Source organism: Priestia megaterium (assembly GCF_023824195.1).
GTDB classification, from domain to species: Bacteria; Bacillota; Bacilli; order Bacillales; family Bacillaceae_H; genus Priestia; species Priestia megaterium_D.
The window spans coordinates 2600606-2657572 of the sequence record NZ_CP085442.1; the positions used below are offsets into that span (position 1 = coordinate 2600606).

62 protein-coding genes and 2 riboswitches (2 of these 64 only partly in view) are annotated in these 56967 nt (G+C 37.5%); of the genes, 19 read left to right on the forward strand and 43 right to left on the reverse strand.

Features of this window, described 5'->3' with window-relative positions; genetic code table 11:
* The 5 genes from LIS78_RS13130 to LIS78_RS13150 form a co-directional block, all read right to left on the reverse strand.
* Positions 1-103, reverse strand: the 5' end (the start) of a protein-coding gene (locus tag LIS78_RS13130; protein WP_252283743.1) for a DEAD/DEAH box helicase. The gene continues 3104 nt to the left of window position 1, outside the view; the window shows 103 of its 3207 coding nt (coding positions 1-103); it begins with the start codon at positions 101-103; its stop codon lies off the left edge, out of view.
* A gap of 132 nt (positions 104-235) precedes the next feature.
* The gene (locus tag LIS78_RS13135; RefSeq protein WP_252283744.1) at positions 236-1453 is read right to left on the reverse strand and encodes an MFS transporter; all 1218 of its coding nucleotides are present in this window, start codon (positions 1451-1453) and stop codon (positions 236-238) included.
* On the reverse strand, positions 1453-1992 hold the full coding sequence (locus LIS78_RS13140) for an NADPH-dependent FMN reductase (protein WP_195783091.1): 540 nt from the start codon (positions 1990-1992) through the stop codon (positions 1453-1455). Before LIS78_RS13140 ends, LIS78_RS13135 begins: the two co-directional genes overlap by 1 nt.
* Positions 1993-2131: 139 nt before the next feature.
* Positions 2132-2770 (reverse strand): response regulator, encoded by a 639-nt coding sequence (locus LIS78_RS13145; RefSeq protein WP_050691149.1) that lies wholly within the window; start codon positions 2768-2770, stop codon positions 2132-2134.
* 15 nt (positions 2771-2785) lie between these two features.
* Positions 2786-3904 (reverse strand): GAF domain-containing sensor histidine kinase, encoded by a 1119-nt coding sequence (locus LIS78_RS13150; RefSeq protein WP_286676921.1) that lies wholly within the window; start codon positions 3902-3904, stop codon positions 2786-2788.
* Positions 3905-4240: 336 nt separating this feature from the next.
* Between LIS78_RS13150 and LIS78_RS13155 the strand changes: the two genes are divergently transcribed.
* Together LIS78_RS13155 and LIS78_RS13160 are read left to right on the forward strand one after the other, a co-directional pair.
* On the forward strand, positions 4241-4579 hold the full coding sequence (locus LIS78_RS13155) for a hypothetical protein (RefSeq protein ID WP_013057201.1): 339 nt from the start codon (positions 4241-4243) through the stop codon (positions 4577-4579).
* 95 nt (positions 4580-4674) lie between these two features.
* On the forward strand, positions 4675-4959 hold the full coding sequence (locus tag LIS78_RS13160) for a hypothetical protein (RefSeq protein WP_013083325.1): 285 nt from the start codon (positions 4675-4677) through the stop codon (positions 4957-4959).
* A gap of 44 nt (positions 4960-5003) precedes the next feature.
* On the opposite strand, the gene LIS78_RS13165 is transcribed toward LIS78_RS13160, so the two are convergent.
* Positions 5004-5561, reverse strand: a complete 558-nt coding sequence (locus LIS78_RS13165) for a helix-turn-helix domain-containing protein (RefSeq protein ID WP_057236392.1) — start codon at positions 5559-5561, stop codon at positions 5004-5006.
* A 100-nt stretch (positions 5562-5661) separates the two neighbouring features.
* On the opposite strand from LIS78_RS13165, the gene LIS78_RS13170 reads away from it, so the two are divergent.
* On the forward strand, positions 5662-6639 hold the full coding sequence (locus tag LIS78_RS13170) for a DMT family transporter (protein ID WP_195783089.1): 978 nt from the start codon (positions 5662-5664) through the stop codon (positions 6637-6639).
* A gap of 46 nt (positions 6640-6685) precedes the next feature.
* On the opposite strand, the gene LIS78_RS13175 is transcribed toward LIS78_RS13170, so the two are convergent.
* Positions 6686-7474: a DUF4240 domain-containing protein gene (locus tag LIS78_RS13175; protein ID WP_195783088.1), complete on the reverse strand. Its 789-nt coding sequence runs from the start codon at positions 7472-7474 to the stop codon at positions 6686-6688.
* A gap of 365 nt (positions 7475-7839) precedes the next feature.
* Here LIS78_RS13175 and LIS78_RS13180 point away from each other — a divergent pair, with 365 nt between their 5' ends.
* The gene (locus LIS78_RS13180) at positions 7840-8268 is read left to right on the forward strand and encodes a GNAT family N-acetyltransferase (RefSeq protein ID WP_209149830.1); all 429 of its coding nucleotides are present in this window, start codon (positions 7840-7842) and stop codon (positions 8266-8268) included.
* Positions 8269-8336: 68 nt separating this feature from the next.
* Here the strand turns inward: LIS78_RS13180 and ilvD are convergent, their stop codons facing one another.
* Positions 8337-10013: a dihydroxy-acid dehydratase gene (gene ilvD, locus LIS78_RS13185; RefSeq protein WP_013057207.1), complete on the reverse strand. Its 1677-nt coding sequence runs from the start codon at positions 10011-10013 to the stop codon at positions 8337-8339.
* Between the two features lie 225 nt (positions 10014-10238).
* Here ilvD and LIS78_RS13190 point away from each other — a divergent pair, with 225 nt between their 5' ends.
* Together LIS78_RS13190 and LIS78_RS13195 are read left to right on the forward strand one after the other, a co-directional pair.
* Entirely contained in the window at positions 10239-10682 is a 444-nt protein-coding gene (locus LIS78_RS13190; RefSeq protein WP_252283745.1) for an alpha/beta fold hydrolase, read from the forward strand.
* A 47-nt stretch (positions 10683-10729) separates the two neighbouring features.
* Positions 10730-11170: a serine aminopeptidase domain-containing protein gene (locus LIS78_RS13195; protein WP_252283746.1), complete on the forward strand. Its 441-nt coding sequence runs from the start codon at positions 10730-10732 to the stop codon at positions 11168-11170.
* Positions 11171-11189: 19 nt separating this feature from the next.
* Here LIS78_RS13195 and LIS78_RS13200 read toward each other — a convergent pair whose 3' ends face one another.
* The 6 genes from LIS78_RS13200 to LIS78_RS13225 form a co-directional block, all read right to left on the reverse strand.
* The gene (locus LIS78_RS13200) at positions 11190-12116 is read right to left on the reverse strand and encodes a manganese-dependent inorganic pyrophosphatase (RefSeq protein WP_013057209.1); all 927 of its coding nucleotides are present in this window, start codon (positions 12114-12116) and stop codon (positions 11190-11192) included.
* 409 nt (positions 12117-12525) lie between these two features.
* Positions 12526-12807 (reverse strand): hypothetical protein, encoded by a 282-nt coding sequence (locus LIS78_RS13205; RefSeq protein ID WP_029321983.1) that lies wholly within the window; start codon positions 12805-12807, stop codon positions 12526-12528.
* Between the two features lie 137 nt (positions 12808-12944).
* Complete coding sequence (locus tag LIS78_RS13210; RefSeq protein WP_014459922.1) at positions 12945-13172, reverse strand: hypothetical protein; 228 nt, start codon at positions 13170-13172, stop codon at positions 12945-12947.
* A gap of 223 nt (positions 13173-13395) precedes the next feature.
* Entirely contained in the window at positions 13396-14469 is a 1074-nt protein-coding gene (locus tag LIS78_RS13215; RefSeq protein ID WP_098113018.1) for a branched-chain amino acid aminotransferase, read from the reverse strand.
* A 219-nt stretch (positions 14470-14688) separates the two neighbouring features.
* Positions 14689-15174, reverse strand: a complete 486-nt coding sequence (locus tag LIS78_RS13220) for a hypothetical protein (RefSeq protein ID WP_013057211.1) — start codon at positions 15172-15174, stop codon at positions 14689-14691.
* Positions 15175-15194: 20 nt separating this feature from the next.
* Positions 15195-15782: a lysophospholipid acyltransferase family protein gene (locus LIS78_RS13225; protein WP_252283747.1), complete on the reverse strand. Its 588-nt coding sequence runs from the start codon at positions 15780-15782 to the stop codon at positions 15195-15197.
* Between the two features lie 268 nt (positions 15783-16050).
* Between LIS78_RS13225 and LIS78_RS13230 the strand changes: the two genes are divergently transcribed.
* The 3 genes from LIS78_RS13230 to uraH are packed head-to-tail and all read left to right on the forward strand — an operon-like array spanning position 16051 to position 18266.
* Positions 16051-17373: a nucleobase:cation symporter-2 family protein gene (locus LIS78_RS13230; protein ID WP_286676922.1), complete on the forward strand. Its 1323-nt coding sequence runs from the start codon at positions 16051-16053 to the stop codon at positions 17371-17373.
* A gap of 12 nt (positions 17374-17385) precedes the next feature.
* Positions 17386-17913 (forward strand): 2-oxo-4-hydroxy-4-carboxy-5-ureidoimidazoline decarboxylase, encoded by a 528-nt coding sequence (gene uraD, locus LIS78_RS13235; RefSeq protein WP_195783082.1) that lies wholly within the window; start codon positions 17386-17388, stop codon positions 17911-17913.
* A complete protein-coding gene (gene uraH / locus LIS78_RS13240; RefSeq protein WP_195783081.1) occupies positions 17910-18266 on the forward strand; it encodes a hydroxyisourate hydrolase in 357 nt (118 codons plus the stop codon). Before uraD ends, uraH begins: the two co-directional genes overlap by 4 nt.
* Positions 18267-18301: 35 nt before the next feature.
* On the opposite strand, the gene LIS78_RS13245 is transcribed toward uraH, so the two are convergent.
* Positions 18302-18802: a GNAT family N-acetyltransferase gene (locus LIS78_RS13245; RefSeq protein ID WP_195783080.1), complete on the reverse strand. Its 501-nt coding sequence runs from the start codon at positions 18800-18802 to the stop codon at positions 18302-18304.
* Between the two features lie 416 nt (positions 18803-19218).
* Here LIS78_RS13245 and LIS78_RS13250 point away from each other — a divergent pair, with 416 nt between their 5' ends.
* From LIS78_RS13250 to LIS78_RS13260, 3 genes are all read left to right on the forward strand, one after another.
* Positions 19219-19713, forward strand: coding sequence for a hypothetical protein (locus LIS78_RS13250; RefSeq protein WP_209149834.1), 495 nt, complete (start codon positions 19219-19221; stop codon positions 19711-19713).
* 551 nt (positions 19714-20264) lie between these two features.
* Positions 20265-21194, forward strand: coding sequence for a PD-(D/E)XK nuclease family protein (locus tag LIS78_RS13255; RefSeq protein WP_209149835.1), 930 nt, complete (start codon positions 20265-20267; stop codon positions 21192-21194).
* A 156-nt stretch (positions 21195-21350) separates the two neighbouring features.
* Positions 21351-22631 (forward strand): Nramp family divalent metal transporter, encoded by a 1281-nt coding sequence (locus LIS78_RS13260; RefSeq protein ID WP_209149836.1) that lies wholly within the window; start codon positions 21351-21353, stop codon positions 22629-22631.
* Between the two features lie 117 nt (positions 22632-22748).
* On the opposite strand, the gene LIS78_RS13265 is transcribed toward LIS78_RS13260, so the two are convergent.
* From LIS78_RS13265 to LIS78_RS13275, 3 genes are all read right to left on the reverse strand, one after another.
* A complete protein-coding gene (locus tag LIS78_RS13265) occupies positions 22749-23204 on the reverse strand; it encodes a hypothetical protein (RefSeq protein WP_252283748.1) in 456 nt (151 codons plus the stop codon).
* Between the two features lie 355 nt (positions 23205-23559).
* The gene (locus LIS78_RS13270; RefSeq protein ID WP_209149838.1) at positions 23560-24183 is read right to left on the reverse strand and encodes a hypothetical protein; all 624 of its coding nucleotides are present in this window, start codon (positions 24181-24183) and stop codon (positions 23560-23562) included.
* Between the two features lie 204 nt (positions 24184-24387).
* On the reverse strand, positions 24388-25176 hold the full coding sequence (locus tag LIS78_RS13275) for an HAD family hydrolase (RefSeq protein WP_029714917.1): 789 nt from the start codon (positions 25174-25176) through the stop codon (positions 24388-24390).
* A gap of 198 nt (positions 25177-25374) precedes the next feature.
* On the opposite strand from LIS78_RS13275, the gene LIS78_RS13280 reads away from it, so the two are divergent.
* Positions 25375-25827 (forward strand): MarR family winged helix-turn-helix transcriptional regulator, encoded by a 453-nt coding sequence (locus tag LIS78_RS13280; protein ID WP_195783075.1) that lies wholly within the window; start codon positions 25375-25377, stop codon positions 25825-25827.
* 36 nt (positions 25828-25863) lie between these two features.
* On the opposite strand, the gene LIS78_RS13285 is transcribed toward LIS78_RS13280, so the two are convergent.
* Both LIS78_RS13285 and LIS78_RS13290 read right to left on the reverse strand, forming a co-directional pair.
* Positions 25864-26298, reverse strand: coding sequence for a hypothetical protein (locus LIS78_RS13285; RefSeq protein WP_013083346.1), 435 nt, complete (start codon positions 26296-26298; stop codon positions 25864-25866).
* A 141-nt stretch (positions 26299-26439) separates the two neighbouring features.
* Positions 26440-27522 carry a tyrosine-type recombinase/integrase gene (locus LIS78_RS13290; protein ID WP_209149839.1) on the reverse strand — a complete coding sequence of 361 codons (1083 nt, stop codon included), beginning with the start codon at positions 27520-27522 and terminating at the stop codon, positions 26440-26442.
* Between the two features lie 335 nt (positions 27523-27857).
* On the opposite strand from LIS78_RS13290, the gene LIS78_RS13295 reads away from it, so the two are divergent.
* Positions 27858-28853, forward strand: coding sequence for a DUF3231 family protein (locus LIS78_RS13295; RefSeq protein ID WP_252283749.1), 996 nt, complete (start codon positions 27858-27860; stop codon positions 28851-28853).
* Positions 28854-28906: 53 nt separating this feature from the next.
* Here LIS78_RS13295 and LIS78_RS13300 read toward each other — a convergent pair whose 3' ends face one another.
* The 7 genes from LIS78_RS13300 to thiT all read right to left on the reverse strand — a co-directional run bounded on the left by LIS78_RS13300 (position 28907) and on the right by thiT (position 36901).
* Entirely contained in the window at positions 28907-30097 is a 1191-nt protein-coding gene (locus LIS78_RS13300; protein WP_195783072.1) for a TcaA NTF2-like domain-containing protein, read from the reverse strand.
* A 48-nt stretch (positions 30098-30145) separates the two neighbouring features.
* Positions 30146-31081: a TcaA NTF2-like domain-containing protein gene (locus LIS78_RS13305; RefSeq protein WP_252283750.1), complete on the reverse strand. Its 936-nt coding sequence runs from the start codon at positions 31079-31081 to the stop codon at positions 30146-30148.
* A gap of 143 nt (positions 31082-31224) precedes the next feature.
* Positions 31225-32574 carry an ethanolamine permease gene (gene eat / locus LIS78_RS13310; RefSeq protein ID WP_195783070.1) on the reverse strand — a complete coding sequence of 450 codons (1350 nt, stop codon included), beginning with the start codon at positions 32572-32574 and terminating at the stop codon, positions 31225-31227.
* 21 nt (positions 32575-32595) lie between these two features.
* Positions 32596-33309, reverse strand: coding sequence for an ethanolamine ammonia-lyase subunit EutC (gene eutC, locus LIS78_RS13315; protein WP_252283751.1), 714 nt, complete (start codon positions 33307-33309; stop codon positions 32596-32598).
* A gap of 14 nt (positions 33310-33323) precedes the next feature.
* Positions 33324-34694, reverse strand: a complete 1371-nt coding sequence (locus tag LIS78_RS13320; protein ID WP_252283752.1) for an ethanolamine ammonia-lyase subunit EutB — start codon at positions 34692-34694, stop codon at positions 33324-33326.
* Positions 34695-34720: 26 nt separating this feature from the next.
* A complete protein-coding gene (locus tag LIS78_RS13325) occupies positions 34721-36139 on the reverse strand; it encodes an ethanolamine ammonia-lyase reactivating factor EutA (RefSeq protein ID WP_252283753.1) in 1419 nt (472 codons plus the stop codon).
* Positions 36140-36295: 156 nt separating this feature from the next.
* Positions 36296-36901 carry an energy-coupled thiamine transporter ThiT gene (thiT, locus tag LIS78_RS13330; protein WP_116072837.1) on the reverse strand — a complete coding sequence of 202 codons (606 nt, stop codon included), beginning with the start codon at positions 36899-36901 and terminating at the stop codon, positions 36296-36298.
* A gap of 32 nt (positions 36902-36933) precedes the next feature.
* A riboswitch (TPP riboswitch) is annotated at positions 36934-37034 on the reverse strand.
* A gap of 174 nt (positions 37035-37208) precedes the next feature.
* A riboswitch (Lysine riboswitch) is annotated at positions 37209-37393 on the forward strand.
* 102 nt (positions 37394-37495) lie between these two features.
* On the opposite strand from thiT, the gene LIS78_RS13335 reads away from it, so the two are divergent.
* Positions 37496-38935 (forward strand): amino acid permease, encoded by a 1440-nt coding sequence (locus LIS78_RS13335; protein ID WP_013057233.1) that lies wholly within the window; start codon positions 37496-37498, stop codon positions 38933-38935.
* Positions 38936-38972: 37 nt separating this feature from the next.
* Here the strand turns inward: LIS78_RS13335 and LIS78_RS13340 are convergent, their stop codons facing one another.
* The 5 genes from LIS78_RS13340 to LIS78_RS13360 all read right to left on the reverse strand — a co-directional run bounded on the left by LIS78_RS13340 (position 38973) and on the right by LIS78_RS13360 (position 41686).
* On the reverse strand, positions 38973-39341 hold the full coding sequence (locus LIS78_RS13340; protein ID WP_252283754.1) for a hypothetical protein: 369 nt from the start codon (positions 39339-39341) through the stop codon (positions 38973-38975).
* Positions 39342-39444: 103 nt separating this feature from the next.
* Positions 39445-39936, reverse strand: a complete 492-nt coding sequence (locus LIS78_RS13345) for a GNAT family N-acetyltransferase (protein ID WP_195783065.1) — start codon at positions 39934-39936, stop codon at positions 39445-39447.
* 90 nt (positions 39937-40026) lie between these two features.
* Entirely contained in the window at positions 40027-40614 is a 588-nt protein-coding gene (locus tag LIS78_RS13350) for a cysteine hydrolase family protein (RefSeq protein WP_195783264.1), read from the reverse strand.
* Positions 40615-40635: 21 nt separating this feature from the next.
* Positions 40636-40944 (reverse strand): cupin domain-containing protein, encoded by a 309-nt coding sequence (locus LIS78_RS13355; RefSeq protein ID WP_013057236.1) that lies wholly within the window; start codon positions 40942-40944, stop codon positions 40636-40638.
* Positions 40919-41686, reverse strand: a complete 768-nt coding sequence (locus tag LIS78_RS13360; RefSeq protein WP_252283755.1) for a YqcI/YcgG family protein — start codon at positions 41684-41686, stop codon at positions 40919-40921. The genes LIS78_RS13355 and LIS78_RS13360 overlap by 26 nt, the downstream gene beginning before the upstream one ends.
* Positions 41687-41838: 152 nt before the next feature.
* On the opposite strand from LIS78_RS13360, the gene LIS78_RS13365 reads away from it, so the two are divergent.
* Positions 41839-42480 (forward strand): LysE family transporter, encoded by a 642-nt coding sequence (locus LIS78_RS13365; RefSeq protein WP_195783063.1) that lies wholly within the window; start codon positions 41839-41841, stop codon positions 42478-42480.
* On the opposite strand, the gene LIS78_RS13370 is transcribed toward LIS78_RS13365, so the two are convergent.
* The 4 genes from LIS78_RS13370 to LIS78_RS13385 all read right to left on the reverse strand — a co-directional run bounded on the left by LIS78_RS13370 (position 42466) and on the right by LIS78_RS13385 (position 48644).
* On the reverse strand, positions 42466-43287 hold the full coding sequence (locus LIS78_RS13370) for an alpha/beta fold hydrolase (protein ID WP_195783062.1): 822 nt from the start codon (positions 43285-43287) through the stop codon (positions 42466-42468). The genes LIS78_RS13365 and LIS78_RS13370 overlap by 15 nt on opposite strands.
* 210 nt (positions 43288-43497) lie before the next feature.
* Positions 43498-45924 (reverse strand): DNA topoisomerase IV subunit A, encoded by a 2427-nt coding sequence (parC, locus tag LIS78_RS13375; RefSeq protein ID WP_195783061.1) that lies wholly within the window; start codon positions 45922-45924, stop codon positions 43498-43500.
* Entirely contained in the window at positions 45921-47897 is a 1977-nt protein-coding gene (gene parE, locus LIS78_RS13380) for a DNA topoisomerase IV subunit B (protein WP_013057241.1), read from the reverse strand. Before parE ends, parC begins: the two co-directional genes overlap by 4 nt.
* Before the next feature lie 333 nt (positions 47898-48230).
* Positions 48231-48644, reverse strand: coding sequence for a CoA-binding protein (locus LIS78_RS13385; protein ID WP_013057242.1), 414 nt, complete (start codon positions 48642-48644; stop codon positions 48231-48233).
* Positions 48645-48849: 205 nt separating this feature from the next.
* On the opposite strand from LIS78_RS13385, the gene plsY reads away from it, so the two are divergent.
* Positions 48850-49443, forward strand: a complete 594-nt coding sequence (plsY, locus tag LIS78_RS13390) for a glycerol-3-phosphate 1-O-acyltransferase PlsY (protein WP_221780080.1) — start codon at positions 48850-48852, stop codon at positions 49441-49443.
* Positions 49444-49817: 374 nt separating this feature from the next.
* On the forward strand, positions 49818-50108 hold the full coding sequence (locus LIS78_RS13395) for a HesB/YadR/YfhF family protein (protein ID WP_252283756.1): 291 nt from the start codon (positions 49818-49820) through the stop codon (positions 50106-50108).
* Positions 50109-50148: 40 nt separating this feature from the next.
* On the opposite strand, the gene LIS78_RS13400 is transcribed toward LIS78_RS13395, so the two are convergent.
* The 3 genes from LIS78_RS13400 to tlp all read right to left on the reverse strand — a co-directional run bounded on the left by LIS78_RS13400 (position 50149) and on the right by tlp (position 52432).
* Positions 50149-50571, reverse strand: a complete 423-nt coding sequence (locus LIS78_RS13400) for an acyl-CoA thioesterase (RefSeq protein WP_252283757.1) — start codon at positions 50569-50571, stop codon at positions 50149-50151.
* Between the two features lie 78 nt (positions 50572-50649).
* A complete protein-coding gene (locus LIS78_RS13405) occupies positions 50650-52077 on the reverse strand; it encodes a phospholipase D family protein (RefSeq protein ID WP_434092307.1) in 1428 nt (475 codons plus the stop codon).
* A 112-nt stretch (positions 52078-52189) separates the two neighbouring features.
* Positions 52190-52432 (reverse strand): small acid-soluble spore protein Tlp, encoded by a 243-nt coding sequence (gene tlp / locus LIS78_RS13410; RefSeq protein WP_252283759.1) that lies wholly within the window; start codon positions 52430-52432, stop codon positions 52190-52192.
* A 174-nt stretch (positions 52433-52606) separates the two neighbouring features.
* Here tlp and LIS78_RS13415 point away from each other — a divergent pair, with 174 nt between their 5' ends.
* Complete coding sequence (locus LIS78_RS13415) at positions 52607-53218, forward strand: YgaN family protein (protein WP_252283760.1); 612 nt, start codon at positions 52607-52609, stop codon at positions 53216-53218.
* Between the two features lie 31 nt (positions 53219-53249).
* Here LIS78_RS13415 and LIS78_RS13420 read toward each other — a convergent pair whose 3' ends face one another.
* The 4 genes from LIS78_RS13420 to acnA all read right to left on the reverse strand — a co-directional run.
* A complete protein-coding gene (locus tag LIS78_RS13420; protein ID WP_013057251.1) occupies positions 53250-53393 on the reverse strand; it encodes an acid-soluble spore protein N in 144 nt (47 codons plus the stop codon).
* A 44-nt stretch (positions 53394-53437) separates the two neighbouring features.
* Positions 53438-53581 (reverse strand): FbpB family small basic protein, encoded by a 144-nt coding sequence (locus tag LIS78_RS13425; protein ID WP_013057252.1) that lies wholly within the window; start codon positions 53579-53581, stop codon positions 53438-53440.
* Positions 53582-53792: 211 nt separating this feature from the next.
* Positions 53793-54392, reverse strand: coding sequence for a TlpA disulfide reductase family protein (locus LIS78_RS13430; protein ID WP_013057253.1), 600 nt, complete (start codon positions 54390-54392; stop codon positions 53793-53795).
* Positions 54393-54587: 195 nt separating this feature from the next.
* On the reverse strand, positions 54588-56967 hold the 3' portion of the coding sequence (gene acnA, locus LIS78_RS13435) for an aconitate hydratase AcnA (protein ID WP_195783057.1). 341 nt of this gene lie beyond the right edge of the window; the window shows 2380 of its 2721 coding nt (coding positions 342-2721); the start codon falls outside the window, past its right edge — the gene reads right to left on this strand; its stop codon occupies positions 54588-54590.

A 56967-nucleotide genomic window follows, 5' to 3' on the forward strand; every position in this document is an offset into this window, starting at 1 on the left:
AATCAAGCACGCGCCCCTGCTTGTAATACGTGTGTCCTCTATAGTACGTTCTGCTTGAGTACGAATCTTTTAATTGTTCTTTGTTTAATGTTTTATTTATCATCGCTTCACAATCTTCCAATCGCATAACAGTCAATGCTGTTTCTGTTTAATTTCTATTCAGAACAAATAATGTTCAACGTCATAAACGTTGAACATTATTTGTCAATTCCTCTATTATAACATGCAACAGACATTATAAAACACTCTTAAGCAATGCAGACTGTTTTCGCTGTTTTCTTTTGTAGATTATCCAGCCCGCTCCAGCGGATGATAATAAAAGCAGACTAAGTCCTAAAAAAGCCAGTCCTATACGATCGTTAGCCGTAACGTACGTAAAGAAGAAAATCAGTAAAATTCGAATACCTAACGTGATAAAGCGAAAAAAGCTGTCGACTCTTCCCACGATGATATTCGGTATTTTCTGCATCATAAACGTATTTCGAGCTACTCTTGTACCTGCATTTGCAAAAGCAAGAAGAAATACAATAGAAAAATAAATCGGCAGAAGCTTCATAAAGAAGATGATAGATATTCCGAGTGCAAAAAGGCTTATATTCAGCATAATGGCTAGCTCTGTGCCTGTTCTTTTCATAATAGATACGATGAATACCCCTGCCGTTAACGCCCCGAAACCATATACAGCACTTTCAATCCCATATGCTGCTGGACTTGCGTTTAATTCTTGAGTTAGATAAATAGGAAATAAATAGTTCGTCATCATCACAGCGATGAAAGGCATAAAAGAAAGCAGTAAAAAAATAGAGACCGAGCGATTTTCTTTTATAAATGTTAAACCTTCTTTCATAGCAGTGTGTTTCTTGTCGCTTCGTTCACTGCTTTGTTTATATGGAATACTCAATAGACAAAGGAATGCAGCTATATACGTAGCTGCATCTACTGTTAAAATCCATTGAAGCGACCAACGAGTAATGACTAGACTCGCTACAGCGCCTGCAAGCATACTCGATAGCTGACCTTGTATTTCCATGATACTGTTTAATGATTGAAACGCATCTTTTGAAAAAACTTCTTGATTTAAAGCAAAAATCGTTGGATAAAAAAACGTGTAGTAAAGGTTTCCGGTTCCGTATAAAATCACGTAGTGAATCGTTGAATAGTCTGTCATAAAACCAACGATAACAAATAGCATGACCGTGGTAAAACCGATAAGTTCTACCGTTAGCAATAACTTTTTCCGTGACATTCGATCAATAAGAACACCTATATACGGGGTAGCTGCAAAGCTAATCACCGTCATAATCAGCATAATCGTGCCAAATAGTCTATTTCCATTTGGAGATGCAACTAACAGTAAAGGAATGGCAAGCATCGTAATACCGGAACCAATAGAGGATAAAACATTAGCAGCTACTACGGCTTGAAAGCGCCGGTCTTTATAAAGCGCCTTCATCAAACATTTTGCTTAGCTTCTAAAATTTGCTTAGACACTTGTGTATACAGAGTCAGCTCATTAACTAATTCATGAATTCCGTCAGCTGCGTTTTTTCGCAAAGTCCCTTTTTCCACGATGTCTGCAGGGTCTAACACCAGCTGCTTAGATAGAACATTCGCATACAAAGCGCGTGTAACGGTTCTAAGGTTATTTAAAGCATTAATGCCTCCTTTTCCTCCTCCTGATACTGCTAAAAGTGCCACGGGCTTATGGGCAAAATACGCACTGTTTAAAAAGTCAAACGCGTTTTTTAACGCTCCGCTCATAGCTCCGTGGTACTCGGGCGTCGCAAGCAAAATACCATCTGCTTTTTCTATTTTTTCAATCAGCATTTGTACTTCTTCTGTTTCATACTGATGAGGTTCACCTGTGAATATAGGAAGCGATAATTTACTTAAATCTAAAAAAGAACTTTGATAGCTTTTGTGAAGCTCTCTCGTCACTTGTGTTGTTCGGCCTGTTTCTCTAGGACTTCCATTCATAATAAGTATGTTCATGTTTATCTACTCCTCTGTCGTTTGGTTATATGTATAGTATAGAAATGATCGAGCTTTTTTTCGTCATGCTATTGATAGAAATAAGGCTACCAATATAGACGGAGAAGCACAGAGAAAAACCTACAACTAAAGTCGTAGGTTAGGAAATGCCGTGCTGCACAGCATATAGAGCAGCTTGGGTGCGGTCTTGAACACCAAGCTTCGATAAAATATTAGATACATGTGTTTTTACTGTTTTTTCTGTAATATGTAAGGAAGCACCAATTTCTTTGTTGCTTTTACCTTTTGCAATTTCTTTTAATACGTCTTTTTCTCGTTTCGTTAAGTGGTCAATAAAATTGACTTTCTTTTCGCTGCTTTTGGTTAACCGTGTTAGCAAGTGTGTGGTGACTTTTGGATGAAGCTGATTTTCTCCATTCATTAGCTTTCGAATAGCTGCTACAAGTTCATCTGGGTCACTTTCTTTTAGCTGATAGCCTGAAGCTCCAGCTTCTAGTGCCGGTATCACATGATCTTGATCCGAAAAGCTTGTTAAAATCATGACTTGTATATGCGGTGCTTGTTTTTTTAATTCTTTTGTTGCTTCGATTCCGTCGAGAACCGGCATCGATAAATCCATTAAAACAATATGGGGCTCTAGGGATGTCGCTAACTTTAAAGCTTCCTCTCCGTTAGAAGCTTCTCCTACAATTTCTAAGTCCGGCTGCGTCTGTAAGAAAAAGACAAGTCCTTTTCGGACAACGTGGTGATCATCTGCGATTAGAATCTTTATTTTCATGTGCGCTCCTTTCCATTATGAAAGAGGAATAGATACTTCCACAACCGTTCCGTTTCCTATGCTGCTTGTAACAGATAGTTTTCCATTTAATCTATTTATTCGCTCCTGCATAGTTTTTAACCCAAGCGTCGGCAATTCTGCTGAAGCGCTATACATAAACCCATTGCCACTATCTTGGACTTTCATGATCACTTGTTCTTTGCTTATATTTACGTTTAAATGTACATCTGCTGTACCCGCATGCTTTCGGCAATTATTAAAAGCTTCTTGCCCGACTCTCCACAGTGTCTCTTCAATCACAGCAGGCAAAACGGACACGCCTTTAATTTGTTCTGTTACGTTAAGCCCTAGCATTTGACCATAGCTTTTTAACGCACTGACAATGCCGTTTTCTAATCCTTGAGGACGAAGCTGCCAAATTAATGCTTTCATTTCCACTTGAGCATGCTGAGCGGTTTCTTGGATTAAGGAAAAAGTCTCTTTTAACTGCACATCTTTCGCTAAGCTGCTTCCGGCTTTGGCTGTGACATTAATCGAAAATAACAGCTGATTAACAGAATCGTGAAGATCTTTGGCCAGTCTGTTTCTTTCTTCAATAAGTTTTACCTCCTGCTGAGATTGAGTCAGCTTAATCCGCTTGATAGCCGTGCCAATTTGAAGAGCGACAGATCCTAATAAATCAAGCTCTCGCTGTTCAAAATGAATTTTATGAGGGGCAGCTACATTTAATAATCCAAAGCGCTCATCCCCTGCTTGTAAAGGAACCGTTGCGTGATGGGTAATGTCGTGTGTATCTCCCCACTCATGAATGACGGAATCTTCAAGTCTCTTGCACTCCATAATATTAGACGCTTTTTGAAGCCGGCCATCCATATACCGATCAACACACCAGCATCTTCCGTTACACATAGGCTGAGCGGTTTTATTTAATAAAGCTGGCGGCAAATGCTGAGCGGAAATCATCTCATGTTTTCCATTTTTATCAATAAAAAAGATCCATCCTGTTTGTAAATCTGTTATTTGCAGCAGTTTTAAAAGAGCATCGTGAAGCATTGTATGTAAATTAGTGCCTTCATTTAAAATCTCGGCAATGTCTTTTAAAATCTTAAGCTCTGAAATATGGTCTTTTTCCATAGCCTCTCTCCTATATGATGTATTTTCCATTTTTTATTTTATCACAATTAAAGACGATTCCGACTCATAGGACGTTATTTTTAAGGTGTTTCCGCTTAGGTATGTAAGAGTTTTTGACACCAATAATAAAAATTTTAAAAAGTATGTCAGGTAGTTTAACAATTAGCTAGAGTCTTTACGTAAAACGAACTATACTACAGATAATTCACGTAAGAAAAGAAAAAACGAAAGGAAATGAGAAGAAAAAAATATTAAAATTAATCAATTGAAAACGCTTCCAAATGTGAAGGCATAGTGCTATTATATAATTATTAACAGAATAGGGATGTGAGAAAGATGAATAAATTATTTTTAGAAGAGTTACGATACATTATCTTGTGTGAAGTGCCTATGACAAAGTACCGAGTAGAGCAGCTTCAAGACAAATTTGATCAAAGCCCATACTTAATTAATGAACTTTATCAACTCCTATTCGAAAAGCGTCACATTTTAGCTTTTGTTGATGATATTGAATCATCCCTGTATGACTATATTGTGAATAAAGAAATGATGGATGCTAAAACGTATTACGGAGCTATTGCACATGTAGCAAATCTTTTCGGCGAAACGCCTACATATATAAAATGCAAAATAAAAAAATATAGACAGTCTTCGATTTCAAGTATCAGCGCCTAAAAGTCGCGCACAGCTGATTCAAATAAAAATCAAAAAAGAAATCCTAGCACAAGGGTTTCTTTTTTGTACCACTAACATATAGGGAGGAAAATAAGATGAAGACATTTTTTATCACGAATCGCTATTCGTTTCTTGAAACGCAAGTAAATGAATACATGCAATCTTTATTGGTAAAAACGCCCGAACAAGTGATTTTATATTTCGAAAGGCAAATTCGAAAGTATAAATTATATTTACAGAAAAAACATCATTACCCAGAGTGTATGGTTCAATCTATCCACCGTTTGATTGAAGAATATTCATTAATTATCATTAGAGTGAAAAAATATATTAGCTATCAAAACAAGCTGATGAATAAACAGCTATTAGAGCCGCAGTAAAACGAATCATTTTTTATGGTTCGTTTTACTGCGGCTCTGCCGTTTTACTCCTCGTATTTTAGCAGTAAATGCAGAACAGCGGGACGTTCTTCAAGATTTTTGTATGAGTGTACATGACTTCCTTCAAATTTTATAGAGTCAAATTGTTTTAGCTCGTATAGCTCTTCTTCTATTTTCATTTCAATTCTTCCTTCCATTACCGTTGCTACTTCAATTAATCCTTTATGATGAGGTTCGGGATAGTATGTAGCGAGAGGAGAAAGAAAGGCTCGGTACATTTCAATAGTTGAATCTATTTGATTTTGAAAAATAAATTCTACTTTCCACGCTTCGTCCGGTCCTTTGAGAGAAAAACCTTCTCCGCACTTAGATACAGCCACTGAAGGTTCTACTGACACTAATTTAGTTAAAGGGATATTTAAACCTGTTGTTATTTTCCACATTACTCCTAGGGTTGGATTAGTCTCCCCTCTTTCAATTTTCCCTAACGTGAGTTTGCTGACTCCCGTCCTATCTGCTAATTCATCGAGTGTGAATTCTCGCTGTGTTCTTATTTTTCTAAGCTCGTTGCCTACCTTTTTCATCATTTCTTCTGAATGCATTTTTTTCTTCCTTTCTTTTGTATACTATGATACACTTTTTTTGTATATAAGTATACTATAAGGTACATTTAGGTGTTTTTATTAATTAGGAGGAAAAAGTATGAAAGCAATTTTATGGGGGCTTCTCTCGTCTATGTTCTTTTCTGCTACATTTATTGTGAATCGTGCCATGAATGTATCTGGAACAAGCTGGGCTTGGACAGCATCTCTTCGTTTTTTATTAGCACTACCTATTTTACTCATTTTAGTACTTGTACAAAAGAAGTTTACACCATTATGGATGGAAATGAAAAAGCATCCTTTCGCTTGGTTAGGCTGGGGAACTCTTGCAGGAATTGGATTTTATTCATTATTAAGTTTTTCTTCACTTTTTGGACCGTCATGGCTTATAGCTGGAACGTGGCAAGTAACGATCTTGGCAGGTGCGCTCATTTCTCCACTTTTCTATGTAACGATTCAAAATGCAGACGGAAACAAAAAAGTAAGAGGAAACATTCCACTCAAAACGCTTGGTATTTCAACGTTTATTTTAGCGGGTGTGATTCTCATGCAAGTTAAAGAAGCTGAAAACATCACGCTTTCACAGTTTGTGTTGGGTTTTCTCCCTGTCGTCATGGCTGCTTTTTTATATCCTCTGGGAAATCGAAAAATGATGGAAGTTTGCAAAGGAAAATTAGATACATTTCAACGTGTTTTAGGTATGGCTATCGGCAGTATACCGCTAAGTATCATCTATGCGATATATGGATTTTATACAACTGGTATGCCAACAGCTCCTCAATTTTCGCAAGCTTTTATATTAGCGATGAGTTCAGGTGTAATTGCGACAATGACGTTCTTTCACGCAACAGACTTGGCAAAAGAAAATTTAGCTTTGTTGGGAGCTGTCGAAGCAACTCAATCGGGCAGCATGATTTTTACAGTGTTTGGAGAAGTGTTTTTATTAAATGGGCGTGTGCCAACAGGGATAGCTTTAGCTGGTATGATGGTAATCGTAATCGGAATGATTATGAACAGTATGCTAAACAAAAAAACAAAACTGTCTTCGGCCGGTCCTTCACGTACTCTATCAAAATAAGAAAAGAGGAGATGAAAATCTGTTTAAAGGTTTTCATCTCCTCTTTTTAATATTCGAGATGATTGTTCCAATAGCGACTCCAAAGCGCAGGGAATCGCATCTGTAAACCATCCTCATCATCTTCATCCCAATCAAGATCCAAATCTTGCTCATCGTACCACATTGGGTCAAACTGGTCATATTTATCATAATAATAGTCGTTATCTAAACCTGTTTTTTCTTCATAAGCTTCACACGCTACAGAAAGTAATTCTTCTAATTGAGGAGCATAGCCTTCTGCTTCTAGTGGTTTAAGTACAGAAATCATCGTCTCAGGAGATTCAATTGCTTTATAATATATGTCTTTTCCTTGATATAAAAGCCACCCTCTAAAATAATCAAAACAATCATCTGAACAACCGCCCATTACAATATAAGCTGCTGCCCACAATGAAGAAGTATAGGATTGATCAAAATGCTGACTTAATAGCTGATCAAAGCGGAAAATGTCCTTTTCAGAACGCTTTGCTAGCGTGGAGCGGAGCCATTCCATTTGCTCGTCGACATCTAATTTTGTCTTCGCCTTTTTTATCAGTTCCCAAAAGAGAGCCTCTGACATCGTGCTGTCTTTCATTACTTGCATCGAACAAGTTAAAGGCTTATATCCTTTCTTCAATTTTGCACGAATCAGCTTTTCAGCTTCTGCTTCACAAGCTTCTGCGGAAGCAAACTCTTTTACTTGCATGCGGCCAGCTGTATCAACTTTTCCAAAGTGAATCACTAACTTGCTGTCTCTTCTTTCAACTTTCCAAAATTTATTCGATTGCTCATCTTTATACACTAAGGTTATTTGCATGATACATTCCCCTTTTTCATCCCACTACTATTATGAATATTTCTCTTTTTACAAGTTATGTAGAGCCACGGCGCTTCATAATCCCTTTTCTTTCCTTTTTTAACATGTTCCAGTTGATTTTAATTCTTTCTAAAGTTTGTTAAAAGCTGAAGGGCTATTTTTTGATCATGCTCCGCTCCTCATTTAAATTCAATGCTACTGATACAGTTCAAACAGCGAGAAATCAAACATGATTTACGCAATATTTCAGCTACTTACTTTTGTTGCATTTACAACATTTTATTTTTCCTTTATACTCTTTTTATATTAGATATCTTTATTATACAAAAAAGAATCATAAATTCGCAGCAAAGGAAGGATTTTCGATGGAAATTAAGCATGTTACAACAAAAGAGCAGCTTGAAGACGTATTTCATATACGTAAAACAGTGTTTGTTGAAGAACAAGGAGTGCCGTTAGAAGATGAATTTGATGAACATGAAGAAACGGCAAAACATATGTTGATTTATTATAACAACGAACCAGCTGCTTCTGGAAGATTCCGCATAGTAGACGGTTTCGCCAAAATAGAGCGGATATGTGTATTAAAAGAATTTAGAAAATACGGGCTCGGAAAAGAAGTGGTGACCAGCTTAGAAGAAGCAGCGAAAAAGGAAGGCTTAACTCAAGCGATGCTTCATGGTCAAGTTCAAGCTGAATCATTTTATCATAAATTAGGGTATAAGACTGTTTCTGATGTATTTATGGAAGACGGTATTCCACACATTATAATGAAAAAAGAATTTACGTTTTAAAAATCTTCTTGTACACAGTTACTTCAGTAAAGAAAAAGGCTCTCAGCAGAGAGCCTTTTTCTTTACTATTAGATTTTCATAATTCCGCCCGTGCTTGCAGAAGTTACAAGTTTAGAATATCTTGCAAGATAGCCTTTTTTCACTTTTGGCTCAAAGCCTTTCCAGTTTGCTTTTCGTTCTTCCCAAACATCTGGAGAAACTTGAACATTCATCGAACGATCTTCAATGTCAATCACGATGTGGTCGCCATCTTCTACAAATGCTAGCGGGCCGCCTTCAGCAGCTTCTGGAGATGCGTGACCAATTGATAATCCACGAGAAGCGCCAGAGAAGCGTCCGTCCGTTAATAGAGCTACTTTTGCACCTAGTCCCATTCCCATGATTTGAGAAGTTGGAGCTAACATTTCAGGCATTCCCGGGCCGCCTTTTGGTCCTTCATAACGAATGACTACGACATGTCCTTCTTTTACTTTGCCGTTAGCAATACCGTGCAGCGCCTCGTCTTGAGACTCAAATACAATTGCTGGTCCTTCGTGACGAGTAATACCGTCTTGAACACCGCCTGTTTTAATGATCGCGCCGTCTGGAGCTAAGTTACCAAACAATACAGCAAGTCCCCCTTTTTCGGTGAATGGCTTATCGATTGGATGGATAACGTTATAGTCTTTTACATCGCATCCGGCAATGTTTTCACCTAACGTTTTTCCAGTAACTGTCATAGTATCTAAATGAAGAGCCCCTTCTTTTTTAGATAGCTCGTTTAAAGCAGCTGATACGCCTCCTGCTTCATGTAAGTCTTCAATAAATACATCAGAAGCCGGAGCCAGTTTTGCCAAGTGAGGCACGCGTTCTGCCACTTCATTAATACGCTCTAATGGATACTCAATTTCAGCTTCATTCGCAAGAGCTAGCGTATGAAGAACTGTATTTGTAGAACCACCTAACGCCATGTCCAAAGCAAACGCGTTGTCGATTGCTTTTTCTGTTACGATATCACGTGGTTTTAAATCTAATTTAATTAATTCCATAAGCTGTTTAGCTGATTTTTTAACAAATTCTCTACGTTCAGGAGCAACTGCTAAGATTGTACCATTTCCAGGTAAAGCAAGTCCTAACGCTTCAGCTAAGCAGTTCATTGAGTTCGCTGTAAACATTCCTGAACAAGATCCGCATGTCGGACAGCCGAATTGTTCTAATTCAAGTAATCCTTTATCATCAAGTTTACCAGCTTGATGAGCTCCTACGCCTTCAAATACTGAAGAAAGAGAAATCTTACGACCGTCGCTCGTTACGCCAGCCTTCATTGGTCCGCCGCTAACAAAAACTGTCGGAATATTCAGACGTAATGAAGCCATTAACATCCCAGGCGTGATTTTATCACAGTTTGGAATACATACCATTCCATCAAACCAGTGAGCAGATACTACCGTTTCAACTGAGTCAGCAATGATTTCACGACTTGGTAATGAATAGCGCATACCGATATGTCCCATCGCAATACCGTCATCTACACCGATAGTGTTCATTTCAAAAGGTACGCCACCAGCTTCGCGAATCGCATCTTTTACGATTTTACCAAACTCTTGTAAGTGAACATGACCTGGTACAATATCAATATATGAATTGACAACCGCAATAAACGGTTTGCCGAAATCCTCTTCTTTTACACCAGCTGCACGCAGTAGGCTGCGGTGGGGTGCTCTGTCGAATCCTTTTTTGATCATGTTACTTCTTAATTCTGCCACAATAATTCCCTCCGTATTCATCTAACCTATTAAAAACTGAATCTTTTTAAATTGTTTAATAATTTTTAATATAAATACTAATTTAACAAATCACATAAAGGTTTGTAAAGGTTTATGACAAAATAATCATTTTTTATTTCAAAATAGTAAAATCACCTACATAAATTAGTATAATATATACATATATCCCTTATTTTACAGGAAAGCAGAAGGTGGATACTGAGCATGAAACAATCCTTTTACTACAGAGGTCATCAGGAAAAAGAAATATTTGCACAAAAATGGAATGTTGAAAAAATGCCTGCAAAAGGTGTTGTCCAAATAGCCCATGGGATGGCCGAACATATCGGACGCTACGAATACTTTGCTAATGTATTAACTCAACATGGCTACATCGTATATGGAAATGATCACCGCGGTCACGGTCAAACAGCTTTAAAAGATGAAGAAAAGCGTTTTTTTGCTGAAGAAAATGGTTTTGACACCGTAGTTTACGACATGATTGCTCTGACTAAGCACATTTCAACGGAACACACCGGCCTACCAATCTTTCTTTTCGGTCACAGCATGGGGTCTTTTCTAACGAGAAGATATATTCAATTGAATACAGAGCACATTCATGGTGTGATGGCAGCATTCCTTCCCTTTCACTGCAGGGCGGCATATTAGCTGCGAAAATAGAGAAAAAAAGAAAAGGATTACGATCTGCTAGTCCATTGCTTGATAAGCTTTCTTTTGGACAGTACAACAAATCCTTTCATCCTGCTCGAACACCTTTTGATTGGTTAAGTCAAGATAATGAGGCTGTAGATTTATATGTAAATGACCCTTATTGCGGAGGAGTTTTCACGGCGGGATTTTTCTATGACTTATTAACAGGAATCAAACAAATCTCTAACTTAGCTAATATAAAGCTAGTACCATCAAGCCTGCCTATTTATTTAATATCTGGAGAACATGATCCAGTAGGCAGCTATACAAAAGGTGTACTCAAAGTATATAACGACTTTAAAAAAGCAGGATTGCAGGATGTAAGCTACCGCTTTTTTACACAGTGCCGTCATGAGTTGCTTAATGAATTAAATAAAGATGAAGTGATAGAAGATATACTAAATTGGCTTGACGTGCAAATGGACAAAAAAACGGTTCGTGTTTAGACACGAACCGTTTTTTTTATTAAGCAAATACAGATGTTAATACAGGTACTACTTGTTTTTTACGTGATACAACGCCTTCTAAGACAGCTGTATTGTTTTCAAGCGTTACGTTGTATGCTTCTTCTACTTTTGAAGCAGCAGAACCTAATGCTAATGCAGTAGAGTTGCTGTTTAAAATATCTGTAACAACTAAAAGGAATAATTGTAATCCTTTTTCTTCGATTGTTTTAGTAATAGCTTCTTCCAATTCAACTTTGCGTACTAAAACGTCATTTACGTCAATTGCATTCACTTGTGCAATTTCTACTTTGCTTGTACCCATGCTGAATTCTTTAGCATCTAATGAAATTAATTGTGAAGCTGTTTTATCGCCTAAGTCAGCTCCAGCTTTCAGCATTGCTAATCCGTACTCTTCTGCATCTACGCCTGCAATTTCCGCTAATTCTTTAGCAGCTGCAACGTCTTGGTCTGTGCAAGTTGGTGATTTGAATAATAAAGAATCAGAAATGATAGCTGATAGCATAAGACCTGCGATGTTAGGTTCGATTTCTACGCCGTTTTCTTTATACATCTTGTTTAAGATCGTTGCCGTACATCCAACTGGCTCTGCACGATAGTATAAAGGATCTGCTGTTTCAAAGTTAGCAATACGGTGATGATCAATTACTTCAAGCACACGAACTTGATCAATATCGTTTGCACTTTGTTGGCGTTCGTTGTGGTCCACTAAAATAACTTCATTTGTTTCTTTAGATACTTCATCAACGAAACGTGGTAGTTCAGCGTTGAACTTTTCAAGAGCAAATTGCGTTTCACCGTTAATATCGCCTAATCGAACTGGTTCAGCGTCTACACCTAATTTATTCTTTAAATCAGCGTATGCAATTGCAGAACAGATTGTATCTGTGTCAGGATTTTTATGTCCAAAAATTAACGTCTTTGCCATCTTAAATCTCTCTCCTTCTTACGTATGTAAATAGCATTCTTGCGTAAATTTAATTAATTCGTTCACGCAACATTGCCATTTTAACATAAACTTTTACATTATTTTAATTTTTTTGCGAAAAATGATGTTCATCCGCAGATATTTTGCCATTTTGTATCTTTTTCATAGTAAAAACACCTCTATTTCCGATATAAATAGAGGGTTTTATACGTTCATTATATAAAAGTTAGCGATAAAACACAACCCGGCTCTCTAACACCTGATAGATAACTTAAACGCAGTATCTTGCCAATTTTGATAAAGAAAAAGTAAGGAAGCAATGACTATTATTAAAGAGAAAATGTATTATTTTGTCCTTGTTTATATAAAATAACCAAAAAAGCCCCCTTGTTAAAGGGCACTTTTTTGATTATCGTCGCAGTGTAAAATCGAAATGTTCATTTACTTTGGCTCCTAGCTCTTCAAGAAACTGCTGAGCCGTCATTCCTTCTACGCTTTGGGTATACCAAGCAAGCTGAGATTTTTTATGAACATTGTTGTAATATACATCTCTTGACCAATATGTTTTTGATCGGTATGTATAATTAAAGTGAATGAATAGTTCACTCCCGTCTGGACACTGCAACAATACGCGGTAATGTGGATTACGACGATTTTTATCTAAACTCATTTCTTTGATCTGCGCTAACATTATTCACCTCTAAAGCCATTACTTAATCATTTAAAGGTAAATGCCACACCGCGCTATATCCTAGCTCTGCCATCAACTAGAAAATCATATATTTTCTAAAATTCTACACGATATAGGGCAAAAGAGGAAGAGATAATTTATTGATGGACATGTAAAGTTTCATATAAATCTTTTAACTGCTCAGGGTATTGAGACCTTACGTAATAACCTGTAGGACGGTGCTCGATTAAATGAGAAGCAAATAAATAGCCGATGAGCACGTGCATTTGTTCATCTGAGGTTTCTTGGTTTAATTCTCTTTCGAGTCGTTCAGCTAAGTGTGAAGCCAGCTGTTTAATTTTTTCATCATGTGATAAAAAAAGCATTTTGTTCTCCCCCTTATAACGAATAAATAATGCTGTGAATTTCAATAAAGACAAAGTATTGCTTTTATAAGGATGATTATATTTTATTTTACAATAAAAGTATATAAATAGTTCTAAATATTCAAATACGACTTGTTTCTTTTGGACTATTCGGCAACAAACAAAAAAAGAAGCGGGAGCTGTCCCGCTTCTTTTACGTAAAAAGATATTCGATTACCGAAATTCATTCTACTTCCACTGCCCAGCCGAATGGATCTTCTACTGTACCATTTTGAATACCTGTTAGAGTGTCATACAGTTTTTGTGATACTTCTCCTGTGTTTCCACCATTGATGACCATTTTCTCATTATTCCAAAATAGTTCGCCAATTGGAGAAATAACTGCAGCTGTACCTGTTCCAAATGCCTCTTCTAGTTTGCCTTCGGAATAAGCTTGCTTAATTTCTTCCATAGAAATACGGCGCTCAGTTACAGGCATATTCCAGTGTTTTAGCAGCTCAATGATGGATTTACGCGTAATTCCTTCTAAAATGCTTCCGTTCACAGATGGCGTTACTACTTCTCCATCGATTTTGAAGAAAATATTCATGCTTCCTACTTCTTCAATGTACTTGCGTTCAACTCCGTCTAACCACAGTACTTGTGAATAGCCTTTTGAGTCAGAAAGCTGCTGAGCTTTTAAGCTTGAAGCATAGTTTCCTCCTGTTTTAGCTGTCCCTGTCCCTCCGGCTACAGCACGAACAAATTCGCTTTCAACCGCAATTTTTACAGGAGCAATTCCTTCTTTGTAATATGAACCAACTGGAGATAGAATAATGATAAATTGATAGCGGTCAGATGGCGCTACTCCTAAGTAAGGCTCTGTCGCGATGACAAACGGGCGAATGTATAGTGATGTACCTTCAGCAGTAGGAATCCATTCGCGGTCAATTTTAATCAGCTGCTTTAACGCTTCTAGCGCTAAGTCTTCATCAACATGAGGAATACAAAGACGATCGTTTGATTTATTTAAACGTTTGAAGTTCTCATCTGGTCTAAATAATAATACTTGCTCTTTTTTTGTTACATATGCTTTTAGTCCTTCAAAAACAGACTGCCCGTAATGAAAGATCATGGATGCCGGATCTAATGTGATAGGTTGATAAGGTACAATACGAGCATCGTGCCATCCTTGGCCTTCTGTATAATCCATAATGAACATATGGTCCGTGAAGATTTTCCCGAATTGCAATTGATCAGATTGCGGCTTTTCTTTTTTTGTTTGACTTAGTGTTACATCGATTGAATAAGTTGTCATAGTTGTTTCTCCTTGCTCTTTATATTTACGGGTTTTTCGCTTAAACCTCTATATAAGTTACATTGTACAACTTTAGGGAAGCGTGTCACAATAGTTAGAGACGAAAAATTCTAAAAATTTTATAAAAATTATAAAGAAATAGCACCTAATCGAATTAAGTGCTGAATTGAAAAGGTTTTCTTTCTGAAAAAACTATTTCTACATTTTATTTACAACCATTTATAAACCAATTTTCACTCGAAGCTTTTCATCTTGTATTGAAAATTGTTTGATTTTTCCTACTGGAATGACCTTCACTTTATCAATTTCATTGAGATTGATATGAATTTGTTTTTCTTCATACGTAGTAACAGGCGGCTTGTGAAAAATTCGATAGTTGATCCAATTTTGATTAAGAGGTTTCATTTCATGGATTTTGAATAAAAGCGTACGTTCTTTTGCTTCAAGAGGTTCTAGCACAATGGAAAATGGAATTCTCACCAGAAATTTTTTAATAATTCCATTCACGTGAATATAGGAGTCTTGAAATGAAATAGAAAATTGCTGAATTTGATCTTGCTTTGTCATTTGCTTTTGAAAAATTCGCATGAGCATAGAAGCGGATATAGGAACGGTTACACCGCTTTCAGCCATCTTTTCTTTCATTTTTGCCTGCACATCATCACTAATCACATCGTTTAGCTTTCTCTGTACCCAATCCTTCATGATGCACCTCCGCTATGAAGTTATTTTTCTGTTTCCTCTAACGCACGAATCGAAGCTGTTAAGCGATTTGACACGTCGGCAAGGCGGTCTTTTGTTAGTTTATCTTCTCCAAGGTAGATGGGCTTTCCAAAGGAAATGACAATGGGATCCTTTGAAAATAGCTCTTTTACATTTGAGGGTCCTTTGTAAACCGCGGGTACAATAGGAACCTTTGCCATACTTGCTATAGTGACTGCCCCTCTTTTCAAAGGAACGTCTTCCTCTGTTCGAGTGCCGCTAGGGAAAATTCCTACTATATGTCCTTGTTTTTCCAATTTAATAGGTGTTTTAATGCTGCTGGGTCCTGGATTGTTACGATCTACTGGGAATGCGTTAAGTTTTTTTAATACATTACTAGTAAGTATATGATTAAACAGCTCCTTTTTTGCCATAAAATGAATTTGGTGAGGCAAAACAGCTGTACCAAGCGCTACGACGTCTACCCATCCCTTATGCGAACAAGCGATCACAAAGCCTGTATCCGCTGGCAGATACTCTCTGTTCCTTACGTGAAGCTTCCCTCTCCTTTTTAATAAAAATTTACATGTGTGAGCCGCAACATTATACATAAATGTTTCCTCTTCTCTCTATTATTTGAAAATATATACAAAATTATATCACTTACTATTAAGAGTTGGTACTAAAAAAGAATGTAACATCTTTTCACACAATAGCTTCACTGCTTCTCTCTACATTGTATAAAATCAGATATTGTCTCTTCTGTTTTTAGTCAACTTAACTAATGACATCTCTTAAAAAACATTTTACTATTAATGTATCATTTTAAATGTAATATTTATTAACATTACATGTGATATAATTAAAGGAGGTTTTTAGGTGAATAACCAAAATCGACCGTTTCGACTAGCTTCATTGGGATTACAGCACGTACTTGCTATGTATGCGGGTGCCATTCTCGTTCCGCTGATGGTCGGACGCGCATTGAATTTAAATGCGCATGACTTATCCTATCTCGTGGCCATTGATTTACTGACATGCGGACTAGCTACACTGTTACAGGCATGGACGAACAGGTGGTTTGGGATTGGTCTTCCTGTTGTACTTGGAAGCTCATTTGTAGCGGTGACTCCTATGATTGCAATTGGAACTCAATATGGGATTAGCGCTGTTTACGGAGCGATTATTGCCGGTGGTATTTTCATCGTACTGGCAGCAAGTTTTTTAGGCAAAATTATTAAATTTTTCCCTCCCGTTGTCACCGGAACGGTTGTGACGATGATTGGTTTATCGCTTGTACCATCCGCCGTGCGAAATATGGCAGGAGGAGTGGGAAGTAAAGATTTTGGTTCTCTTTCTAATCTTCTTCTTTCTTTTGGTGTTCTAGCGCTTATTTTAATTTTAAATCGATTTTTCAGCGGTTTTCTTCGTTCTCTTTCTGTGTTGATTGGAATTGTAGGTGGAACAATAGCCGCTGTATTAATGGGGAAAGTTGATTTTACTAATTTCAATGAAGCTTCTTGGCTGCACATTCCCACTCCTTTTTATTTTGGGATGCCCACTTTTGAAATCGGCCCTATTTTAACGATGATTCTCGTATGCTTAGTCATTATTATTGAGTCTACAGGCGTATTTTTAGCATTAGGGAAGCTGTGCGATCGAGAATTAACGGAAAAAGATTTTACAAAAGGCTACCGTGCCGAAGGAATCGCCATTGTTCTTGGAGGGCTATTTAATGCTTTTCCTTACAATACATTCGCTCAGAATGTAGGACTGGTTCAATTATCGAAAGTAAAAACAAAAAATGTAGTGGTAGTAGCCGGCTTCATTCTCGTATTACTGGGGCTTGTTCCTAAAATTGCTGCTTTTACAACTATTATTCCCACCCCTGTTTTAGGAGGAGCGATGGTCGTGTTGTTTGGTTTAGTTATTTCGTCAGGCATCAAAATGCTAAGTGCTGTTGATTTGACCAAACAAGAAAATTTGCTGATTATTGCGTGCTCTCTTTCACTCGGCCTTGGTGTAACGGTGGTACCTGATTTATTCGCTCAGCTCCCAAATGCTTTGCGCGTAATTGTAAGCGATGGAGTTATTACGGGAAGTTTAGCTGCCATTTTATTAAATCTCTTTTTTAACGCATCAATTGAACGAAAAGTACCTTCTGTCTCTTTAGAGAAGACAGATTATTCAGAAATAAAATAAAGGTGGTGTAGTATGAATAACGTATCCGTGCAGTATGTAAATCAGCTTAGCAAGAAGCATTTCGTTTCATTAGTTGGTGATATATTTGAACATTCACCTTGGGTTGCAGAAGAGGCTTATTCTAAAGGCCCTTTCTCTTCCGTTGAACAACTTCATGGCATGATGAAAGAAATTGTAGCGCAAGCATCTGTAGAAAAACAGCTGAAGCTGCTGCAAGCTCATCCAAATCTAGGTGAAAATATCGCCATGACATCTGCTTCTACTGAAGAACAAACCAAAGCAGGCTTACAAAACTTAACGCAAGATGAGTATGAACAGTTTTCTTCTCTTAATGGAACGTATATGGAGAAGTTTCCTTTTCCTTTTATTTTGGCAGTACGAGGTAAACAAAAAGAAGATATCTACGAGGCAATGCAAAGTCGCTTACTAAATACCGAGCAAACGGAGTTTGATACAGCGTTAGAAGAAGTATATAAAATTGCTTTCTTTCGCTTAACTGATAAAATTACTGAAGATAAGGAGACAAAGAAACGAGCATGACTAAAATCACAACGCATATTTTAGATCTTACCCACGGATGTCCGGCTGCTTTTGTCAAAGTTGATTTTTATCATATTCAGTCGCAAAGTAAACGAATAAAAATTTCACATGGTACTACAAATGAAGACGGGAGGTTAGTAACTCCGCTCTTCTCTTCTGAAGCGTTTGAATCAGGAGATTATGAACTTCTGTTTCATATTGGGGAATATTATAAAAAACAAGAAGTCCAAACAACAAATCCGCCCTTTTTAAATCAAGTTTCTGTTCGAGTCGGATTGTCTTCTGAACAAGAACACTATCATATCCCTTTGCTTGTGTCACCGTGGGGATACCAAATTTACAGAGGAAGTTAAAAAAAGAAACGGCGTCTTTAAACGTCGTTTCTTTTTTAGTTGAGCAATTTAGACATATAGTACTCATCAATGAACAAACCGCCAATTCGCAGTGAATGTTTTTTCGTTCCTTCAATTTCAAATCCTACTTTGTCATATAAAGAAAGAGCCTTTTCATGCTGTACAGCAACTGTGAGCTCAAGACGGTGAATATGGTGTTCTCTTGCCCATTCTTCAAGCGCAGCGAATAAAGCCTTACCAATACCTTGATTTTGAAACGTTTTTCGAATACCTAATGTTAAAGAAGCGATGTGAGCGTTTCGGTTAGCTTCACCTCCTGTTGCAGCTATATATCCCACAAGCATCTCGTTTTCTTCTGCTACAATAATCGTAGAGTTTGGCTGTTGCTTAAAGATTTCGATGTTTTTCTCCTGCTGATCTGTGCTCAGCTTTCGCTCTCCGCTTTCAAACAGCATAAACTTACTTTCTTCTTCAATCTGTTTAAGCAAATCTACAAAGTTTGCAGCATCATGTAATTCTAGTTCTCTAATTTGCATGCTGATCCCCCTTTTTATGTGTCCCTTTTGTTTATATATGTATCGGTTCACCTTTATAAAATATAGCTTCACAGTTTTTTACGAAAAACACCACTTTTTAAGAAGCGGAAGTAGAACCAAAAACCTACTAATCTCCCTTTCTTTGAAATGCTTTTTTCTTCTGTATAATTTTAAATCACTTATCAACTTCTGTAAATTTTTTAGATTCCCTCTTTTAATTTCCATTTATCTTCCTTTTATATGGGTTTGAATTGGATCTAAGGAGACATTTTATAGAAAACACATGACTATTATCCTGTTTTTTATGAAGAAAGAAAGCAATAAATGTAATTTTACTTGTAATCGTTTAGAATAGAAAAAGTGGAAATTTTATGTACATATCCTCCTTAATTATTGGTCTGTGAAAGGAAATTATTATGAAAGTACTACCCACAAAATGTGGTGTATATGTCTTAAGCGGTCTAGGAGCTGTTATTGTGTTCTTCTTACTTTTACTTAAGAACAGTGCTTTCTTTCTAGAGGAAGAATACGATCAAAACAAACCTGAAGCTGCACTTACGGTCAACGAACATACCTATCACCTTCACAAAGGTTCTATTAACTGGTCAAACGGCCGTTCAACAACAAAAAAAGAAATAAATGTATATGATTTATATACATACATATCGCAGCAAAAAAGTATACCATTGAAGCAGCAACAATTGGTTAAGCTCCATTTTTCCAACCTAGACGGCGCTTATATTCGTAGTATGAGTGTGCATATATGGAGAGATAACGGTGAAAAAACCAAGCTGTTTGTCAAAAATAATGAATTTAAGATTCCTAAAAATCAAGGTTTTTACGTTGTAGATATCGTGATTAACTCTACAAGAGGAACAATGCAATATGCGGCAAATGTGCAAATACAGTAAGTTTTTATATGTTTAGGTTTGGTTAAGAAAATTGGATAAAAAAGCTCCCGTTGCAAGTAGGAAACGATGTATGGAATAAAAAACGATGAAAAAGAAGTATTAAAAATATAGTGAAGCATTCAAACAAAAAACTTTTTTGATCAGTAAGGGTAGCAAAAGGCTAAAAGTCCCTGACTTTTTTCGGAAAGTAATCCCCCCAAAAAAAGAGAGCTATATGCTCTCTTTTTTATAAAATGAAAAAGACGTCCACGCAGGACGTCTTTGATGCGTTTGTGGCGGGGACCGTGTGACCACATTCACACGTTTAGCTCGAAAGCATGTCCTTCGACTTACACAAATTAGCTCATCGCTTTATTAATATAACATCCGCCACAGAAAAAAGCAATCAATTTTTAAATAGTTTTTTCTATTTATACATATTTCGCGAGAATCCACAAAATAATATGCATGCGTAGCTATTCACTCTCTACATTTTTAGTCTATTTTAACTCATGTACGAATATACTAATAGACCAACCTATGCGCAGTTTTTGAAAAAGGATGTGAATAGCTTGTTTCAAATCACTGATTTCCCTGAATTTTCATGGTCGTACTCCAGGCATAAAATGGTCACACAGTGCAACCGAAAGTATGCATATCATTATTATGCCTCACATAACGGATGGCTTGACAGCGCTTCTGCGCAGTCTCAGAGTGCTTATCGTTTAAAAAAGGTTTCCACTTTATCTATGTACGCCGGACAAGCCGTTCGTCAAGTGATTACAGAGGCCATTTCTGACTATACATCTACAAAGCTTGTCCCGAATGAACAGAGCTTAGTCGAGAAAGTGCAGCAACTACTAAATAACGCACTGCGTGATTCTACTGACTATGGAGAGCTTTGGTATCATAAGCCTGCTCAGTATAAGATGCTTTTAGAATTCTACGAAAACGGCTATATTTCTAAAAAAGATCTTAAAGACATGCAAAAACGGGTACACATTTGTGTACATCACTTTTTACAAAGTAAATCGTTTTGCGACATCTTATCTTCACCTTTTTTAGAAGTAGAGCCTCATCAGTCGTTTCGTTCTATAAATGTGTATGATCATAAAGTATATGCGCCTTTTCATTCTCTTTTTAAAAATCCAGTCACAGACCAATTTACGATTGTTGATTGGAAAACAAGTAAACAAACAAAAGATGATTTGTTTCAACTGGCGATATACGCCCTCTACGTGCTAGCTGAATATAATATTTCCGTTGATAAGATAAAAGTCCGAAACGAATACTTGCTTTCAGGCAGTTCGCGTACGTATCAGCTTACTCTTCACGAAATTGAAGCGATTCTTTGGCAAATCGATACAAGCATTGATTATATGAAAACTTTTTTGGAACACTCAGAGGTAAATCAGCCTCTTCCGCTTGAGCATTTCCCTCAAGCAGATACGCCCGCTTCCTGTCACGGCTGTGCATTTAAAGAATTGTGCCAAACGAGATAAAAAATATCTGAAGATGATTTATATTTTTCACTAAACTTTTTTATTGTCAAAAGAACCTTTGTTAGCATATAATTTGCATTAAGGAAACATTTTATACTTCATATAAAAAAATTAGCTTGGGCTATTTATTGTTCATCAAAGAAAGGAGCACTAGACATGAAAGATCAAAACGGCAGTAAAGCCTTATCAGCTATGCAGTTAAGTGCTCAAGACGTATTGTCAGGTAAAACAAAAGGAATTAAGCGATTATTGCCTTTTTTAGGGCCTGCTTTTATCGCAGCGGTTGCCTATATTGACCCAGGGAATTTTGCAACTAACATTGCAGCAGGCTCTCAATACGGATACATGCTGCTTTGGGTTGTATTAATTTCTAACTTAATGGCTGTCTTAATTCAATCGTTATCAGCTAAATTAGGGATTGCAACGGGCTTGAATTTACCTGAGATAGCACAGGAACACTTCCCGTCCTTCGTTTCTTTTGGGCTTTGGATCCAAGGGGAATTGGTCATTATGGCGACGGATTTAGCAGAATTTATTGGGGCTGCTCTTGGAATTTATTTATTATTTCATATTCCTTTGTTCCCAGCTGCACTTATCGCAGCGGTAGGTTCTTTTGCTATTTTAGAGTTACAAAGACGAGGTGTTCGACTGCTAGAAGCAGCTATTGCGGCGATGGTTTTTATTGTAGTATTAGCTTTTGGGACTCAAATGTTTCTTGCGCATCCAGACGGCGCAAGTATTGTCCACGGCTTATTTGTCCCTCAGTTTCACGGAACAGACAGCGTGCTGTTAGCTTCTGGGATTTTAGGTGCTACAGTTATGCCGCACGCGATTTATTTGCACTCAGCTCTTACGCAGCGCCGCGTGGTAGGAACTACAGAATCGGAGAAAAAAGCGATTTTCCGCTTTGAATTTATTGATATTGTTATTGCCATGATTATCGCTGGTGCAATTAATGCAAGCATGCTGATTGTCGCAGCCGCTCTATTCTTTAAAAACGGACTAAACGTGCAAGATTTGGACGTGGCTTTTACACAATTTGAACATTTAATTGGTCCCTTTGCAGCTATTGCGTTCGGCGTTGGATTATTATCTTCAGGACTTTCAAGTTCTTCGGTCGGAACAATGTCTGGAGATGTCATCATGCAAGGATTTATTAAACGCAGAATTCCTTTATATCTTCGCCGGTTCATTACAATTATTCCGCCGCTTTTGATTATCGGATTTGGCGTAAATCCAACAAGTGCACTAGTTGTCAGTCAAGTTATTTTATCGTTCGGAATTGCATTTGCGCTTGTTCCTCTTATTATGTTTACGAGTAATAAAAAAATCATGGGCGGATTGGTTAATCATAAAGCAACAACTACTGTAGCTTGGGTGATAGCTGCATTAGTCATTTGTTTAAATATCTTTTTGATTTATCAAACGATAGCATAGCAAACTAAACAACTTACCCAAATAGTGCTTTTTTTAAGAAGAAAAAAAGCAAAAAAAGAGACCACATTTGTTAGGCTGCATCTAACTTTTTGAGGTCTCTTTTTTAGTATTCTTTTATTAAACCATAGCAAAAATGAAATAGACGAGAGTTCCAATAATAGCCGATAGCACTAGGTAACCCACTGGATATAAATAAGAGTAGTTTTTTTTACGGATTGAAAGAATACGATCAACAATAAAAATAAGAATGACGCCCATCATTCCGAATTCAAACATTAAAAACCCAAAAATGGCGTGGAATATGAATGACATGATAAAATCATTTTTTTTACTACGGTCTTTTACAAAAGCACTGACTAATAAATCAACGATAACCGTGCCTAACGTCCCCATTATTAGAAAGAATGGCGTAAAGAATAAGAGATATAAAGGAAATAAATCGATGAAATGCGGGCTGTTTTGTTTAATAGAAAAATTAGGAATTGACTCTTTTATACCTGGTATAAAACAAAAAAGCAAAGCGAAAAGAAACGCAGCTATAATAACGGCGGATAGTTTTCTATTTAAATGCATGTTTATTTTTTTATTACTGAATTCAGTGTTTGTTTTTGTATTATTATAGTTCATTATGTCTTTAGCGTAATGTACGCACCTTTTCCTTTCTCATAACTTTTTATTCAAATTTTATCTCCAGCTGTTTTTACCGACACTTACAATGATACACGTTCTTTTTGAACTTGACTATACTAACGCGCTTTATGTCTATTCTCTTTTTATGTCTATCGTTTGCTACGCTTCCCTTGTATATTCCTTCTTTTTATTCAGGGGTTGTAGTATCGTTTGCTCTTTCTATGAGAAACAAGATGGTTTTACAAAAAACGCCTTCTTTTTCTATAAAACAAAAGACAGGCATTTTTTCTGTATGTAATTAATAATCTTGTTTGGCTTCTTCAAACTTAAATACATCTGCTCGTTCTGATTGCTGTGTAATTAACAGGTTATACGTATGGTTGGCCTTTTTTGGAATTTTAAATGCGACATCGAGTTTGAGGGGTTCATCGTTAAATAGTGACGGTGATGAAAAAGCTGTCCACAGGGTGTGCGGGGTTTCTGTAGCTAAATTTCCTCCATCAGACGGTTCGTAGGTTTGATGAGTTGCCGTGTCTTGTAATGTAAACGTTGTGTCGTTTAATACTACAGTCGAATGTTCATTAAGTGTTCGCTGGAACTGAACGGATACGACAATGTACTGGGTGTTTACTTGTTTAGCTCCTTTAACAGGATAAAATTGGGCATCCGTTGGGGACACATAATATTGACCGTGTTTTGATCGTTCTCCAAATGCTAATCGATCATCGGTTTCATCTTCTTGAGCTACCCGACTTACAGGGGCCATCGTTTCATCTGTTGCTGAAATGGTGTCTGCTCCCGGGGCATGTTTAGGTTGAGGGGTTTTGTAAGTGACGTGCGTATCGCCTTGTTTGTCTTCGCAAGCGGCGAGACTTGTGAACAAAACAGCCGCTACAAGGCTTCTGGTAACTATTTTCTTCATGTTATTCCTCCAATGACTAGTCTACATTCTATGCTACATGGTATTTAAATGGGAATAAAGGATAAAATTGGTTAAATATGAAGAAAGAAGAAAAAATTACTGAAGTCAGTGGGATTTGGAAAGGATATAGGACCTGCAAAGACTGCTGTGCTTATTTTTATAACAAAAAAGAGACGATTTACGCCTCTTTTTTGTTTGTTCGTATTATGAATTTAGTTCATCTAAAATTGAATGCAGTTCACTTAAATGGGTAATTTCATAAGTAGGAATGACTTCATTTCGCTCTTTATCGTGACGATTAATCCATACAGATTTCATTCCAACGCGAGAAGAACCCAGTATATCTGTCATTAAATTATCTCCAACCATAATCGCTTCATCTTTCTTTAAATCCATAAGTGATAAAGCATGGTCGAAAATAGATGGATCAGGCTTACCGCGGCCAAATGCACCTGAAATCACAATCTCATCAAAATATGGAACTAGTTCTGATGTAATATCTAATTTGGTATTTTGTAAGTCAGGTGAACCGTTTGTTAACAGCAGCAGCTTGTACTTTCCTTTTAATTGATCAAGCACCTCAAACGTTTCTTCGTATACAAACGGTGTTTTGCGGCGCTCTAATGGAAAACGCTCAGCTAGCTCTGCTCCAAAAGCATCATCGTGAATTCCTAGGGCACGAAGGCCTCGAGTCCAAGCTTCTTTGCGATAAGTAGGAACAATATCTTTCATTTTGCGGAATTCATCATGATCGTCTAAAAAATCCCCCCATAATCCTTCAAATGGATTAATGCCAATCATTTGCGTAAATTCATAGGTTTCATACGAAGCATATAATTCTCTTGCTTCCTTACGCACTGCTTCTTCTAGTTCTTCAGGTTTTAAATTATATTTCTCACTTGCATATGTACATGTTGCAACGAATGCTTCTTTTACGCTTTTTTGATCCCAAAGTAGCGTGTCATCTAAGTCGAAAAATACTGCTTTAATCATGGATGTGTGTACCCCCTACTGTTTTTGAAAAAGTTTAACTATTCTTACACTAGATTACAAGGATACACACAATAAGTCTAGTGTATTTGCGATTTATTCTCTAAATTTATTTTTATAAAGCGCCCTCTTTACAAACAAATTTACAGAAATAAAAACAGCTGATATAATCACAGCATGTATGTATGCAGGAGGTTTTATATGGAATCGTTAGAAGAAATATTCGGCATTCCCACAGTTCGTACAAGTAAGCGCTTAAGCAGAGTAGTTGCCGCACGCTTGCGCCCTTTTGGGATTACGCCAGAACAGTGGACCGTTTTAAAACGCGTATCAGAAGCTGAATATAGTACGCAGAAACAATTAGCTGAACGAGCGGATAAAGATCAAGCGACGCTGACTAAAATTTTAGATTTACTAGAAAAGCAAAATTGGATTCAGCGTATCAGAAATCCAGAAGATCGCCGCTCGTTTTTTATTCAAATAACAGAAGACGGCCTGCGTTTAAAAACAGAAGTAACGCCTGCTGTGGAGCAGGTATTTTTCGAATTGACGTCCGAATTAAACGAACAGCAGGTGAAAATTTATACCGAAACTTTACAAAAACTTGAATACCGCGCCGAACAACTGCTTCAAGATGCAGAAGACCTGCGTTAAATACCGAAAACCCCACAGCTAACATCCTGCGGGGTTTTACACGTAGTTGGCGATGCACAGTACTTCTTTAATTTTTGAAATCACTTGTTTGGTTTCATCTGTTAAAGAGGTGAATTTAAAAGCGATGGATTCTGCATTTGGATTAATGAAGGGTTCTTTGTTTGTGTCTTTGCGGTAGTCTTCAATTTGTTCTAAACAATATTTTAAAATAAACGACAAGTTCGCACGTCGAAATCTCAAGCTAACAGTAGAAGGCCATCTTTTTTGAAACTGATTGCTTCCCTCATACTGAATTGCTCCAATATAGCGCTCTCCCGATAAAAAAGACTCTTTGCTTCGATATAGCTGAACGGTTTGGGCTGTTCCGCTCCAGTCAATATAAATACCTGCTGTTTCACAAACTTCGTATATGTAATGAAAAAGCTCCGTTACTTCTCCGAAATGGTAGTGAAGCGGATGTTTAGCCGTCATAGGTAGCTCCCTCCTTTATCGACTTTCTACCATTATATTGTAGGAAAAGTAACTTATTCATTTATACAACTTATTTCATACGCATAAGCAGTAAAAATGAAAATATATGTTTTTTAGTTTACATAAAAATATTATAAGTAATTAGCGATAACCCGATTTCCGAAACGCGTCGTATACCGTATCCTCTTGAAGTTTTTCAAGATAAACGTTCGTTGTAGCAATAGAAGAGTGCCCTACTACTTGCTTCACAACCGCAAGCGGAACGTCATTAGCTAAACTGTTTGTAATAAAGGTATGACGAAACCAATGAGGAGAAATAGACGCGTTTCCTTTTACTTTATAAACAGCTGATTTAATCGTTCGATACAACGTTGTATAGGATAATCGCTTCTTTTCGCCGGTACGATAGTACTCTTTAATGGAATAAAAAAGCGGTTCGGTGTCAAAAGGACTTAGTTCAGTGCTTTCATTTAACGCTTGCCGGTAAGTGAAAAGCGTTTCTTTCACATCATCAAACACGGGAATAGTTCGTTCTTTTTTTCCTTTACCAATCACATCTACAACCAAATTTCCGCGGCGGTCTTCGCGGAAGCTTCCCCAATTTAAACTCAGCAGTTCACTTGAACGCATTCCACTCATATACAAAAGCATTCCCATTAAGCGATTACGCGCTTTGAATTCCTTTTCATGCTGGCGAATGCGCACGACTGATTCTAACGCATTTACAATCACCTGGGCTTCGCGGTCGGTTAACTCTCGGTACTCGGTGCGATTTTGTTTTTCCTTGTCGCTGTAATGTCCTTTTGCAATAGATGGTTTTTCAATCCACGTGGTATACAGCGAAGGATAAAAATGAGTAGCGTGTCCAAACTCTAGCATTCTTCTAAAAAATTCCAGTTTTCTTGCAGCGGTGCGATTTGCATATTGATTCATCATTTCTTCATTAAATAATTTGACTTCCATAAATCCAATCGATTTTAATGCAATCTCTCGTTCATAGAAAAAAGACAGAATCGTTTTCATGTCTTGATTATAAGATCTGATCGTATGAGGAGAAAGTGATTTTTTGATAATACGCATCGAAAAAAAGAGCTGAATAAATTCTTCATCTGAAACGTGCTTTAAATTCAAGTTATTATCTTCATCTAGCAACTCTGCCTCTTCCCACTGCTCTTTAAGCTGGCGAAACGAATTTTTCGCAGGCGACAATTCAAATTCTTCCATTTTACCCCTCCTAATTATTAAAAACAAAGGAATCCCTTTTAAACAAACCAGAATGAAGTATAATGAAATTTTATCAATTTGCAACAAATACCATTAAAAGTTTTTAAAAACCTCCCAAAACTCAATTTAGAAAGTCATTTTTTTAAGATTTTAATGCAGACATCCATTATATGTAAAATTAATTCTGTTTTCTGCTTATTTCTCTACTTTATCATATGAACGCTTGATAAGGAAGAGTTATCTTGCGTTAGTTAAGTAAAGGATTTTAATTGTGTTAGACAGCAATGTTTTGGGAATACTATTAGGAGTTTAGGTAATAATTGGAGATACCGATTTTGGATAATCAGAAAAGTAGATTGACGTCATCAGAAATTACAAGTTTATGGACACAATACATCCAAGACACCATGTCTGTTTGTATTAGTAAATATGTGTTAGCAAAGGTTAAAGATCCTGAGGTTTATTCTCTTTTTGAATTTACTTTAGAACTGGCTGAAAAACATTTGCACATGCTTAGAGATATTTTTAAAGCTGAAAAATTAGATTTGCCGATTGGCTTTACTGATAAAGATGTAAATCTAGATGCTCCTCCTTTGTTTACGGACACCTTTTGGTTAGTATATATACACGAAATGACTATGCATGGATTAGCTGGATATAGTATATCTTTTAGTGTTTCAGCACGCAAAGATATACGTGACCATTATTATCAATGCAATATTGATGCGATGGATCTTTATAATAAATCTATTGAAATTCTTATATCGAAAGGTATTTATCAACGATCTCCCTACTTTTCTAAAACAGAAAGAGGTCACTTGATTACAGAATGGGGATATGTTATGGACCTATTCGGAGACAAAAGACAGCTGAACTCAATGGAAGCTGGAAATATTTATTTTAACTTAAAAAAGAGTATTGCAGCTAAAGCGCTTGTGAATGGCTTCAAACAGGTAACGAAAAATAAAGATATCCATAGCTTTATGGAGGAATGTTTGCACACAGCCAGTAAGAATATAAACATTTTTTCTTCCTTACTTCAACAAGAAAACCTGCAGTCTCCGCGCTTGTTGGATGCTGAAATTACAAATTCTGACGTAGCCCCTTTTTCTGATAAACTAATGGTATTTCATGCGGGATTTTTGTTTCATTTAGCTACTACATATTATGCTGCAGCTATGATAACTAGTATGAGAATAGACGTAGCCGGACATTGTGATGCTTCTATTTTAAGGGATTTAAAAACCATCTCTTCTTTTGGGCGAATAATGATCAAAAAAGGATGGATAGAAAAACTGCCAAGAGCAGATGATCGGAAAGAATTATCTTAATATCCTGCGAACTTATCTGTAAATAAAAAACATCACGCTCTGTGTGATGTTTTTTAAAGTGATTCAATTTTAGTCAGGTGCAGCTGTTTATTGCTGTAGGAAACGGTATAGGTTCGATAATACTCTTTTTCCTGACTTTGACCGTTCGTTGTAATTGAAATGACTTCTTTCGTTTGGATTGTATAGACCGCTTCGCCCTCTTCTTCACTCACAGATTCCACGTCTAATACCGAATAATCAACGAGCTCTTCTCGAATGTCTCTTTCATACAGCATTTTCACAAGCTGCTTTTGATCATTCCACAAAACACTATCCCGCTGGATATAAGGCTGTACGTGTTCAAATTTATTCGTGTTAATGGACTTTGTTAAATCTCGCAAATAATGTTCAATAAAAATATCCGCTGTTTCTTGATCAACTTTTTGGATGCTTTTTAAATTAAAATCTTTTTCTTCCTTCTCTTCTTTTTCTTTTTTATCTTCTTTAAAATCGTCGATTCGCTGAGAGCTGTTTTTGCTAATGGCATACTTTGTATTGTTCTCTTTGAAAACCAAGATTTCTTCCTTTTCCCCTTTTTCATTTGTACGGGTTGTTTCGCCTTGGTATGAAATATCACTAGAAGGATTAATTGACTTCACGTATTCGATATATTCATCGGCCGTAATGTTGAGGTATTTTTGATGATAGGTAACTTCATCCCATTCATTTAACTTCCAGTGCTTATTAACGTATTTAAAATTCATGTAAATGGTCAGTCCGCCGCTTCCTTCTTTACTAATTGGCTCAATAGCCGAGACCGAAAATTGCCCAGCATGATTGTTAATAAGTTCAAATCGAATAAGATGAGTTACATCAGGAAAAAAGCTCATATTGCATTCTTTGCAGTAATAATTAGTAGAGATACTTTTTAACTTTGTTGCAATTAAAGATGATGTTGCATATGGCGTTAACGCTTTTTTTAGCGTTTCGTAATCAGCAGGATTAGATTCATTTTCCCATTCATACTCTTCGCCTAATTCTTTATAGGTACTTGAAATTTTGTTCATCGTCTCAACCGCAGTTTTTTCTGCTTTTTTTTCTGATACAAGATCAGGCGGAAGAGATGACTTAGCTTGATCTTTTGGGATCACTTCATCTGAGGAAGGTTCAGTTGGTTTGGATAACTTAACTGTTTCTTTTTCTTCACAGGCTGTCAAAACCATTAGCAGCAGTAGAACGAATGCAATCGTCCATTTTTTATGCATAAGGTGTCCTCCTCAATGCCGAATTTAGTCTGTTTTTTAAAATGATCTTTAATTCTCAAACGTATCGAGCACGTAATCACCGCTTGGAATTCCCCACTTTGCCTTTTTGCTTTGATCTGTTTTAGCAAGTAATGAAATGGAATTTTCTTTGAGCGTAATGACAATTGTTCCTTTATTTCCTTGTCCATCATTTTCATATTTAATGGCTGCTTGGTTATTTTCAAAGCGAATATTTTTTTGTTCAACGGTTGACACGCGGATTTTGCTAGGTGGCTGGTACGAATTTATTTTAATCGTTGCTTCCGAGTTGGATGTAGCAAGAAATTGAATGATAGGAGATCCGTTATCATTGCCAGTGGTCCATTTTCCATCGTAGTCGTGTAAATCTGTTGTTTGTGTAGTGGGAGTTTCAGTGCTTGCATTTGGTTTAGATGAAAAGTCAAATGGTTCTACACTCGATAACTTTAACGTATCGTTTTGATAAACGGCTGTATAAAGGCGGTCACAAATTTTAGTATAAGGATCTTTACCCGGCTGCTTTAATAAGCTTTCTTCGTGGGTTTGTATTTTGAACACATGGTTAGGTTCTTCATACCAATTGACAATATGAAACGTTTGCTTCTTCTGCTCGATGCCTTGGCGTGTGAAATTTTCAACAAGAAGGTTCTGCTCTTTATAAAAAGAACTGTCCGCTTTCAAAAAAGCTTTTAGATCATCAAAGGAGTTTTGATCAACTGCTTTTCCAAACGCTGAAAAGTAATCAGTCATCCAGGCTGTAATAAATTTTCCGCTCATTGCTTCTTTATTTAAATCAATCGATTGAATGCTTTCCACCTGTGTTTTTGGTTCATTTAGTACTTTTTTTGCATCTTTTTCTACTATCATTGTATTTCCGTCTTTTATTGTCTCTTCTTGCTGACAGGCTGATAACAGAATAGATGAAACAACCGTGATCGTGATAATGATTGTATTACGTTTGTTCATCATAATTGCCCCTTCTTTATCTAATATAAATGTATGTATATTCTTCCAACAAACAGACCTAGTATATCATTCTACAAAAAAACGCTCAACCCTTTAATTTCACAAGAAAAACGGCTTGCCTTTACAGCGAGCCGTTTTTCCTCCTATTTAATGGATGCTTCTTGATACGAATTGGCTGCTTCTTTTTTGAGCTGTCTAGAACCATAAAAGACATAGTAAATAATTGAAAGAAGGAAAATTCCAAGAATCACATAAATTAAAGGTAGAGAAACGCCAAACAGCATTAAATTTGTTGTAAGAACACTGTATTTTATGATGCTGTACAAGCATAGAATCCCTAATACTAAGGCAATGCTTGGCACTACCGGGTATTTCACTTTAAAAGGACGGGATAAGTTAGGTTCTTTTTTGCGTAAAATAAAAAGAGAAACTAAACTGATGCAGTACATCATCATTGCTCCGAACACGGATAAGATAATAAGTGCATTGGCAAACGTTGCAGATCCTGCACAAATCACGCCGATTGCTCCCGGAATCAACAAACCGCCAACAGGAACTCCTTTTTTATTCGTTTTAGCAAGAAATTTAGGAAAGTAACCATCTCGTGCAAGCGCATAGGTTTGTCTTGAAAAACCCATGATGATTCCATTTAAACTAGCAATCAATCCGAATAATCCAATAATAGCAACAACGGTTGAAATGCCGTTTCCGTATACAGAAGACAGTGCCTGTGGAAGTGGATAATCGGCTAGCTTTCCGCTGCCTCCGCCAAGTCCTGCTGTTACAAATAGTGTAAACAACGTTGCGGTTGCTAGAGTAATAATCGCTCCAATAAATCCTTTAGGAATGTTTTTCTTAGGATTTTCCACTTCTTCCGCTGCCATTGCTCCCCCTTCTATTGCCAGATAAAACCAAACAGCGAATGGAATAGCTGCTAGTACTCCTGTTGAACCATTAATAAATGAATGATCATTAAAAATATTTGATGTTTGTACATGAGGCAAACCAGCGACATAAAAAATAGATAAACCAATTAGTGCAACAATGGTAGCTGTAAGCTCAATCACCGCTACTTCTTTTACCCCGATTAAATTTAGTAAAATAAAGAAAATAAAAGCGCCTACCGTTGCGTATACAGGGTTAACGGCTGGAATAAGAAAGTGCAGGTATGCTCCTGTTGATACGGCAATAGCAGGAGGAGCAAAAATAAATTCAAGCAAACATGCGATTCCTGCAATATATCCGCCAAAAGGTCCAAGTGCTCTTCTTGCATAAGCTGAAGGTCCGCCGGCTTGTGGGATAGATGTTGAAAGCTCTGCATAACTGAACATAAACGTTGTGTAAAACACGGTTACAATTAAGGTTGCGATTGCAAGTCCAATAATTCCGCCTTGTTCAAACCCGTAATTCCACCCAAAGTATTGTCCTGAAATAACCATACCAACTGAAATAGCCCATAAATGAATAGGTTTTAATTGTTTTTGTAACGCCATGTCTTCTCCTCCTTTTGATGTTTAGACAATAAGATGTACGCCGCTTGTTTGCTGCGTGATCATTTTATCAATCATGGTACCGATATGTGCGGCTGCCTCAATAGGAGGCGTCCCTCTTTTATGAATATTAGAAATAACCATACGATCAGACTCTTTTTTCCCTTTATTAGGTTCATAGCACATGTAAGCACTCATTGATTCAGCACTTACCAGTCCAGGTCGCTCTCCAATCAATAGCACAAGTGCTTTTGGCTTTATGATCTCACCAATTTCATCCATACAGGCAACTCGTCCTCCTTTTACAAAAAATGAAGTACCGATACGAAGTCCATATGACTGCAGGGAGTCAATTAAAGCTGGATACACGTCGCTTATGTTTTCTTCGATTGCCTTGGCGCTCAGTCCATCTGAGACTACTACTTGTACATCAGGCTGCTGCACGCAGTTTTTAAAAATTTCTTTCTTAGCGTTATCTGCTAATAATCTTCCTTGATCCGGCCGTTTTAAATAATGTTCTTTTGACTCCACGCGTGTATTCACAGAGAAAAGGTTAAACTCAGCTAAAATATCTTCTGAAACTGCTCCATATACAGAATCTACGGCTGCAGCATGATCCGTACGAAAAGATAAAACGTCTTTTGTTAGCGGCCTTGTTCCTGTACGGCCGACACCTATGCGGGCAGGGGTAAATTGTTTAAGTGTTTCAAGCGGATCGCGATTTGACTTTGGTATCATAGTAAGCACCTTCCTTAAATCAAATTCATAAAAATAGTTGGGTCTCCGGCTCTTGATGTAAAGCGTCCGTTTTCCATAATACGCTGATCTTCAAGCCACTTTTGAAATAACGGCGTTGGGGTACGGCCTAACACATTGCGTACCGTTGCGATGTCATGATAACTAAGAGACTGGTAGTTTAGCATGCAGTCATCAGCCATGGGCACTCCTATTACAAAGTTCACTCCAGCTGTTCCCAAAAGCATACTTAAATTATCCATGTCATTTTGATCAGCATCCATGTGGTTGGTGTAACATACGTCTACTCCCATAGGCAGGCCGTGCAATTTGCCCATAAAATGATCTTCTAACCCAGCTCGTAGAACTTGTTTGCTGTTATATAAGTATTCAGGTCCAATAAATCCAACAACTGTGTTAACTAAGAAAGGCTTGTAGTGACGAGCTAAGCCGTAGCATCTAGCTTCGAGCGTTACTTGATCAATGGTATAGTGAGCTTCGGCTGATAGTTCAGAACCTTGTCCTGTTTCAAAATACCAGCGGTTTGGACCTTTTGCCGTCCCTTTTTCATGAATTAGCGCTGTCGCTTCATCGAGCATAGACAGTGAAATGCCAAATGAGTCATTACCGGCTTCTGTGCCTGCTAAACTTTGAAAAATCAAGTCAGCAGATGCTCCTTTTTCGATTGCTCTCATCTGACTCGTCACATGTGATAACACACAGTTTTGAGTAGGGATTGACCATTCATTGATTATATTTTTTGTTTCATTTAAAAGCGCGTAGATATTATCCGTGGTGTCAATAACAGGGTTAATTCCGATAACCGCATCCCCAATTCCATAGCTTAATGCTTCGTATAGAGATGCTCTCATTCCCTTTAAGTTATCTGAAGGATGATTAGGCTGGGCTCTAGAAGCCAATACTCCTTTTTGGCCGATAGTCGTTTGACAAGTAGTTTGCACTTCTATCTTGGCAGCTCCTTGAATTAAATCTAAATTGGACATAATTTTAGTAGCCGCCGCAATCATTTCGCTGCTTAATCCTTTGCCAAGTGCAAGAAGGTCTTCTCCGCTATGCTGATCGGATAAAATATATTCTCTTAAATCCCCTACTGTCCAATTTTTAATAATGTCGTAAACAGATGAATCAATCTGACTTTCGATTAATGCCGAGACATTGTCTTCATCTGCACTGAGCAGCGGGTAGTTTCGAATATCAGCAAGTGTGATATCAGCTAGAACCTGTTTGGCAGCCATTCGTTCTTTCATTGACTCAGCGCTAACTCCCGCTAGCTGATCTCCAGAACGTTCTTCGTTTGCTTTGGCCATGATTTCTTTTAAGCTATAAAATGAAAATGTTTCTCCTAACAATCGGCTAGTTTTAAACATCGTTTCCTCCTTGTGTGTTTAATTGATTATGATGAAAAAGCGAGCGTTTTAACGGAAACGGAGATCGCTTCTCCAGCTACTGGTAACCCTAGATCAATGTAATCTCCGTGTGTAAAATCAATTTGATCTAAACAAATAATTTCTAACTCTTTCCTCTGTTTAGCTAATGCTTGTCCTAAAGCTTTTGCAATATCTTGTTCGCATAAAACAATGAGGCATTTAGCTCCTTTAAAACAAGCAATAAATTCAGCGCTTATTATTTTTGCTAATTCTTGAAGCATCTTATAGCTGCAGTAAGGAAAATGAGATAAAGCAATAGCAGCGGGGGGATCTTCTGCGCTGAAAATAGTTGAAGCCTGTATACATGCCGCTCGAGCTCTTTTTTGAAACAGCTGTGTATTCCATTCCTCCTCTTGCTGTACGGCTATCTCTATAATCGGAATATTTTTTAGCGGCAGCCGTTTAGATCCGATGTATACGGTTGATCCGCTAACTTCTGTATTTTGCATGCCAGCCCCAATGACAGTAGCGCGCGTTGTTTCAGCGGCTTGATATACGTGTATGGATTGAAAGTGATATGCTAGCAAGGGACCGATGTCTCCGTGTATAGATACTTCTTTCACTGTTGTTGGCTTTTGCTTCTCCATCATTGCTCCTACTCCTCCTGAAACCATGATCGTTTCGGGGTGTATAGAAGATCTTGTATGAGGAGAAACGAGCAGCGAGGTATTTTGATTCCGCGCTTTTACATAATTTACGGTTTCTTCAGCTAGTAATTGACAGATAGACGAGAGCTTTTCAAATGTTGCTTTATCACCTTCTTGAAGCATCAAAGAATTATTTTTTAAAAATTCAGTTAAATGAGACGAAACGTAGGTAACAAGACCGTCTTCGTTTAGTCGAATTAATCTCCCGCCTACATGCAGTGTAAACGTTTCTATCACTTTTCCATTTTGACATAAAGCGATGTTAGCAGTGCCTCCTCCTACATCAATATTGGCAATTATTGCATTTGTTTCAGCAGAACGTTCGATTGCTCCTGATCCTTTTGCTGCTAATATTCCTTCCAAGTCAGCGCCGGCTGTTGCAACAACAAAATCCCCAGCATGTTCGGCTAGATAGTGAACGATACTTTCTGCATTTTGCTTTCTAGCAGTTTCTCCTGTAATGATCACAGCACCTGCCTCCACTTGATCTAAGGAGATTCCTGCATTCTTATACTCTTGTTCTAGTAGTACCGTTAATCTTTGAACATCGATTTCAACATCGTTTAGCATAGGGGTGGTATAGATAGAACTTGCATACGTCACGCGACGATCAATAATTTGACAGCCTGGCAGCGTAAACTGATTTTGTTGATTTGTTATTAACAGCTTGCTTACAATCAGTTTTGTCGTGCTTGTTCCAATATCTAAACCTATGCTCGTGATCCATTTCTGTAGCATGCTATCAATCCCTTATCTCGTTTGAATATGGTGATTATCATAAAATAGTTTTTTGAATATTTCACTAACTGTGTTATCAAACCTGACACACTTTTGTGTAAACAAAGGCGACAAATGACAAAAAAGACTAAATCTTGGTAGATTTAGTCTTTTTTATTATGAGTGTGATTTAGTTACAATCATTCTTGATGCGGATGGAATTAACAGTGAAAGAATGATTAAGCAGGCTATTAGTGACCCTACCATTGAAATACCGTTCATTGAAAAAGAATACCATAGAGCGGACATGCCCTTTGGCGCATATGATCCCCAGAAAATAATACCCGCAATAAAGTGCCAGAAATACCGTGCGAAGCTGCCGATAATAAGGGATAAAACAATCAAAACAAAAGCTTTTGATCTGTTATTGTTAGCTAAATTTGTTTTAATAGATTGCGAAAAAATACCTCCAAAACCTATAAAAGCAAAAGCCACAATATATTCAATAAATGTTTGTAGCGCTGTTAAAATATAAGCGGTTCCTGTTGCCAACTGCAAAAGCCCCCATAATAGACCAGATAGAGCCCCGCCTTTTACTCCCCAGCGAAAGCACATAATAAAAATGGGCACCATGGAGAACGAAATGCTCACAGCCGTTGCAATCTTAATGGAAGGCAAAAGATCAAGTAGAAGTGCCAATGCTGCAAAAATAGCTATTTCAATTTTAGCCTGTAAAGGTAATGCTTTATTCACGTTTCTCACTCCTGTTTTTGAATCATTCATATCAAACGGTTTACACAGGAGTAAGCAAATATATGCTACTATTCCCACATTCCTACGCTAGCGTTAACTAACAGGTTCGAAGGGTCTGAACAATTTGTTCACTCTCAGCACGGCGGCTCCCCCTGTGGTACGTTCGGATATTTATGTAGTATTATGACATCATTCATTATACCATATGTAACAAAATAGATTCGAGAGATTTCAAAGATGTTTCTATTTTCTGAATCTATTTTTTATAATGACAATCGTTTTAGTATTTGATATACTTCTTTTATGTCAAATGAATATAAAAAACCCTCATCCTAATCGATGAGGTAGAGGTCGCAGTTTTTAATAGTAAAGTAACGGAAATGCAGAGAACATTGAGGATGTTGCTTGAAAGGAAAAATTGCCGAAGTTTAGATCACTTCTCGGTTGATTTAAGCTGGGGCTGTCTCCGAACAGGAACAGAACTGTCACATCATGCAAGTGATGTGAAGAGCTATCTTCACGGAAGGTTGACGCGGTTTTCAGATTTAAAAGCGCGCACATATACTGCGGGCTTTTTTTATGTTATCCCGTCTCTTTCCGTACATTCGAAAGGAGTATTTATCTATGCAAGAGCAGCAAGAATTAAAACGTGGGTTGAAATCTCGCCACTTAACGATGATTTCATTAGGAGGAGCCATTGGAACAGGCTTATTCCTAGCAAGTGGTGGAGCAATTCACACAGCAGGACCTGGGGGAGCGCTTTTAGCTTACGCTATCATTGGCGTCATGGTTTACTTTTTGATGACCAGCCTGGCGGAGCTCGCAGCTTATATGCCTGAAGCTGGTTCGTTTAGTACGTATGCGTCTCGGTTTGTAGATCCATCCTTTGGTTTCGCTCTCGGTTGGAACTATTGGTATAACTGGGCTATTACGATTGCAGCTGAATTATCCGCTGGAGCCCTTATTATGAAATTTTGGTTCCCAAACTCTTCTTCTATTTTATGGAGTGCCCTGTTTTTATTAATTATGTTTGGGCTTAACTACCTTTCTGTAAAAGGATTTGGTGAATCTGAATTTTGGTTTTCGTTAATTAAAGTAGTAACGGTTATCATCTTTTTAGTTATTGGTATTATGATGATTTTTGGTATCTTTAACAATGAAGCACCAGGTTTTAAAAACTTCACGCTTGGTGATGGACCCATTCACGGTGGATTCTTTACTGTCCTAGGTATTTTTATGGCTGCTGGTTTTTCATTCCAAGGAACAGAGTTGCTTGGAGTCGCAGCTGGAGAAAGTGAAGATCCGGAAAAAACGGTTCCTCGCGCAGTTAAACAAGTCTTCTGGCGCATCTTGTTATTTTATATTTTAGCTATTTTTGTTATAGGGATGCTTATTCCATACACAGCGGATTCATTAGCAAGTGATGATGTGCGGGTAAGTCCGTTTACTCTAATATTCGAACGAGCAGGTCTGGCGTTTGCAGCATCGGCTATCAATGCCGTTATTTTAACAGCCGTTTTATCTGCTGGTAACTCAGGTATGTATGCTTCTACGCGTATGCTGTGGAACTTAGCGAAAGATGGAAAAGCACCAAGGTTCTTAGCAAAAGTGAATAAACGAGGCGTTCCGGTTAATGCTTTAATCGCAACGGCACTTGTTGGTACACTTGCATTTGGTGCTTCATTTTTTGGAGACGGTGCGGTATACACATGGTTACTTAACGCTTCGGGTATGTCTGGTTTTATTGCTTGGTTAGGAATTGCAATCAGCCACTATCGTTTTAGAAGAGCATTTGTTGCCCAAGGTCATGATTTGAGTGAACTTCCATACCATGCAAAACTTTTCCCGTTTGGTCCTATCTTTGCCTTTATTTTATGTGCTGTTGTTATTTTAGGTCAAAACTATTCGGCGTTTATGGGTGATTCGATTGACTGGTACGGTGTACTTGTTTCTTATATCGGACTTCCTTTATTCTTAATTGTTTGGTTAGGATACAAATGGACAAAAAAGTCAAAACTTATTCCGTTAAAAGAATGCCAAGTAACAGTGAAAAAATACGAATAAAAAAAGCTCTCTATTCTTTTGAATAGAGAGCTTTTTTTTATGTGATCTGATCAGCAAAATGAAGAGATATATAGGCGGGCTGGTTTTTCATAACAAGCATATAACCTTTGAGGGGACGATTACAGTAATCAGCAGCTTCTATATAATAAATATGCTGAATTAACCTGCTTAAATGGGTTACAAAAGATGGAAGTTGATGAGTAGGAATGCTTTGGATGTAGTCTATGATTTCTTGTTTAGTTTGAAGGCCCGAATGGGTACATTCTAACAGATGAAAAAGCAGATCTGCTGCTATAGTAGATAGTTCAGAATTGTGTTTGATTCTATTCAGCTGGATATGCAGTTCTTTTTTGGACCATCTTTTTGGAATAGCTCTTAGATGATGATATTGAAAATGTGTATTCATGATAGCTAACACCTTTCGTATTAAAATAATAAAACGACTTATTATTTTAATAACCTTTACACATGAAACTAAAACGTTACAATGTGTAAAGGTGTCATACATCTTATAAAATAAGCTGATAAAAAAGCACATCTTGCCATTGATCAAATTTCCAGCCTACTTCTTTAAATTCTCCGCAAAATGTAAAATTAAATTGCTCATGCATTTTGATACTGATATCATTCCCTTTTGTAATCCCTGAAATGACAACGTGATGGTTGAGTTCTTTAGCTAATTCCAAAATCCGCTTCATAAGCAGTTTTCCAATGCCATGCCCCTGTTGATTTTTATCAATATAAATCGATAGCTCTACCGTTTGAATGTACGCTTCTTTATCTCGATAAGAAGAAAGCGAAGCATAGCCCGCTACTAACCCATCTTTTTCCGCGACAATAAGCGGAAAAAGTTCATTGCTAATATGATTATTAAACCAGCTCCTTCTTTGTTCTACTGTTACAGGCGTTAAGTCAAAAGTAGCAGCACTCGTTTGAACAGACTGGTTATAAATTTCAACAAGCATAGGTAAATCTTCTTCTTTAGCATAACGAATGATCATATGTACAAACTCCTTATAGTATAGAATTATCTTTATTTTACTTCTTTTAAGAAACATAATCTACATAAAAAACTGATGTGCGTATGCACATCAGTTATGATTTTGAGCATATTGAAAGGTTTGAAGAACTTGAAGTGTCTCTTTTGTAGAAACGACTGTTGCAAACTCCTCATGCAAAGAAGACAATGCGAATGTATGTACATCTTCTGCAGGAAGCCTTGTTTTTCCATCGTAGGACATACAATCAAAGCAAGCTGTTGCATCGTTTACAACGTACGTCCTGTACCCTAGATTTCCAGCCATGCGGGCAGTTGTAGAGACGCAGTGATTAGTAGTTAGTCCTATTAAGATAAGCGTATCATAGCCATTTGCTTTTAAATAACTGTCTAGCTCTGTTCCAATGAAGCAGCTGTTCACGTGTTTGCGAATTAAGTATTCGTCTTCTTGTGGACCAAATCCTTCTTTGAACTGAAACCCCTTCGAACTTGGGTGTAAAGGAGAATCTGGATTTTCCGATGCATGCTGTACGTGAATGACAGGATAATCTTGGCGCCTCCATGCTTGCAGTAGCGTCAGCATATGTTTTTCTGCATCTAGATTGTTTCTTTCCCCCCACTCGGGTGAATAAAATCCTTCTTGTACATCGATAAGCAGCAGCACTGGCCGGGAACGTAGCATAAGCATCATCTTCTTTCGTCTTTATTTTAAAATGGAAATAACGTATGTGCAGCCATCAGGACCGGCTTTTGAAGAATGAACCGTTTGTTTCGGTAAATGTATCCGATCTCCTGCCTGACATAGAACCGTATCACGTTCAACTGTAAAGTAAATAGATCCTTCAAGTATATGAAGAATTTCATCAGTTGGATGCGTATGAGATGGGTGCGTTTGAAAAGCAATATCGTGCTGTACTTCAACGTATCCAGTATACGCCGGAAGCAGTTCTTTAATTACTTCTTCAAACTTTCCGCCAACTCCTTTTTTAATAGAGGCTTTTTTTACGTCCATGCTGCTCACTCCTTTTTAATTTAAACGGACACTGTCCGGTAGTATAGTTGTTATCATCGTGTAAAAAATATTGCTTCCACTCTCGGTTTCCCTGCTGTCCATACCATCCTAACTCAGGGTGAGCTGATACGTCATCATATGTTTTTAACCGATCGCGGACCACCTTTTGTACGTGCCGCCCCATTTTTGAATCTCCTGTCATACCTTCAAACACCCACCGAGGCTGAAATGTAATCATAAATCCTCTACTCTTACGACTTTTACGTAAAGAATGAGCAGGCGTATTACAGACGACAAAAATAGGTTCTCCGTGAAAGCAAAATTCCCATAATGGATCTTTTGGGTCTTTTGGAATGTCTTGCGGCCATTTCTTTTGATCAATTTGATGAAGAAACGTCAGCGTATCCCAAAACATCGTTTCGTACTCTTCCATTGAACGTTCTTTATGTTCAGGCTTAAAGAATAACACAAAGGATGTATAGCGACCTATAGTCTTAAACGTATCTATGTATTCTCTAAGCGCCGACGCTGCATTCCTAATATCTTGGTAGTTATAAGGAGTAGTCACAAATGAAAAACGCAGTAAATCTTTTTTAAAGCCTTCTACCCCTAATATACAAGGAAATGGATTTTCTTCTGATAATATATCGCTTTGGAAATATTGAAAAGCATCTTTTCCCCAAAACGGGACATGCGTTGACTCTAAAATCTCATTGGCTCGAAAAAGCATTTTTGATGCCATTAAAATCCTCCTTATGGAACTCAACGTTACATGTGTATTAAAGAAAAGAAAGTTTATGAGCATTTTTAACTAAATGCCGCTTCTAAATTATAAAACTCTAATCTATATATATATAAGCTACTATTGGACAAGTTAGAAAGGAGGCTGTGTTTGTGGAGTGGTTTTTGATTGCTATAAAACAAATAATTCTAGGTATTAGTCTCGCAGCACCGGTAGGTCCAATTAATATAGAGATGATTAAAAAAGGTCTGACAAAAGGATTTTGGGCTTCTTGGCTAGTTGGTTTAGGAGGCATAACGGCCGATATTTTATTTATGCTTCTCATTTTAATAGGGTTAACGCCTTTTGTTCAGATGCAGGCTGTTACTGTTTCCCTGTATGCAACTGGTTTTGTCATGCTCACATTTGTTGGCTTTCAAAGTATGAAACAAGCTGTCTCTCGTTCCTTTTCAGTAGATGTAAATAAACCCTCTATTAAAAGAGATAAGTCGTTTTTTACAGGTTTCTTCATTGCTCTTATGAACCCTTTAAATATTGTGTTTTGGTTTGGTGTATTTGGGTCAAGCTTAAGCGAAAGCCTCCAAAGTCAAACGTGGCTATCTGTCTTTTTTCACAGTTTCTTTATTATCTTTGGCATCCTTCTTTGGAATTTAAATATTGCCAGCAGCATTTATTTTACAAGAAAATTTATCACGCCTAAGCTTCTTCGCTTCATTACGTTAGGTGCCGGTTTTTTACTTTTTTTATTTGGCTGCCAATTCGGTTTTAAATGTGTATCCTTACTTATAGGCTGAGTTTTTAGCGATGAGTTCAATAAGAGTGTCATTTACTTTCTCGCGTTCATCATAAAAAAGACCGTGTCCACTATTTTCAAATGGAATAAGTGTAGAAAATGAAATATGACGATTCATATCTTTTGCAAGATCAAATGGACAAATTTGATCTTTTTTTCCGTGTAATATATATGTCTCAGCGAAAATTTGACTCAAATCTTCCCGTAAGTCTTCGTCTCGTAAAGACACCGCAGTTTTAATCGTACCATGACCAGATGCCTCTAAACCTAAATCTTGAAACCATCCTCTAAAAGCTGAGCTGATAGGCTGATTAAAAAACTTTTTCCCAAATCCTTCAAGCATGTTAGGACGATCTCTATACGTATTTTGGATAATTGTATTTACTTCTTCAGAAGGAAGTCCATATGGAAAATCAGTTTTTTGAATAAAGCTTGGAGCCGCTGCCCCTAATAAAATTAACTTTTTCACGCCATATCCTAAATGTCTGCTCATATATCGAATGGCAATGGCTCCCCCCATAGAAAAGCCTACGAGCGTATAATTTTTAAGCCCCAGTCTTTCTACTAACATGCGAATATCATCCGCTAATTGATTATAAGAATAGCCGGTGAAAGGCGCATCTGATTTTCCGAATCCGCGAAGATCAGGAGCGATACATCGAATACCGCGGGCCGGCAACGTTGTAAATTGGTATTCGTACATTTTAGCGTTAACAGGCCACCCGTGAAGAAAAAGAACGGGTTTCCCTTTTCCAATATCCCGAACAAAAAGTTTAGTCTTAGGAGTTACGTGAATAAAATAGCTCATATATAACACCTCCTAGATGTTCTTATATATATATGTTTAGGACAATTTGAACATTCAAAAGTTTCTTAGAGGCTTGTGTAGGAAATGTATGAGGCTTATTGGGGATAAGGAGTAGGGAAATTTTTTTATTGTTTATTTAGAACATAGTTTAATTTAAAAATATTAAACAAAAAAAGTAGTAAAGCTTTTAAAGCTTTACTACTTTTTTTGTTATTTTTCTTCCAGCCACACATCAACTAAGTTGCCAGCTTCGCTTTGGTCCAATACGAATGAACCGTTGCTGTATCGGTCGCTAGCTCGCATTGTAGATGGATCAACCTGCTCGATTTGACCTTTAGATGATTCCACTATCATGTAATGTTCTTTAGAGATTACTTTTACTTTTGCAATTTGATGCGGATTAGATTTTAGTTCTCGGACCATCACTAGCCCTCGTTTTGCTCGTGCTGATTCTTCAAACTCAGTAATTTTTGTCTTTTTCACAGCTCCTCGCTGCGTGGCGATAAATAATTCAGTTGATAGAGCTTCATCTTCATCGAAGATAACGCCGCTTACAACATAATCATCGTCTTTTAAGTTAATTCCTTTCACACCAGAAGCGCGAGTTCCCACAATATTGATTTCTTCTTCTCGGAAACGCAGTCCGTAGCCAGAGCGAGTGGCAATAAACACTTGTTTTTTACCATCCGTTTGATATACATCGACTACTTTATCATCGCCTTTTAAATTAACGGCGACAAAAGCTTTGGAGTAGCGCTGTGCTTTATATTGAAGTAATTCTGATTTTTTGACCATACCATTTTTCGTAAAGAAAAGCAGATACTGATTTTCTTTAAATTCTTTTACCGGTATCGCCCGTACAATTTGCTCTTCTTTATCAATTGGAACAATGTTCATGATATGCTGCCCCATGTCTTTCCACCTGATATCAGGAAGTTCGTGCACTGGCATATATAAATAATTCCCTTTGTTTGTGAAGATGAGCAGCGTTTCGGTTGTATTAATTTCATACTTCGCTAAAATTCGGTCCGTATCTTTCATACCGAAGTCTTGCCCATTAGACGCGGCGTAAGAACGAAGGCTTGTTCGTTTTACGTATCCGTCTTTTGTGACTGTCACCATCACTTCTTCAGATGGAACCATCACTTCTAGATTAATCTTAATTTCTTCGATTTCCGCTTCAATTTTTGAGCGGCGTTCTGTACTGTATTGCTTTTTTACACGGCGTAATTCTTTTTTGATTACATTAAAAAGTTTTTTCTCGCTATGTAAGATTTCTTCTAACTCGTTAATTTTAGCACCTAGCTCTTCAGCTTCCGCTTGTAGAGCTGTGATGTCCGTGTTTGTCAAACGATATAATTGAAGCGACACAATCGCTTCTGCTTGAGGTTCTGTAAATTCATATTTGGCAATTAAATTATTTTTAGCGTCGCGCTTATCTTTAGAAGCTCTAATAGTCGCAATAACTTCATCTAAAATCGACAGTGCCTTAATCAATCCCGCTACAATATGTTCACGTTCACGTGCTTTTTGCAGTTCGTATTTAGAACGATTTGTTACCACTTCTTTTTGATGATCAATATAAGCATCAAGAATGTTAGCCAAACTCATAAGCTTTGGTCGCTTTTTAGCAATAGCAACCATGTTAAAATTATACGGTACTTGCAGATCCGTATTTTTATATAGATAGTGAAGTACTCCTTGAGCATTTGCATCTTTTTTTAGTTCTACTACGATGCGCAGACCGGTACGATCCGTTTCATCGCGAACTTCAGCAATGCCTTCCACTTTTTTATCTAAACGAAGCTCATCCATTTTCTTAACAAGGTTGGCTTTGTTTACTTCAAACGGAATTTCCGTAATGACAATTTGCTGTTTTCCGCCGCGAATGGACTCCACTTCCGTTTTTCCGCGAATAATAATTTTCCCTTTACCTGTCTCGTAGGCTTTCTTAATCCCGTCTACCCCTTGAATGATTCCTCCCGTAGGAAAATCAGGACCTTGAATAGCCGTCATCAACTCTTCAATTGTACACGTTGGTTTATCAATTCGCATGATCGTTGCGTCAATTACTTCACCTAAATGATGAGGAGGAAGTTCTGTAGCATAACCAGCTGAAATACCCGTGGATCCATTCACTAGCAAGTTAGGAAACATAGCCGGTAACACAGTTGGTTCGCTGCTTGTATCATCGAAGTTAGACACAAACTCAACCGTTTGTTTGTCAATATCTCGTAGAAGTTCTGCAGCAATCGATGAAAGGCGAGCTTCTGTATAACGCATTGCTGCTGGGGGATCTCCATCAATACTTCCGTTGTTTCCATGCATTTCGATTAATACATTTCTAACTTTCCATTCTTGACTCATTCGAACCATGGCATCATATACAGATGAATCACCATGAGGGTGATAGTTACCAATTACGTTCCCTACAGTTTTGGCTGACTTGCGAAAACCTTTTTCTGCTGTATTTCCATCTACGTGCATTGCATATAAAATACGGCGCTGAACGGGTTTTAACCCGTCTCTTGCATCCGGCAGTGCACGCTCTTGAATAATATATTTACTGTATCGACCAAAACGGTCGCCTAGTACATCCTCAAGAGGTAAATCTAAAAAGCGTTCTGTTTGTGTCATTGTACGTCCTCCTCTGCGACCGTTAATACATTTTCATTATCTAAAATATTTGGATCTTCTTCTAATCCAAACGCTACGTTACTTTCAATCCATTTTCTGCGAGGTTCTACTTTATCGCCCATCAAAGTGGTCACACGACGATCAGCGCGAGCAGCATCATCAATACGAACACGAATCAGCGTACGCGTCTCTGGGTTCATTGTTGTTTCCCAAAGCTGATCTGCGTTCATTTCACCGAGACCTTTATAGCGTTGAATCATATACCCTCTTCCTACCTTATCAATAGCACCTTGCAATTCTTCGTCACTCCATGAATATTCAACCACTTCTTTTTTACCTGACCCTTTACTTACTTTGTAGAGCGGTGGAAGAGCAATAAATACTTTTCCTGCTTCCACAAGCGGTTTCATATAGCGGTAGAAAAACGTTAGCAGAAGCACTTGAATATGAGCACCATCCGTATCCGCATCGGTCATGATGACTATTTTATCGTAGTTAATATCATCAATTGTAAAATCTGCTCCTACTCCTCCGCCTATCGCGTGGATGATTGTACTAATTTCTTCGTTTTTAAAAATATCTTGAAGCTTGGCTTTTTCGGTATTGATAACCTTCCCTCGCAGTGGCAGTACAGCTTGAAAGCGGCGATCCCTTCCTTGTTTTGCTGAACCTCCGGCGGAATCCCCTTCGACTAAGTACAGTTCGTTTCGCTGAGGGTTTCTTGATTGCGCAGGCGTTAACTTCCCGCTTAGAACGGTTTCTTGACGCTTTCGTTTCTTCCCGTTTCTTGCGTCTTCTCTCGCCTTTCGTGCCGCTTCACGCGCTTGAGCAGCTTTGATTGCTTTTTTTACAAGAAGAGAGCTTACGTCCGGGTTTTCTTCTAAGAAATAGGCAAGTTTTTCAGAAATAACTGCATCGACGGACGAACGAGCTTCACTTGTACCTAACTTTCCTTTTGTTTGTCCTTCAAACTGAAGCAACTCTTCAGGTATTCTAACGGAAACGATGGCTCCTAAGCCTTCTCGTATATCCGTTCCTTCTAAGTTTTTGTCTTTTTCTTTTAGCAGGCTTACTTTACGGGCGTATTCATTAAATGCACGCGTCATAGCGCTTTTTGCACCGGACTCATGCGTTCCACCATCTTTGGTACGAACATTATTAACAAATGATAAAATGGTTTCAGAATAACCATCATTAAATTGAAAGGCAAATTCAACTTCAATATTATGATGAATCCCTTCAAAAAAGACGACTGGATGAAGTGAATCTTTTTCTTCATTTAAATATGAAACGAAGGCTTGAATACCTGTTTCATAATGAAAGATATCGTGACGATCATGTCTTTTATCGATTAACTCTATTTTGAATCCTTTTAACAGAAAAGCCGATTCGCGGAGCCGTTCACAAAGCGTATCATAATTGTACACAGTTGTTGAAAAAATCGTGGCATCCGGTTTGAAATGAATCGTTGTTCCCGTTTTTTTCGTTTTTCCTATTTTTTCTAGTGTCGTAACCGGCTTTCCTCCATTTTCAAAACGCTGTTCATAAATAAATCCATCTCTATGAATGGTTACCGTCAACCATTCAGACAGCGCATTTACAACAGATGCACCTACTCCGTGTAAGCCTCCGCTTGTTTTATATCCACCCTGTCCGAATTTACCTCCTGCATGCAAGATGGTTAAAATAACTTCAGGCGTTGGTTTTCCTAGTTTATGCATGCCCGTTGGCATACCTCGACCTTTATCTTGTACAGAAATTGAATTATCTTTGTGAATGGTTACAATAATTTCTTCTCCGTAGCCTGCTAGAGCTTCATCGACAGAGTTGTCGACGATTTCATATACTAAATGATGCAGACCTCTTGTATCCGTACTTCCAATATACATACCAGGACGTTTACGAACGGCATCTAATCCTTCTAGTACTTGAATTGCATCTTCATTATAATTAAATTGTTGTTTCCGAGCCATTCATACTACCCCTTTCATCACAACGAACATTACTACATTATGTATGAAACACAAACGTTTGCGCTTCGTGTCTAAGAATAAATGATCATGTATCCTATCTTTTAATTTTATAGTGTTCGCATCAACAGAACGTATGTTTCTATTTTTGCGTACTTACAAGATTTTAGCACAAATTTCCGTATTATAAAAGCAATATCTTGTGTATTCATGGATTATAAGCATTATAAAGCTAGCTGTCTAACGTCTATTGTAGCGGAAACTCTCTTACTATTTCAACGCATGGTGAAACCCATGCAAGCAGTGTGCATGGGCTGGTTGTTCTGCTTATAGATCTTACTTTGTTAAAGCATGCTCAACTTTTATACAACGATCCATAACTACAGTATACCCTTTTTTAGCGAGCAGGTCATATGCTTCTTCATTAATTAAACCAGATTGTGCCCAAAATACGTCTGCATCTACTTCTAAAAACTCTTCTGCAACTTCAAGCAAATGCTCAGAGCGACGAAATACATTAACGATATCAATATGCCCTTCAATTTCTTTTAATGAAGATACGGCTTTTACGCCGAGCGCTGAGTTGATTGTTGGGTTCACCGGAATAATCTCGTAACCTTGCTGCTGCATGGCTTCTGAAACCATATAAGACGTTCGATGAGGGTTATCTGATAAACCTACTACAGCAATGCGCTTGCTTTTTTTTAATATTTTACCAAGCTCTTGACGGGAAGGAATTTTAATGGACATGTCTATTACCTCTCTTAGCTATATAATATGTACTGAACAACATTCGCGATTTACAGTTGATTTCCTGCATATAGTACCCGTTTTCTCTATTTTTGTAAACGTCTTCTTTTTTTAAAATAATTGTCTCTCACCCAAAACTAGCTATGTTTTTTTAAGTATCTCATGGTAAAATAGAAACGATATAGAAATAAAGGAGCTTTCAAACATGAATTATTTATTACCTATTCTTGCCTATATCTTGGGCTCTATTCCTTTTGGACTAGTTGTTGGAAAACTAGGATACGGCATCGATATACGAGAGCATGGAAGCGGCAATTTAGGCGGCACCAACTCATTTCGTACATTGGGTGTAAAAGCCGGAATTATCGTTACGCTTGGAGACATTCTAAAAGGAACCCTAGCAGCTTCTTTACCGCTTTTATTTGATACGAATCAAAACATTCTCTTCATTGGTTTATTTGCTGTCATTGGTCATATTTTTCCTATTTTCGCGAAATTTAAAGGCGGGAAAGCTGTTGCCACATCCGCCGGAGTGATTTTATGTTATGAACCTCTTTTATTTGCTTTCGTACTATTATGTTTTTTTATCTGCTTATACATAACGAAGTATGTATCACTGTCATCAATGGTTACTGGGGTATTAACCTTTATCTACACGCTATTTAAACAAGACTACATGCTTATTATGATTATTGGTTTAATTGTAGCCTTTGTCATTTACAGACACCGCGCAAACATTACGCGAATTCTTAACAAAACAGAACCGAAAGTCACATTTTTGTCAGGTAAAAAGAAATAAGAGGATCTTCCTCTTATTTCTTTTTTTATAACCACTTTGTAAGCGAATACATTTCTTATTTATTAGTTATACTGATACTAAAATAAGGAGGTGAATGATGTGAAGAAAAAATGCCCTATTTGCAAACGAAATAAGAAAATGGATTCACAGCTAGAAGGAAGCCGCTACTGCGTTCACTGCTGGGAAACCATTGGAAAACAATATGATTTCAAATGAAAGAATGAAACGATTTAATATAGAAATGAAGCCTTCAACTCTATATTAAATCGTTTTATTTTATCTCATTCCTTCCTAGCTGGATTCGTATATATTGGTAATTTATCTACCTTTCTACTATAATAAATGTATCCGCAGTATTGGAAGGAGCATAATTAATGAAATTAACAGTAACAGAAGCAGCAGCTACGTGGTACAAAGACGAAATGATGCTAGAAGGAAACGAAACAATTCGCTTTTTTGTTCGCTACGGCGGATGCAGCAACGTTCAAAAAGGTTTTTCTTTAGGTGTAAACACAGATTCTCCTAAAAACGTTGGCGTTGAAACAAAAGTTGCCGGTTTAACATTCTTCGTAGAAGATGAAGACCTTTGGTACTTTGATGGTCATGATTTGACCGTAAATTATAATGAAGAAACAAAAGAACCTGACTTTCATTACGAAGCGTAAGAAAAAAGCATCGATTTATCGATGCTTTTTATTCTTACGCTTAACCCTGCTTTTTGGCATCTTCATAGGCTTTATGCCATTCTGGATAATTACGGCGAATCGAAATAGGCTTAAAGTTTTCTTTTTTCACACATACGTGTGACGATGTTCCTGTTAACGCAAGTTCTTCATTTGAATTAAAAATTTCGTAGCCGTACACAACGCGTAGACCGTCATAGTTCTCAACCCAAGTATGTACTACAGCTGTCTCGCCATAATGAAGCGGCTTTTTATATGAAGCCTGTATATCAATAACTGGCGACAGCACACTGTCTCTTTCCATTTGTGCATAGCTAAAACCTAAATCACTAATAAACTGCGTTCGACCTATTTCCATCCATACTAAATAGTTAGCATGATACACAACGCCCATCTGATCGGTTTCTGCATAGCGCACTTCGATTTCTTTCTTCGATACTAGCATGACTCTACCTCCTCTTGCACTGTTCCTGTTTTATCTTACCATATAAGGAGAATATACTCCTACTAGTTTGGTTATTACTCAATATGTTGTAAGACTAAGTGCATCTTGAATGCGATATATCAGCATTTCCAGCCGCGTCATCTTATTTTCATACCTTTTATAAGGAAGTGTATATGTGTAGTCTTTATTTTTCCATAAGCGGTCAAAATAAGCGTTTAGTTCGGTCATAACCTTTTTATTAGGAGGTCCTGATACTTTAATATCCGTTTCTAAGTTCAAGTCAGCCAAATTTCGTTTTGTGAAATTTGCTGCTCCTGCAATAATAGTTGCATTTTTTTTGTTTCGAATAAATAAAGTTTTAGAATGATACTGTTCTTTCCCTGTATGATACCAGCGAATTTTAATATCTCCTTTAGATTTCTTTACAAGTTCTGCTGCTACTGGACGGTTAGGCAGTCCGAACTTTTTTCTTCCAAACGCATTTTCATTAGGATCTAAAATTAATCGTACGTTGGCTCCTTGTTTAGAAGCTTTCAAAAGCGCCTTTATTACGTCTCGATCTCCAAGATAAAACATGCCAAGCCATACATCATCGTCTTTTTTAGCATGACGTAAATCATTTAATACGTGCGTATAGATTTTTCCTTCTGTTAACAGCTGAACATAGAGGTCTCCTTTTTCTTTTTCTTTCTTCTTATACCGAGGTAACTTTCCTCCGTAAGAAAAATCAGACACGGCTTGTTCACTTTTTACCACATCTCCAATGATATTCCCTTTTACTTCGAAGGCCATGTTAGAATTATAAAAACTTGCATCATGAGGATTGGCAGAGGAGATAATAACGCTTTGATCTGTTGCTACTACTTTTCTATGATTAGCTTTTACATTTAACAACTTAAAATAAGCACGGTCCGTCACGTTAGGTGCATTATTTCCGAAAGGATTCGTGATCCATCCGGTTCCTTTTTCACCAAACCACTGAACAAAAGTTTTCCACACTGCAGAATATAGTGGAATGGAGTCTCTGAGCTTAGATAAATTGGTTTGCACCACTTTGATTCCGTTTAGCCGCAGTGAATCTAACCACTTTGAATCATGTGAGCCGTAGGTTGTATTTATTTCATCTGTAATAAAGACGATTTCGATATTAGGATGTTTTCGTTTCTTTTCAATCAGCTTACTTGCAAGCGTATCACTAAGGTGAGGAAACGTTTCGCCTTGGTTATAGTAGCCATTAAATAGAAACATATCTATAATAATAAAAGCTTTTGCGTCATCAATCGCATTCGTAACTGCTTGAAAAATATGTTGTTCGGAAACAGACGTCTGCTGGTCTTGATACGTTAGGTCTGATAAAAGAAATACATCTTCTACTTTGTGAGGATTACTTTCGTATGAAACTCCTTTAGGCAAGGGCTTATGCGTGTGATAAGAGCCCACAATAATCAAGACGATAAGTAAACTGACCAAAATCCTTACTACTTTCTTTTTCACGTGCTTTTTCACCTACATAAACCTCTTTGCTAGTTTGTATTATTATTCACCTTACTAAAAAAATATAGAAAGAAAGCAGCTAAAACCGTTTATTTTTAGCTGCTTATTGTCGCTGTTTTACTTATTAAATCGTACCTTCGTAACCATTTTGACGAGCTTCTGACTCATCTTTTATTTCACTGCGCATTGCTTCGATACTTACTTCACGATTGTGATTTTTTTGCTGAATACGCTGACGTTCTTCTTCATTGCTGCATGCAGCAGCTTCTTCTGCTTCTTCAATGTTTTTCATTGTATTTTGAACCATTGTTTGTAATTTTTCAACGTTATCACTGCGATCGTCTGGATTCGGTTTATTCCATGTCATTGTATCTTCCTCCTCAAAATAACTTTGTTACAATTGTAGTATGCCGGATTTGTTCATCTCTATAAGTGGAAAAAAATGATTTTAGTTTACATAATATAATTATAATTAATTTAAAATGTATATATATAAAACATACATAATATGGTAATATATACATGCAAAGGGGGAATCGCTATGACCAAACGAATGATAGCATTACTAAGCGTCATCTTTATTGCAGTGCTTGCCGTATTTTTTATGTCGCAAACCTCATTGGCATCAAAATTGACAGCAAGTGCCTCTATGAAGCCTCATCATTACTCAAAACATGAAGAAAAAATGTTAGCCGTGACAAATTTAGACTACAAAAGCAATATCATTGCATACGATGTTAAAGCTCCTAATCACGCAAAAGAAGCTTATGTAAAAGCTACTTATTATGAAAAGGGAAAAGCCAAACAACCTTTATTCTCAGGAGGGCTGACCGTTTCAAAAGAATTTGACATGTTTGCTATTACATATAAAATCGATGATGATACTCATAAAGTTATGTTTAATGTAGGCAGCAACGATACAAGCCTAGGAATAGAAGCGGAAAAGCCCCAAAAAATGAACGGCTATTCCTTTACTGGATTAGAGAAAAAACAAACGGTAAAAATGAATAAAACATATCCAGTTGCTGCTTTATTTGGTGACGATGGCAATGGCATACGAGTTGCTCCGCTTTCAACCGACGATGGAGAAGTTGTTAAAGAGCTTATTTCGAGCAATCCTTACGTTTATTTATTCACGGTAGAATTCAAATAATAAAAAGTCGCTGAATTCAGCGACTTTTTATTCATTCACCTTTGGTTTGAATAACTTGAGGATGCTTGCCGGATGTATCTTGCATTTGTTTTCCGTTGTTTCCACCAGCTTCTCTCGGTTGAGTGCCGATGTGATTCGGAACAAAAGGTTTGCTTTGTTTTTTAGGATTTCCCATGCTTATCCCCTCCTCACCGTTACTCTAACCAACTTACTTTAAAGTTATTCAGCTCTTTCAAGCATACGATCTTCTAACCGCTTTTCAATTTCCATTTCAATGCGTTCAATTTCTGACTGATCTTTTAACAGCTGCGTTTTATTTTCTTGTACTAACTCTTCAAATGAACGTTTGCGTAATTTTCTCATGATCACAACACCTACTTTATGTAATTTTTATGAAAAATCTGAAAAATCTAAAGAAACTGATATCATACAACTATCTATATTGTAACCAATTTGTCAGATAAGTAAACATACTTTTTGAAAAGTTGTAAGAAAGTTTGACATGTTTACTGACTTATCTATGTATACGATGGTAAAGTAAATAAGTTTCATTTTTAATAAACAAGCAGCGAAGTTAATTCGCTGCTTGTTGAGCAAAGTTTTCCATTTGTTTAAGCGTCATTGGACCATTCACTCGTTGAACAATTTTCCCTTCTTCATCTATAAAGTAAGATGTCGGAATGGTGGAGACCCGATATTTTTTACTTCCTACACTATCTTGGTCGTCCAATAATACACGAAACGTAAACTGTTTTTCTTTAAGAAACTTAGATACTGCCTGTTTACTGCCTTCTGACGAAGTTAAATTAACAGCAAGCAGCTGTACATCGTTTCCATATTTCTCATAAAACGCTTGCATATCGGGCATTTCTTTTTGACACGGCGGACACCATGTTGCCCAAAAGTTTAAAATGACTTTTTTTCCTTTAAAGTCCGATAATTGAACGGATTTCCCGCTCGTATCTGACAGTGTAAACGGAGGCGCTGTATCTTTTGGTTCCAACCCATAAGCTTGACCCGAAGCCTGACGAGCACTATCGCCTTTTTTGATATTTAAATCCTTGTATTCGCTTAAGTTAGAATTATCGGATGCTTCATTTGGAGAAAGCCCTTGCCAAAGTGCGTAGCTAAGAAAGCCTACTAGAAGCAAGACCGCAATTATTTTTTTAACCATATGATCGGCTCCTTTATTTCTTCTAAAAAGTGATAATCTATGTACTAATAGATATGTGCAATATCTACTAAAATAATCCTTTTATAGGGCATTTTCTTTTATAATATAGCATATTTCCCTCTCACTTTTTGTCGAAAACGGTGCGTTTGCATAAAAAAAGAGCGGCTCACAAGAACCGCTCTTTTTCTTTATAACTTACGCATGTGTTTTAGACTGTAATTTATCACGAAGCACCATTTGAAGGATACCACCGTGGCGATAGTAATCAATTTCAATTTCACTATCGAAACGAACAAGTACTTCAAATTCTTTTTTGTTTCCAGCTTCATCAGTTGCTGTTACTTTTATAAAATCACGTGGTTTTACTGTTTCATCAACTGCTACTGCAATTGTTTCTTTTCCAGTTAAACCTAATGTATCCGCACTTTCACCATCTTTAAATTGAAGAGGTAAAACACCCATTAATACTAGGTTTGAACGGTGAATACGCTCAAAGCTTTCAGCGATTACTGTTTTAATACCTAAAAGATTTGTGCCTTTTGCTGCCCAGTCACGAGAACTTCCCATGCCGTAATCTTTACCTGCAAGTACAACAAGACCTGTATCTTGCTCTTTGTATTTCATACAAGCATCATAAATGCTCATTACGTCATTTGTTGGCCAGTACGTTGTCCAGCCGCCTTCTGTACCAGGAGCTACTTGGTTTTTAATGCGGATGTTTGCAAACGTACCGCGCATCATCACTTCATGGTTACCACGACGAGAACCATATGAGTTAAAGTCTTTTGGTTCTACACCGTTTTCTTGAAGGTAAAGGCCTGCAGGTGATGTTTTTGCAATTGAACCCGCTGGTGAAATGTGATCCGTTGTCACTGAGTCACCAAATTTCGCTACTACGCGAAGATCATTTAACGGTTCTACTTCACCTGGTTCTTCTGATAAGCCTTCAAAGAACGGTGGGTTTTGAATGTACGTTGAATCATTCTCCCACGTATAAAGCGCATCTTCGCTTGTTTTAATTTCATTCCAGCGCTCGTTATCATCGAATACGCGCTCATACTCGTTACGGAATAATTCAGGCGTTACGGTACGGCTAACCACTTCTTTAATTTCATCTTGAGAAGGCCAGATGTCGCTAAAGAATACTTCATTGCCGTCTGTATCAATGCCGATTGGATCTTTTTGTAAATCTACATCTACTGTTCCAGCCAGTGCATATGCTACAACAAGCGGCGGAGAAGCAAGGTAGTTACCTTTTACTAATGGATGAATACGTCCTTCAAAGTTACGGTTTCCTGAAAGAACAGACGTTACAAGCAAGTCGCTGTCTGCAATCGCTGCTTCAATTTCAGCTTCTAATGGACCAGAGTTACCGATACAAGTCGTACAGCCATAACCTACGATGTTAAAGCCGATTTTATCTAAGTATGGAAGCAGCCCTGAATTTTGCAGGTAAGCCGTTACTACTTTTGAACCTGGTGCTAAAGAAGTTTTCACGTAAGCTGGAACATCCAATCCTTTTTCTACCGCTTTTTTCGCAACTAAACCAGCTGCTACTAATACGTAAGGATTTGATGTGTTCGTACAGCTTGTGATAGCCGCAATGGCAATGGCACCTGTTTTCATTGTTGTTTCTGAACCGTCTGCAAGCTTAAACGTAATTTCTTTATCTACGTCTTTAGCATCAAGTCCGAAGCTTTGGTTGCTAACAGGAGCTGTTAAAGCTTTCTTGAATTCTGTTTGCATTTGAGAAAGTGGAATTAAATCTTGCGGACGCTTTGGACCTGAAAGATTTGCTTCAATCTCAGCAAGGTTAATCTCAACAACGTCAGTGAAAATTGGATCTTCATTTTCTGGTGTAAAGAATAAACCATTTGCTTTTGTATATTGTTCGACAACCTGAATGTCTTTTTCATCTCTTCCTGTTAAACGCATGTATGCTAATGCTTCTGCGTCAACTGGGAAGAATCCACATGTTGCACCGTATTCAGGAGCCATATTAGCGATTGTTGCACGGTCAGCTAATGGAAGTTCTGCTACGCCAGGACCGAAGAATTCCACGAATTTTCCGACTACTCCTTTTTGACGAAGCACTTGCGTAACTTTTAACGCTAAGTCTGTAGCTGTAGTGCCGTTTGGTAATTCACCAACAAGTTTAACACCGATTACTTCAGGAACTGGGAAATAAGAAGGTTGACCAAGCATACCTGCTTCCGCTTCAATACCGCCAACACCCCACCCTAAAACACCGATACCATTAATCATCGTTGTATGAGAGTCAGTGCCTACTAGAGAATCAGGGAAAGCTACGAATTCACCATCTTCTTCAACAGCATGAACAACGTTTGCTAAATATTCTAAATTTACTTGGTGCACGATACCAGTAGCTGGTGGAACTGCACGATAGTTATTAAATGATTTTTGAGCCCAGCTTAAGAAATTATAGCGCTCTGTATTACGTTGAAACTCAAGGTCCATATTAATTCGTAATGAGTCAGCTGTACCTGCTTTATCAACTTGTACGGAGTGGTCGACAACGAGGTCTACTGGAATTTCTGGATTGATTTTGTCAGGA

Coding starts and splice junctions, on each gene's coding strand:
- LIS78_RS13280 (WP_195783075.1), top strand. CDS start 25,375: ATGGAATCGTTAGAAGAAATATTCGGCATTCCCACAGTTCGTACAAGT.
- uraH (WP_195783081.1), top strand. CDS start 17,910: ATGACTAAAATCACAACGCATATTTTAGATCTTACCCACGGATGTCCG.
- LIS78_RS13140 (WP_195783091.1), bottom strand. CDS start 1,992: ATGAACATACTTATTATGAATGGAAGTCCTAGAGAAACAGGCCGAACA.
- LIS78_RS13205 (WP_029321983.1), bottom strand. CDS start 12,807: ATGTTAGCGCAGATCAAAGAAATGAGTTTAGATAAAAATCGTCGTAAT.
- LIS78_RS13200 (WP_013057209.1), bottom strand. CDS start 12,116: ATGGCAAAGACGTTAATTTTTGGACATAAAAATCCTGACACAGATACA.
- LIS78_RS13225 (WP_252283747.1), bottom strand. CDS start 15,782: ATGTATAATGTTGCGGCTCACACATGTAAATTTTTATTAAAAAGGAGA.
- LIS78_RS13305 (WP_252283750.1), bottom strand. CDS start 31,081: ATGAACAAACGTAATACAATCATTATCACGATCACGGTTGTTTCATCT.
- LIS78_RS13175 (WP_195783088.1), bottom strand. CDS start 7,474: ATGCAAATAACCTTAGTGTATAAAGATGAGCAATCGAATAAATTTTGG.
- LIS78_RS13135 (WP_252283744.1), bottom strand. CDS start 1,453: ATGAAGGCGCTTTATAAAGACCGGCGCTTTCAAGCCGTAGTAGCTGCT.
- LIS78_RS13160 (WP_013083325.1), top strand. CDS start 4,675: ATGAAGACATTTTTTATCACGAATCGCTATTCGTTTCTTGAAACGCAA.
- LIS78_RS13170 (WP_195783089.1), top strand. CDS start 5,662: ATGAAAGCAATTTTATGGGGGCTTCTCTCGTCTATGTTCTTTTCTGCT.
- LIS78_RS13265 (WP_252283748.1), bottom strand. CDS start 23,204: ATGCATTTAAATAGAAAACTATCCGCCGTTATTATAGCTGCGTTTCTT.
- LIS78_RS13340 (WP_252283754.1), bottom strand. CDS start 39,341: ATGAATACACATTTTCAATATCATCATCTAAGAGCTATTCCAAAAAGA.
- LIS78_RS13250 (WP_209149834.1), top strand. CDS start 19,219: ATGAAAGTACTACCCACAAAATGTGGTGTATATGTCTTAAGCGGTCTA.
- LIS78_RS13245 (WP_195783080.1), bottom strand. CDS start 18,802: ATGCAAATTAGAGAACTAGAATTACATGATGCTGCAAACTTTGTAGAT.
- LIS78_RS13260 (WP_209149836.1), top strand. CDS start 21,351: ATGAAAGATCAAAACGGCAGTAAAGCCTTATCAGCTATGCAGTTAAGT.
- LIS78_RS13285 (WP_013083346.1), bottom strand. CDS start 26,298: ATGACGGCTAAACATCCGCTTCACTACCATTTCGGAGAAGTAACGGAG.
- LIS78_RS13430 (WP_013057253.1), bottom strand. CDS start 54,392: ATGGTTAAAAAAATAATTGCGGTCTTGCTTCTAGTAGGCTTTCTTAGC.
- LIS78_RS13275 (WP_029714917.1), bottom strand. CDS start 25,176: ATGATTAAAGCAGTATTTTTCGACTTAGATGACACGCTACTTTGGGAT.
- LIS78_RS13425 (WP_013057252.1), bottom strand. CDS start 53,581: ATGAGAAAATTACGCAAACGTTCATTTGAAGAGTTAGTACAAGAAAAT.
- LIS78_RS13385 (WP_013057242.1), bottom strand. CDS start 48,644: ATGTCCATTAAAATTCCTTCCCGTCAAGAGCTTGGTAAAATATTAAAA.
- LIS78_RS13220 (WP_013057211.1), bottom strand. CDS start 15,174: ATGAAGGATTGGGTACAGAGAAAGCTAAACGATGTGATTAGTGATGAT.
- LIS78_RS13345 (WP_195783065.1), bottom strand. CDS start 39,936: ATGATCATTCGTTATGCTAAAGAAGAAGATTTACCTATGCTTGTTGAA.
- LIS78_RS13190 (WP_252283745.1), top strand. CDS start 10,239: ATGAAACAATCCTTTTACTACAGAGGTCATCAGGAAAAAGAAATATTT.
- uraD (WP_195783082.1), top strand. CDS start 17,386: ATGAATAACGTATCCGTGCAGTATGTAAATCAGCTTAGCAAGAAGCAT.
- LIS78_RS13395 (WP_252283756.1), top strand. CDS start 49,818: ATGAAATTAACAGTAACAGAAGCAGCAGCTACGTGGTACAAAGACGAA.
- LIS78_RS13210 (WP_014459922.1), bottom strand. CDS start 13,172: ATGCTTTTTTTATCACATGATGAAAAAATTAAACAGCTGGCTTCACAC.
- parC (WP_195783061.1), bottom strand. CDS start 45,924: ATGACACAAACAGAACGCTTTTTAGATTTACCTCTTGAGGATGTACTA.
- LIS78_RS13335 (WP_013057233.1), top strand. CDS start 37,496: ATGCAAGAGCAGCAAGAATTAAAACGTGGGTTGAAATCTCGCCACTTA.
- eat (WP_195783070.1), bottom strand. CDS start 32,574: ATGGCGTTACAAAAACAATTAAAACCTATTCATTTATGGGCTATTTCA.
- LIS78_RS13165 (WP_057236392.1), bottom strand. CDS start 5,561: ATGCATTCAGAAGAAATGATGAAAAAGGTAGGCAACGAGCTTAGAAAA.
- thiT (WP_116072837.1), bottom strand. CDS start 36,901: ATGAATGATTCAAAAACAGGAGTGAGAAACGTGAATAAAGCATTACCT.
- eutC (WP_252283751.1), bottom strand. CDS start 33,309: ATGATACCAAAGTCAAATCGCGATCCGCTTGAAACACTTAAACAATTT.
- tlp (WP_252283759.1), bottom strand. CDS start 52,432: ATGACATGGAATAAACCGAATCCAGACGATCGCAGTGATAACGTTGAA.
- LIS78_RS13270 (WP_209149838.1), bottom strand. CDS start 24,183: ATGAAGAAAATAGTTACCAGAAGCCTTGTAGCGGCTGTTTTGTTCACA.
- LIS78_RS13400 (WP_252283757.1), bottom strand. CDS start 50,571: ATGCTAGTATCGAAGAAAGAAATCGAAGTGCGCTATGCAGAAACCGAT.
- LIS78_RS13325 (WP_252283753.1), bottom strand. CDS start 36,139: ATGCTACAGAAATGGATCACGAGCATAGGTTTAGATATTGGAACAAGC.
- LIS78_RS13300 (WP_195783072.1), bottom strand. CDS start 30,097: ATGCATAAAAAATGGACGATTGCATTCGTTCTACTGCTGCTAATGGTT.
- LIS78_RS13370 (WP_195783062.1), bottom strand. CDS start 43,287: ATGAGCTATTTTATTCACGTAACTCCTAAGACTAAACTTTTTGTTCGG.
- LIS78_RS13320 (WP_252283752.1), bottom strand. CDS start 34,694: ATGTTTAAAACTAGCCGATTGTTAGGAGAAACATTTTCATTTTATAGC.
- LIS78_RS13215 (WP_098113018.1), bottom strand. CDS start 14,469: ATGACAACTTATTCAATCGATGTAACACTAAGTCAAACAAAAAAAGAA.
- LIS78_RS13180 (WP_209149830.1), top strand. CDS start 7,840: ATGGAAATTAAGCATGTTACAACAAAAGAGCAGCTTGAAGACGTATTT.
- parE (WP_013057241.1), bottom strand. CDS start 47,897: ATGGCTCGGAAACAACAATTTAATTATAATGAAGATGCAATTCAAGTA.
- LIS78_RS13290 (WP_209149839.1), bottom strand. CDS start 27,522: ATGGAAGAATTTGAATTGTCGCCTGCGAAAAATTCGTTTCGCCAGCTT.
- LIS78_RS13150 (WP_286676921.1), bottom strand. CDS start 3,904: ATGGAAAAAGACCATATTTCAGAGCTTAAGATTTTAAAAGACATTGCC.
- LIS78_RS13355 (WP_013057236.1), bottom strand. CDS start 40,944: ATGGACGTAAAAAAAGCCTCTATTAAAAAAGGAGTTGGCGGAAAGTTT.
- LIS78_RS13360 (WP_252283755.1), bottom strand. CDS start 41,686: ATGGCATCAAAAATGCTTTTTCGAGCCAATGAGATTTTAGAGTCAACG.
- LIS78_RS13415 (WP_252283760.1), top strand. CDS start 52,607: ATGACCAAACGAATGATAGCATTACTAAGCGTCATCTTTATTGCAGTG.
- LIS78_RS13420 (WP_013057251.1), bottom strand. CDS start 53,393: ATGGGAAATCCTAAAAAACAAAGCAAACCTTTTGTTCCGAATCACATC.
- plsY (WP_221780080.1), top strand. CDS start 48,850: ATGAATTATTTATTACCTATTCTTGCCTATATCTTGGGCTCTATTCCT.
- LIS78_RS13155 (WP_013057201.1), top strand. CDS start 4,241: ATGAATAAATTATTTTTAGAAGAGTTACGATACATTATCTTGTGTGAA.
- LIS78_RS13350 (WP_195783264.1), bottom strand. CDS start 40,614: ATGCTACGTTCCCGGCCAGTGCTGCTGCTTATCGATGTACAAGAAGGA.
- LIS78_RS13145 (WP_050691149.1), bottom strand. CDS start 2,770: ATGAAAATAAAGATTCTAATCGCAGATGATCACCACGTTGTCCGAAAA.